The sequence below is a fragment of the Tenacibaculum sp. AWR4_210 genome, from assembly GCF_056160945.1.
In genome coordinates, this window is the sequence record NZ_JBSWYF010000011.1 from 57672 (window position 1) to 115342 (window position 57671).

Below are 57671 nucleotides of genomic sequence, written 5' to 3' on the forward strand. Positions count from 1 at the left end.
CGAACAAACTACTATTATCTGCGTGGGGTACCAATGAGGTTACTTTTAACGAAGTATTCCAACCGACACCTGAAGACAAAGCCCATACTATTGACTTCAAACTCGTAAACTACATTCCGTGGTCAGAACGCAAATTCGTAGTCGATGACAATGGTGTTGAACATCTCTTTTTGGTGGAAAGTTCCTCTGGATCACGACATGAACACTACATTAAAAGAGGAACCATCGAAAACATTCACAATATACTAGTCGGGTTTGATGCTCCAGAAGACAATGCAAATATCAACTTCAAATACGATAACGGAAGTTTAAAATTAAAAGCTAAAAGCGATGGTGATTGGTTTAGAATGGCTGACCAAAAGAAGGGAGCCATTGTAAAAGACAGTTTACACCATTTTCAATACCTAACCCTGCACAACGTAGGTGGATTGCAGTTTGTAGTTCCTAAAACACCTGAAAAAGGAGGTATGCAAACCTTGAGAGGTAAAAAAGACAAGACAAAATACGATACTGTCGTTTTTGACATCACCGCCAACGGCGAGACAAAACGCGTTACTTTTTACGGAGGGCAATTCAATGTTGACAATCAAGAAAATTTTAGCATCGGTGAGCTAAACTTTAGAGCCTGGTACGGGTCTAAGCAACTACAAACACCATTTAAAATTAAGCTCAACGATTTCCAATTAGAAAAATATCCAGGATCTGAAAGTGCTTCTGCCTTTGCAAGTGAGATCACCGTTATCAGTCCTGAAGAAACCTTTGATTTCCGTATTTTCATGAATCATATTTTAGATTACCAAGGCTACAAGTTTTTCCAATCGAGTTATAAAATTGAAGGAGAGCACGAACAAACTCACCTTTCTGTAAACCACGATTTTTGGGGTACTTGGATTACCTATATAGGATATTTCATGTTATTTTTCGGTTTGCTTGCCGGTCTGTTTGTGAAAGGTACTCGATTTGACCACCTCAAAAAGGCGCTTGCTAAAATAGAAAAGAAAAAAAGTGCTTTAACCCTATTATTAGTAGTCTTTTCAACGTTGACTTTTGCACAACACGGAAGCACGCATGCTCCAAAAGCACTAACAGAAGCTCAAATAGACTCTATTTTTAAAGCCAATACTGTGAGTAAGGAACATTCCGATCTTTTCAGCACCCTTGTTATTCAAGATGCAGGAGGAAGGATGAAGCCTGCTCATACCTTTGCTTCCGAACTTGTAAGAAAGGTGTCGCAGGGAGAAAAATTCAGAGGCATGGACCCTAGCCAAGTATTCTTATCGATCACAGAAAACCCGATGTTTTGGCTAAATGTTCCCTTTATCTATCTAGAAAGAGGGAATACACAAATTCGTGAAGTCCTCGGTGTTGATAAAGATGCAAAATACGCTCGATTCATAGACTTTTACACCCCTACTGGAGCGAGGAAACTTGACAAACTCGTCATAGAGGCTCAAAAGAAAAAAATTCAAAACAAATTCGAAAAGGACGTTATTAAAATTGAAAAGCGCGTTTGGTTGTTATCACAAGCTTTGGGGGGAGGTATGCTTCGCATATTCCCAATTCCTAATGATGAAAACAACAAATGGGTTTCACAACCTGAAACTGCTCAAGCTAATTTTAAAGGAACTGATTCGGTTTTTGTTCGTCAGTCATTACCGGTATACTTACAATTATTGCAAGCTTCAAAAAAATCGGGAGACTATACTGAAACTAACAAAATGCTAGACGGGATCAAAAGATTCCAACGCAAGCACGGATCGGAAGTAATGCCTTCGCAAGAGAAAATCGATTTAGAAATTGCTTATAACAAATCAAATATTTTCGTCAATCTATCGAAAGTATATGCTGTGGTAAGTGCCTTGTTGTTTTTATTGGTGTTCTTCCAAATTTTATCCAACAAAAAGTGGGTTAATAAAGCCGTTAAAATAATGATCTATCTCGTTATGGCAATAACAACCGTACACGCTTTAGGGTTGGGTGCACGTTGGTACATCAGTGGGAATGCTCCTTGGGGTAATGCCTATGAAGCCGTCATATTTGTCGGCTTAGCCACCATGTTTTTCGCATTGGTAATTGGAAGAAAGTCGTCTTTAACCATTACAGCAACCACCTTCCTAACCGCGATCATTTTAGGATTTGCTCACCAAAACTGGTTAGATCCAGAAATTGCCAACCTAGTTCCTGTATTAAACTCATGGTGGATGTACGTACACGTTTCGGTTATTGTAGCGAGCTACGGACCCTTTGCGATGGCCATGATTTTAGGGGTATTTGCCATGTTCTTAATCATAGCAACTACCAAAGCTAATCGCAAAACAATGGAAGAACGAATTAAAGAACTTACTGTCATCAACGAAATGGCTATGACCGTTGGGCTAGTGATGTTGACCATAGGAAACTTTTTAGGTGGAATGTGGGCCAACGAAAGTTGGGGGCGCTATTGGGGTTGGGATCCTAAAGAAACATGGGCACTGGTCTCGATTATGGTTTACGCCTTTATACTACACATGCGCTTAATTCCCGGATTACGATCGCGTTACACCTTTAACTTGTGGTCAATTATCGGTTTTTACGCCATCATGTTTACCTTCTTCGGAGTAAACTTCTACTTGTCAGGATTGCATTCTTATGCAAGTGGAGATAGGGTAATTACGCCTTCATCTGTATATTATTCGATAGGGTTTGTAATTATAGTAGGAATTGCTGCTTGGTATAAGCATCAAAAATTTTACAAGAAATAAAATGAAGTTTCATAAAAAACGTACTTTTGCGCTTTAACAAAAAAGAATTGTAACTATGTTTCATAAAAATATAAAACTGGCCATTGCGGCCTTAATAACGGGATATGCCATTTACCAATTTAGCCAAGGAGAAATAGGAAATGGGATCGCCTTGCTTTTATTGGCGGGGATTTTCGTATTCTTTTATTTTAAGAATGAATTCATCTTAATGGCTTTTATCAAGTTGAGAAGTCAGGATTTTGAAGGTGCTCAGCAGTGGTTAAACCGCATTAAAAACCCTAGTGCGGCATTGATTCAGAAACAGGAAGGTTATTATAATTACCTTCACGGAATTATGCTTTCTCAAACCAATATCACCAAAGCGGAGAAATTTTTAAAAAAGGCTATCAAACTCGGATTAGCAATGGACCACGATTTAGCCATGGCAAAGCTTCAATTAGCGGGTATCGCTATGACCAAGCGCAGAAAACGAGAAGCAACTACGCTTATGAATGAAGCTAAAAAACTAGACAAACACGGAATGTTAAAAGAACAAATGCAAATGATGAAACAGCAACTAAAAAAAATATAACCCCCTACACTGCAACCCCTTATCCAATTTAATTTGTACATTTACACAGTTAGGCCTAAATAAATGATTAGATCTCTTTTTTTAAAATTAATAGACAAATACGCTTCAAAGTGGGTTGTATTAGGAATTGATGTTGTTTTGGTATGCATTTCTTTCATATTAGCGTATACAGTTCGTTTTAATGCATCCCTAAATTTTAATGTTCAGGATTTATACATACAAATACCATTTGTAGCATCCTTAGCCTTTATCAGTTTTTTAACCGTTGGATCATACAGGGGAATCATTAGACACACTGGAACGAGAGATGCCTTCAACGTTTTTGTGGGAGTCACCTTGTTGTCTATGATGGTTATAAGTTTTGTCCTGTTTAACTCTACATTTGAACTGATACCTAACTTTACCATACCAAAGTCAATCGTCATCATCCATTATCTTATATCTGTATTAGTTTTAGTAATCAGCAGGTATATTTTCAAAGCTTTCTTTGAAATTATTTCATCAGATTTGGATGAGATAACCAATGTATTAATTTACGGCGCTGGTGACTCAGGAATGATCACCTATGGAGCACTCAATAGAGACACCAAAAACAACTACCAGGTAGTAGGATTTATCGATGACAATAATAAAAAGATTGGTAAAAAAATAAATCGCATTAAAATATACGATCGAGAATCAATCAATCTTGACTTTATTAAAAAGAAAGAAATTGATGAAATCATCATTTCTATTCAAAATATTAAATCGGATAAATTACTTGTTTTAACCGATAAACTTTTCGAACTCGGAGTCAGTATCAAAATCGTCCCACCATTAACCAAATGGATTGATGGAGACTTTGAAGCCAATCAAATAAAACAGGTACGAATAGAAGACTTACTAAATCGTAAGCCCATTTCTATAGACAACCCGATAGTCAAACGAGATGTTGATAAAAAAGTAGTGTTGGTCACAGGTGCAGCCGGATCTATTGGATCAGAAATATCAAGACAGCTAAGTGAATACAATTGTCAACAATTAATTTTAGTTGACCAGGCTGAATCTCCTCTTTATGATTTACAGCAAGAATTATTTCAAAAAAACCGAAAGAACTTTACCGCAATAGTTGCTGATGTTAGAGATGTACACCGAATGGATAACATTTTCAGTACCTTCAAGCCTCACAAAGTTTTCCATGCTGCAGCCTATAAACATGTTCCATTAATGGAATTAAGTCCTTATGAGGCTATTAAAATCAATATTAGAGGAACGAAAAATATTGCAGATCTCGCAATAAAACATTCCGTAGAACGTTTCGTTATGGTTTCTACAGATAAAGCTGTAAACCCAACCAATGTAATGGGGGCAACAAAACGAGTAGCTGAAATGTACATTAGTTGCCTGAGTAATTTAACTGAACACTCTACTAAATTTACCACAACAAGATTTGGTAACGTACTCGGTTCAAATGGCTCTGTCATTCCTTTATTCAAAAAACAAATTGAAAATGGAGGTCCATTGACCGTAACTCACAGAGACATTACGCGCTATTTTATGACCATACCTGAAGCTTGTCGATTAGTTTTGGAAGCAGGAACCATGGGGAATGGTGGAGAAATTTACATATTTGATATGGGGGAATCTGTTAAAATATTCGATATTGCAAAGAGAATGATTAATCTCTCTGGACTTCGATACCCGGAAGATATTGATATTTTAATCACTGGTTTACGCCCAGGAGAAAAACTTTATGAAGAGTTACTTGCTAATGGGGAAAATACAACCCCTACCTATCACGAAAAAATCATGATTGCCAAAAATCAAGATATCAATCATTCAGAAATAAAAAAGAAAATCGAATTCTTATGCCGTCAAAACTCAAATTCAACGGCTAACGATTCAGTTCAACTCATAAAAGAGATTGTACCAGAATATATTTCTAACAATTCCGTTTATGAGAAATTGGACACCAAAATCAAATATTAAATCACTACTTTCGCAAAAATTACAACAAATGCAAAAAGTTAAAAAAATTGTTTTATTCCTGTTAATAGCAATTCTTTCGTCATGTGTTCCTAAAAAGGACATTGTATACTTTCAAAAAGATAAAATCGATCATGCAAAATTTTCGAATAGTTATAAAACTGTCTTCAAGCCAGATGATTTACTACAGATAACAGTGTCTGCTATTAATTTGGAAGCTGCTATGCCTTTCAATTTACCAGCTGTAGCATACGACACCAATACAAACAATGTAGTTGGTACTCCAAGGCAACAGCTATATTTAGTTGACAACGAAGGTCATATTGAATTCCCTATACTAGGTCGTTTAAAAGTTGGAGGACTTACTAGACAAGAAGTTATCGATCTACTCACAAAGAAATTAGACCCTGATTACGTGAAAAATCCAACGATCATCATAAAAATAACAAATTTTTCAATAACTGTTCTTGGAGATGTTAAGACACCTGGTACATACACGATTCCTAATGAAAGAATCACTGTACTTCAAGCAGTGGGTTTAGCCGGTGATTTAAATATCTCTGGTATCAGAACCATTCAAGTTAAACGCGAAGAATTAGGTCAAATTAAAACTTACGAGATTGACTTGCGATCTAACACATTGTTTACGTCTCCTGCCTATTATTTACAGCAAAATGACATCGTTTACGTGATGCCTAATAGGGCAGCTTCTCAATCTGCATCATACAACCAAAACACCGGACTATTTATTTCTATCGGTTCAGTATTAGTAGCCTTAATTTCTGTATTAACAAGATAAAGTTATCATGGATAAAAAACAAATTGCATCCCATACTATAAAAGACAATGACACTATCAGCATTAGAGCTGAAGTTGAAAAATACTTAATTCATTGGAAATGGTTTGTACTTGGAATTTTAATTTCATTATTAGGAGGATTCCTTTACCTCCGTTATGCAACACCAAAGTACCAAGCAACCGCCACGATTTTAATCAAAAACGATAAGAAAGGAGGGCTTTCAGAAGAACTCGCTGCGTTTGAAGATTTAGGAATTGTTGGTGGCTCTGGAAAAAATATTGATAATGAAATAGAAATTTTAAAATCTAGAAAAATTATTGCCGATGTAATTAAAAAACTCAACCTGACAACAACATACTTTGATGAAGGCAGATTTAAAAACACTGATATATACCTTAAAACTCCGATCCACATAAGTATTGATAACAATCGTTTTGATTTAGACACCATAGTTAATATTAAAATAAAATCAAAGGATGACTTTGTACTCATTAGTGAGCTTGGAGAGGAATTTCCTGCAGTGTCATACGGTTCTGTAATCAAATCATCACAGCTAGGTTCGATAATTGTTGAAAAAACACCTTACTTCAATGATTCCAATATTAACAAAAACTACAAAATTGTAATCCGTCCGATTAACAAAGTAATTGATTCTTATAGAAAAGCTCTTTCCATTTACCCTATTAATAAAAAATCGAGTGTTCTGAAACTTGGAATACAATCTGCAATTACGCAAAAAGCAGAGGATTTTTTAAACGAGTTAGTAACCCAATACAATTTTGACGCTATAAACGACAAGAAAAAAGTTTCACAGCGAACTAGTGCTTTCATCACTGAACGATTAGAAAACGTTGCTAAAGAGCTCGCTATTTTAGACGACCATGTGAAAGAATTTAAGGATGAGAATAACATTACTGATATTGAATCTGAATCTAAACTTATGCTAACCAGTAGTTCTCTGAACAGAGAAAAACTAATTGAAGCGGGAACAGAGCTCAACTTAGTAAAAGCGTTAAGGGATGAGATCAATCTGAATGATGATTTATTACCTACAAATTTAGGACTCAAAGACCCTAATATCTCTAAGTCAATATTTGAATACAATAAATTGTTGCTCAAAAAGCAGACGCTCTTAAAAAGCGCAGGAGAAAAAAACACCTTAGTCATTGAGTTAGATGAAAATATTAATGAATTGAAACAATCATTAAAACGTAGTTTTGTCAACCGTGAAAAGCTTTTAAAAATAACAGTAGCCAATTTAAATAATGAATTTCAACGATTTTCAAATAAAATTTCTTCTATTCCTACGAAAGAAAGAAAATTTTTAGACATTGCACGTCAACAAGAAATTATTGCTAAATTGTATTCATACCTGTTAAAGAAGAAGGAAGAAACCGCAATTTCATTAACAGTAACAGCAGTTCCTAATGCTAAAATTATAGATACAGCTTATAGCTCTAATATCCCTGTAAGTCCTAAGAAAAATATTATCATTCTTGGTACTTTTTTTATGGGTATTATTCTTCCATTAATTATAATCTACCTAAAAGACTTATTAGATACTAAAGTCCATACCAAACGTGATATTGAAGAATTAACTACAATTCCATTTTTAGGAGATGTACCTCACTCCGAAACTAAAGAAAAAATTGTCATTAATGCGGGCGCTAGGTCAAGTACGGCTGAAGCTTTCCGTTTAATTCGTACCAACTTGGACTTTATGCTGTCCAATGCAGATGATAATTTAGGTAAAACTATATTTGTTACCTCGACTACCAGCGGAGAAGGGAAATCATTTACTTCTATTAACTTAGCAGCCTCCTTATCTTTATCTGGTAAAAGTGTAGTATTAGTTGGATTGGATTTACGTGCTCCTAAAATTACCGAGTACCTAGAAATTCCTGATAGAAAAGGAATCACTAATTTTATTACCAATGATGAAATCACGTTAGATTCTTTAAAGTTTAGTATCCCTGAAATCCCAAAACTTGACATCATCGCTTCTGGTGCCATACCACCAAATCCAGCAGAATTATTAATGACCAATAAGATCAAAGAGATGTTTGAAGAACTCAAACGTCAATACGATTACGTTATTATTGATACCGCTCCTGTGAATTTGGTAACAGATACTTTGTTAATTTCTAAATATTCAGATTTAGTACTCTACGTTACTCGTGCAAATTATTTAGATAAGCGTATGTTAATTGTACCTCAAACCTTGTACAACGACAAAAAGCTACCGAACCTCGCGATCATATTAAACGATACCGATTTAAAACGCGGTTACGGTTATGGCTATGGATACGGTTACGGATACGGATACGGTGTTGCCGATGAAATTGGTACACCATGGTATAAAAAACTATTCGATAGATCGTAAAACAATCACAATAAAAAAAAGAAGCTAATTTTTGAATTAGCTTCTTTTTTTTATTGAAATGAGGCATTGTTTTTTATCAAATGTTCAATTTGTTTAACCGTCTTTTTATCCCCTATTTTCTGCAATAGTTTCAAGTGATTGTTGTGATGGGTATCAGTACCGACAAAGTCATACAAATTCTCTTTTAATAGCTGTTGCGCAGTTTTCTGCACCCCTTTCCCATATTGTTCCGTTAAAGACAACAAGTTTAACTGAAATAAACAACCCGCTTTTTTCAGTTTGTAATACATTTGGAAATCCCGATGGTAAAAATTATAGCGCTCTGGATGTGCTAATACAGGTTTAAATCCCTGTAACTGTATTTCAAATAAGATATCAAACAAATTATAAGGCGCATTAAAATAAGACATCTCAACCAAGATTTTATTGTCTTTCAAGGTCAGTAAATCTTTTTGCTTCAGACGTTCGACAAACTGTTCATCCATCATGTATTCCGCAGCAGCTCGAAATGAGATTCCTTCTATACCCCTTTTCTTCAATTCTATTCTCACTTCCTCAGCCTTTTCCTGAATAAGCGCCGTAGAATTTGGATATACATCACCCAAAACGTGTGGTGTTGTGATAAACTTTGTAATCCCGTAAGAGATCATTTTTTCTATCAATGCAATGGAATGATCCATGTCTTTCGCACCATCGTCAATTCCCGGAAGTAAGTGTGAATGGATATCTACAAATTCCACATCAAAAACTTCATTTAACGGGATTTCTTTCTTTTTTAGAAAAAACATAACACTAATTATTATAATAAGGTTTTATTGATTTAAACAAGCTCTAAAACACGTTCCAGAGCCATTCCTCTCGACCCCTTTATTAACAAGGTCGTACGTTCGATTTTTTGGGTAGTCAATACAGTTTCTAATTCTTCAAAATTCTTCAATTGCTCCAAGTCTGTATCGACCTCTGAAAAATGAGCCCCTACCAAAAAGGCTTGATCGAACTGCAAACTAGCTGCCAGTGTTGCTATAGCCTGATGCTCTTCCGCACTCTGAGCTCCCAACTCAAACATATCGCCTAGCACTACCACCTTTCGTTCCGCTTCTAATTGCGCAAAACTTTTCAATGCGGACTCCATACTGGTAGGATTGGCATTGTAGGCATCCAATACAATGGTATTAGTTCCTTTTTGGATCACCTGCGAACGATTGTTTTCAGGAATATATCCTTGAATGCCTGCGATAATATCCTTAGGTGAAACATCAAAAATTGTTCCTAAAGTAATCGCAGCCGCAATATTGGTAAAATTATAAGCTCCTATTAATTTTGTTTCAAAGCTTACACCGTCGAAACCTATAGTCACAAACGGATTCGCGCCTTTGTACTCAACGCTGTCCTCAAACATGATACGATCCATGCCTTCTGTGCGATCCAATTGTTTTTGGTCAGCAGGATTTACGATTACCTTTCGCTGATGAGCTCTCAAAAACTCATAGAGTTCCGACTTCGCTTCAACCACACCTTCTTCGGATCCAAAGCCCTCCAAATGCGCTTTCCCGAAATTGGTTATAAATCCATAATCAGGAGCCGCAATAGACGCTAACAATTCAATTTCCTTATGGTGATTTGCCCCCATCTCTACAATCCCTATTTCTAACTCAGGTGTAAATTGGAGCAGGGTTAAGGGCACCCCTATATGATTGTTCAAATTCCCTTTCGTAGCTCCTACTCTATAGCGCTGCTTTAAAACTGCATGCATCAACTCTTTCGAAGTCGTTTTTCCATTACTTCCGGTCAAACCAATAATCGGAATCGCCAATTGCTCTCTGTGATAATTGGCAAGTTGCTGTAAACATAGCAAGACATCCTTGACGAATACTATGTTCGGATGATTGGCATATGCTTCCTCATCTACAACGGCATAACTAGCCCCTTTTTCCAAGGCTTCTAAAGCAAATTTATTTCCGTTAAAATTAGCTCCTTTTAAGGCAAAAAACACACTCTTTGGAGCAATGTTACGAGTATCGGTACTCACCGTATACGACTGCTTATACAGCTCATAAAGTTGTTCTATCTTCATATTGTAAAAATAAAAAAACCCCATTTAATAATGGGGTTTTTATAACTCTTTAAGTGTATTCTTATTTATTTTGATAACGAGGCGTAGCAGTTTTACGCTTGTTCATCATCATTGGTCCCATCTTGTCGGTCGCACATCGGAATCCAATGTAGTTCGTCGACATATACTCTGGGAAATATCTTCTCTGTGCTGGATCTAACCAATATTCTCTATCGGCCCAAGAACCTCCCTTAAACACACGTGACTGATCACTAATCAAAGTAGTTCTCTTCTTATCGTCGTACTTGTAATTATTAATTACACGACCTAAAGAATCTTTTTCAGCTTCAGGCTTTGTAGGTGAATTATACATTCTTGGCTTCCCTGTTAATTGGTCCTTGTCTAACTCGTAGAACTTAGAAGAAGCTTGATCACCGTCTCCTAAACTAGAGTTATCTGCCAAGTTATAATTTCTACGCATGTAGGTATCTTCTTTCGTAATTGGAATGTACTTTACACTACCTGGTAAGTCTTTAGGAATGATACGCCCATTTTCAAGAGTATCGTATTCTATTTCTCCTAACTCATCTCCAACGATTACTACTTTACCATCTTCGTTAATTAATTTCTTTGTAAAGATATTACCTCTAAAATAATTAAAGTCATTCGCCTCTGAATCGATAATTGGACGGTAAACATCCTCTACCCATTCTGCTACGTTTCCTGACATATCGTATAATCCGAAAGCATTTGGTGGATAACTGCGAACGGCATTTGGAATATCCGAACCATCACTACTCCATCCAGCAATACCTGAATAGTTTCCTTTACCTTGCTTGAAGTTCGCTAATTGATCTCCTCTTCTTCTCTTATCTCTATCTCTGGTGTACTTTCCGTTCCACGCGTACTTTTTTCTTCCGCGGATATTGTTGTATTCACGATTTTCAAACGTTGCTTTTGCAGCGTACTCCCACTCCACTTCTGTTGGTAATCTGAATTTTTGCGATAAAATACCATCTGTAGAAGTTACGTGTCTTCCGGTAAAAGCACCTTTTACTGGTTTTGGCTCTCCTTTTTTACGCGGTACAGGCAATCCTTTTTTATAGATTGTAGAATCTCCTTCAAATAAGGCGTAAGGATTTGTTAAATACGCATCGGTATCGAAGTTATTTTTTCCTTGGAAAGCGAGTGAATCTTCTTTAAAGATATTTTTAATGATCCCTTTCTTCATTAAAATATCTAGGTTTACTGCATTGGTACGCCATTTACAGAACTTGTTCGCCTGAAGCCAGCTAACTCCAACAACTGGATACTCAGCATACGACGGGTGACGCAAATAACTTTCTGATAATAAATTGGTATTCCCCAATCCTTTTCTCCATACAAGGGTATCTGGAAGAATTGACGCGTAAATGTGTTTGTATTGTGGCTCTTCTGGTGGGAAAACTGCTTTGGTATATTGCATGAATAAACCGTATTCAGAATTCGTTACCTCAACTTCATCCATATAAAATGAACGTACGTGCATTTGTCTTGGGGTGGTATTCCAATCAAACATAACATCATCCTGTACCAATCCCATGGTAAAGGTACCTCCTTCAATATGTACCATACCAGGAGGAACATTATTTCCTTCTTTGTACTTCCCCTTTAAAAAACCTCCGTAATTAGGGTCATTAAAGTTCCATCCAGTGAGGGAAGATTGCGATGATGAACCGCCTCTCCTACTGCTACAAGAGGCAACCAACAATCCTGTGATGGCTACTAAACTTAATAATTTTAACGTACTTTTCATGTATTTTTAACTATTTTTAAGGGTGCTGCAATTTACAATATTTCTCACTTCTTACAACTAAATTCATTTTTATTTTCAAATACAATCGAAATTAAAACACGGTATTTGCTAGAGTTGAAACGATAGTTTTTATACTTTATTATGACGAATCTAATAAAAAGATTAAAATAACTAACGTTAAAATTCGTTATTTTGTCACGTATTATGAAGCTTCGAAGTTTAATTTTTTTGTTGCTATTCTCTTGGAGTAGCTTTTCACAGACCAGATCTGTTCTGGCCGATGGTCGTTGGTATCAATTTTCCATCTCCAAATCAGGCGTTTATAAAATTGACCGCAATTTCCTTCAAGGTCTAGGAATCGATGTCAATGCCATCAACCCACAGCAACTCCAAATATACGGTAATGGTGGTGCCATGCTTCCGGAACGACTCGCTGAAGCCCGCCCTCAAGATTTACAGGAAAATGCCATTTATGTTCAGGGAGAAGCTGACGGACGCTTCGATTCAGATGATTTTATTTTGTTTTACGGCCAGGGGCCTCACGATTGGAATCTAAATTTTGCCCCCGCGACTCAAGAACACCGTCAAAATATTTATTCCGACAAGTCCTATTATTATATACGCTTGGCAAATCAACCAGGGAAGCGTATTCAAAATCTCCCTGTAGTACCCGGAACTCCAGTAGCCTCTTATACCGATTACGACGGTCGACTCTTTTACGAAAAAGAAGAACGCAACCTCTTTGCTGTCGGAAGAGCTTGGTTTGGTGAAGATTTTAGTTTTCAAAACTCACAGCGATTCGAGTTGGACTTTCCCAATCAACTTCCAGGAAGCACGGTGAATATCAAAATTAGAGCGGTAGCTATTTCTTCTCTGAGTTCATCGATGAGCGTTTCGGCAAACGGAAATACAATTGCGCCCTTAACTTTTGCTCCAGCCTCTACTTCTGCTGGTAGCCAGCTGGCTTCAGCCAATACCGTAACAGGGACCATTGCAGCAAGCACCAACTCCCGAATTAGCATAGACTTAAATTACAATAACAACGGACTTCCTTCCGCAAAAGCCTATTTGGATTATATAGAAATTACGGGGAAAAAGCGGCTAGAAGGAGGTACCCGACAGTTTAATTTCAGAAATATCGCAGCCCAGGCTGCAGCAGGAACCGTTGCCTATAGCCTGCAAAACAGCAGCCAAGTTTTTGCCGTTTGGGACGTAACAACTCCATACAACGCCGGTGCACTTCAAAACACAGGAAGCGCTACAAACTTCCAATTTACAGCTGCTGGTGGTAGCTTAAAAGAATACGTGGCAGTTAACCTCAGTGACACCTACAGTCCCAACAGAGAAGAGCAAGCGCAAATACCAAATCAAAATTTACACGGCTTGTCGAACATAGAATATCTCGTGATCACCCATAATTCGCTGCTTGCCCAAGGACAACGATTAGCGGATCATCACCGAAACAATACTAGTTTAGCAACGGCTGTTATTCCATTGTATCAAATTTATCGCGAGTTTTCATCGGGCTCACCTGATGTTACCGGTATTCGAGATTTTATTAAATTTCTCTATGACCATTCTTCTACTTCGAAAAAATTAAAATACGTTTGTTTTTTAGGAGACTCATCTTACGATTATAAAAACAGACTCACGAACAATAACAATTTAGTCCCCACATTTCACGCTCGGGAAAGTTTTGACTTAGTATCCTCTTATGTTACCGATGATTATTATGTAATGCTCGACGCTACCGATGGTGGAATGGTTACCAGTGACGGAATTGACGTAGCCTCTGGAAGAATTCCTGTGAATAATCCGCAAGAAGCCCGCGTTGTTATCGACAAAATATTGAGTTATTACAGTCAACAGGCGCTTGGAGACTGGCGACAAAATGTAACGTTACTCGCTGATGATATTGACCAAGATGCCGATAAAACACTACAAGCAGGCTTGGAGGAAGTCGCAGATTCCATCAGAAAACATCAGCCTATTTTCAATGTAAACAAATTATACGCCGACGCTTTTAAACAAGAAAACTCATCGGGTGGTGAACGCTATCCTCAGGTTAAAAATGCCGTGAGTAATGCTATCGAGAATGGAACTCTGGTGTTTGATTACTTTGGTCATGGAGGAGAAGATGGTTTAGCCGATGAACGATTATTAGAAATCCCACAAATTGACGCACTCAACAACAGCCAAACACTGCCCTTATTCATCACAGTGACCTGTGAGTTTTCTCGATTTGACAATCCGCTGAGAACGACTGCGGGAGAAAAACTTTTCCGAAACCCACGAGGTGGAGCCGTGAGTATGATTACGACAACTCGAGATGTCTATATTTCTACGGGGGAACGCTTTAATAAAGAATTGGTGAAATTTGTTCTGGATTTTGAAAGAAATGGCGGAAGCATTGCTCAAAATTTAGTCAAAGCAAAAAACGTTACCAGCAGTAATCAAAAGTACTTTATATTTTACTTCGGAGACCCAGCTATGGAACTCGCTATTCCTAAACCCAATATCCTGTTGACAAAAATGAACGGGAAAGACATGTCAGTGGCCATCGATACGATGAAAGCGCTGTCACGTGTCCGATTTGAAGGAGTAGTTACCGATGCCAGCAATACGCCACTCAACAACTTTAACGGAACCCTATTCACGACTATTTTTGATAAATCAATTATAAAACAAACCCTAGATAACGACGGTTTCGGGGTAATCAATCAATTCGATTCTCAGGAAAGCAAATTATTCCGTGGTAAGGCCTCCGTTACTAACGGGCGCTTTAACTTCGAGTTCATCGTTCCTAAAGACATCCGCATTGCCTACGGTAAAGGAAAGGTCAGTTTGTATGCCCACAACAATGCAATTGACAAAGGAGGAGCTAATTTCGACGTGACTGTTGGTGGGATTAACCCCAACGCACCCAGTGATACAACAGGACCAGAAATACAAGCATTTATGAACGACGAATCGTTTGTTGAGGGCGGAAATACCAACGCCTCTCCTAACCTCGTTTTAAAATTAGCCGATATCAGTGGAATCAATACGTCCATTACCGCTGTGGACCACGATATTGTAGCCATACTGGACGGTAACGAATCGGAACCCATTATCTTAAACGATTACTACCAAACCGAACTCGATGACTTTACCAAGGGGAATGTCACCTATAAACTTCGCAATTTAAGTGAAGGAAAACACCATTTAAAAATAAAAGCCTGGGATACTTACAATAATTCATCTGAGACTTCGTTAACCTTTGTGGTTGTAAACGATGCTGGACTTACCCTCTCTAACGTGTTGAATTACCCAAATCCGTTTGTCAATTACACGGAGTTTTGGTTCAATCACAACAAACCCAATGAACCATTGGAAGTGCGAGTACAAATCTTCACTGTTTCGGGGAAGCTAGTTAAAACAATACTCCAACCAACCCAAACTACGGGAAATCTGTCGCGTTCTGTAACCTGGAACGGCCGAGATGATTTCGGAAACAAGCTAGGGAAAGGCGTGTATATTTACAAACTGAGTGTCAAATCAACCGTGAGTAATGTAGTGTCCGAGAAATACGAGAAACTCGTGATACTCTAGATAATGAGTAAAATTATATATTTGCAACATCAACAATCAGATCATCAATGAAAAAATTAACAATCCTTCTACTATGTATTGCTGGATGCATAAAAATGCAAGCTCAGCAAGGTATTACAACGGCTACCCCGTTTTTATTAATCACTTCCGATGCACGTGCAGGAGGTATGGGAGATATTGGAGTTGCTACTTCTTCGGATGCTTTTTCAATTTTCCACAACGCGGCCAAGTCTGCCTTTAATGAAAATGAAATCAGTATCGGACTTAATTACACGCCATGGCTTCGTAATTTAACAGACGATATCTTTGCTGGGAACCTGTCGTATGTTCACCGATTTAAAGAGAATGCCGCTTGGGGGGTAGACATCAAATATTTCTCACTTGGGAAAATTGATTTACGCGACAATGCGGGAACCTCTAATGGAAGTATCAATCCGAACGAATTAGCGATTACAGGTATTTACTCTTTAAAGTTAAGTGAAACCTTTTCTATGGGAGTTGGTTTAAAATACATCAACTCTAACCTAGATGTGTCTAATAATTTAGATGCTGTAAACTCATTTGCTGTAGATGTATCAGCCTACTATCGTTCTGAGGAAGAAAACTACGGAACCTTTAACGGTCGTTACCGTTTAGGTATTAATGTAGCTAACATCGGACCAAAAGTAAGCTACACTCCGAATACAGAAAGCTTTATTCCTACCAACTTAAAATTAGGAGGTGGATTTGACTTTATCTTCGACGACTATAACTTATTAGGATTAAATGTAGAATTCACTAAGTTATTAGTGCCTTCTAGCCCAAATTCAACTCGTGGTTGGTTTGATGGAATGTTTACTTCTTTAGGAGACCGTAGTTTTAGTGAAGAATTACAAGAAGTTACTTGGGCACTTGGAGCTGAGTACTTGTACAACAAAGCCTTTGCCTTACGAGCGGGGTATTTCCACGAAAGTGAAAATAAAGGAAACCGTCAGTATTTTACAATGGGGGCAGGTTTCAAAGCACGTTCATTCTCTTTAGACTTATCGTACTTGATGAATACCTCAGATGTTAACAACCCATTAGAGAACACTTTGCGTTTCTCTTTATCATTTGATTTAGGACAAATTTACGACGACTATTAATATAATTTTTTTTAGTAACTTCGTACCAAATATAAAAGCTGTCTGAAATGACGGCTTTTTTCGACTTTATACTTTATGAAAAAAATAGACATTGCTACCTCAGCACTAATTTTTGACGAGCTTTCACAAATGCCAGAAAGTGATCAAACTCTAATGAACGCAGCAATTGAAGCTAGAGCCAAGGCCTATGCTCCGTATTCTAATTTTCAAGTTGGAGCGGCAATTCTTTTGGAAACTGGAGAAATTGTAAGCGGGAACAATCAGGAAAATGCCGCCTACCCTTCAGGAATGTGTGCCGAACGAGTAGCTATCTGGAAAGCAGGTTCTACGTATCCGAATATGGTCGTAAAGAAAATCGCGATTTCCGCGGCTTCTAACACGAGTACCGTTGACAAGCCCGTAGGTCCCTGTGGAGCCTGCCGACAAACCTTATCGGAATACGAAATCAATCAAAAACAACCCATCGAAGTTTTGTTCATGGGCGAAGTAGGAAAAATTGTAAAAACAGAGTCCTTACTCTCCCTACTACCGTTTTCATTTGACAGTTCATATCTGTAAATATAAATGGCCATTTTTGTGATATTCATAAAAATGGCCATTCTTTTTAAAATTTAATTTTTATTCTTAAATAATTTGTCGTCCTTGTACGTTTACAAGTAAACTCGAGTACAATGATGAAGGCCGTTATTACAGGAACAGGAACCTATATTCCAACTATTACGAAAAAGAACGAACAATTTAACAACGAACATTTCCTACTTCCTGACGGGTCTAGTATCAACGATTCCAACCCCATTATCATTGAAAAATTTAAAGATATTACTGGAATCAAAGCCCGACGCTATGCGGAACAGACTTATAACACTTCTGATCTCGGATTTTTTGCCGCTCAAAAGGCTATCGAAACCGCCAATATTGATCCAGAAACCATCGATTATATCATCTTTGCTCATAATTTCGGAGATGTAAAACACCAAACCGTACAAAGCGATTTACTCCCGAGCTTAGCATCACGGGTAAAGCACCTATTACAAATTCAGAATCCAAACTGCATTGCCTATGACATTTTATTCGGATGTCCTGGTTGGGTACAAGGCGTTATTCAAGCCCAAGCATTTATCAAAGCGGGCATCGCCAAAAGAGCGCTGGTAATCGGAGCCGAAACACTGTCGAGAGTAATTGACAAGTACGATCGCGACTCTATGATTTACGGTGACGGTGCAGGAGCTTGTATCGTAGAAAAGAAAGAACACGGCAGCGCTGGGATCCTAAGCCATGCCAGCCAAACTTTTGCCAAAGACGAAGCCTATCACCTATTCTATGGTAGTTCTTACAATCCTACTGACGATCCTTCTATACGCTATATCAAAATGTTTGGCCGAAAAATATACGAGTTCGCGCTGACCAGAGTACCTCAAGCCATGAAATCAGCCCTGGATGAAAGTAATATCCCTATCACCGACCTCAAAAAAATCTTTATTCACCAAGCCAATGAAAAAATGGACGAAGCTATAGTAAAGCGATTTTATCGCCTGTACAAAATGGCCGTACCAGAGAATATCATGCCTATGAGTATCTACAAACTCGGGAATAGTAGTGTTGCCACGGTACCCACTTTATTAGATTTAGTCCTCAGAGGTCAAATTGACGATCAAGAAGTACAACCAGGTGATGTTATCATGCTTGCCTCTGTCGGAGCAGGAATGAACATCAACGCCATCGTATACCAATATTAGTAGGAAAAAAAATGAGTCGGTAGCACGCAAATCTAAAATGGAAATATTATTTTTGCGGATGCAACAACACAATGTACTTATATTAGATTTCGGATCGCAATATACCCAGTTAATTGCGCGCCGTGTAAGGGAACTCAACATTTATTGTGAGATACACCCCTTCAACAAAATTCCCGCTAACTTAGACGATTTTAAAGCCGTGATTTTATCAGGAAGTCCTTCTTCTGTTCGTTCAGACGAAGCACCTCACCCTGACTTGTCAGAGATTCGCGGAAAAAAACCGCTATTAGCCGTTTGTTATGGCGCTCAATATTTAGCTCATTTCTCAGGTGGTCTAGTGGCCCCATCAAATACCAGAGAATACGGAAGAGCGAATTTGTCGTTTATCAAAGAGGACGAGGTATTCTTTGACGCCATTCAAGAAGGAAGTCAAGTATGGATGAGCCATTCTGATACCATCAAAGACCTTCCTACTAATGGAGTTTTACTGGCGAGCACTCACGACGTAATTAACGCCGCATACAAAATTGAAGGAGAAACTACCTATGCCATTCAATTCCACCCTGAAGTATACCATTCTACTGACGGAAAACGCCTGTTAGAAAACTTTTTAGTACGCATCGCTGGTGTGGCCCAAAACTGGACCCCAGATTCTTTTGTTGACGAAACCGTTGCGGCCTTAAAAGCTAAAATTGGTAATGATAAAGTAGTTCTCGGTTTATCAGGAGGTGTAGACTCTACGGTAGCAGCTGTCTTACTTCACAAAGCTATAGGTAGCAACCTGCACTGTATTTTTGTGAACAATGGCCTTTTGAGGAAAAATGAATTTACCGCCGTTCTCGACCAATACGAAGGTATGGGACTCAACGTAAAAGGAGTGGATGCCTCAGAACGCTTTTTAAACGAGCTTGCCGGTTTATCAGACCCCGAAGCTAAACGAAAAGCCATCGGAAAAGTATTCATCGATGTCTTTGATGACGAAGCACACCAAATTGAAGATGCTAAGTGGTTAGGACAAGGGACTATTTACCCAGATGTAATCGAGTCTGTATCTGTAAACGGAGGACCTTCGGCAACCATTAAAAGTCATCACAACGTAGGGGGACTTCCTGATTTCATGAAGTTAAAAGTAGTTGAGCCTCTCCGCATGATTTTTAAAGACGAGGTACGAAGAGTTGGAGCTTCAATGGGGATCGACAAGGAACTATTAGGAAGACATCCTTTTCCAGGACCTGGATTAGCAATTCGTATCTTGGGAGATATTACCGCTGAAAAAGTACGTATCTTACAAGAAGTTGATGCCATTTTTATCAACGGACTCAAAGAAGACGGACTGTACGATAAAGTATGGCAAGCAGGAGCTATTCTACTCCCTGTAAACTCTGTTGGAGTTATGGGTGACGAACGTACCTATGAAAAAGTAGTTGCACTCCGCGCGGTAGAAAGTACCGACGGTATGACTGCTGATTGGGTGAACTTGCCATATGAGTTTTTACAAAAAACATCGAATAAAATTATCAATAACGTAAAAGGAGTGAACAGAGTCGTTTACGATATCAGCTCTAAACCACCTGCAACAATTGAGTGGGAATAACGTTACATATACAAAGAATTAAGTAAAGTTTTAGAAGTAAATGAAGAAGTTACAATTTTTAATTTTATCAGGAATATTGACCTTCACCATCTCTTGTGGTCAACAAAAGCGATTTGTTTCCTATAAAATTCAAGAGGGCGAAACTATGGAAGATGTAGCCAAACGCCTCGAAATTAATCGCGAAGATTTAATGCGATTGAATCCGGATGTCGGTCAAAATCCATCTCCTAATACGGTCATTGTCATTCCTAACCCTAAGATTAAAAAGGGTAATTCTTCTGCTTCTAACTCCTCTGATACCTACGCAGTCGTTGATGAAACTCCATCAGAACCCACTGGTACTAAAAACAGTGAAGAAAGCAGTACTACGAGTAATTCCGAAACTTCAGAAGGAGCCGAAGTTAGTTATCAAACTAAGGTCGTTACCAAATACGAAACACACGAAGTAAAACCAGGTGAAACCGTATATCGCATCACTAAAAATTACGGGATTACTAAGGAAGAACTCATCGCGTTAAACCCAGAATTCCCTGGAATTCAAAACAACGTATTAAGTATTGGACAGGTATTAAAAGTCAAGGCTATCGAAGAGACCATTACCCTTGATAAAGAAACCGTTTTAGAGCAATACCTTACCCATACCGTTCAGAGTAAAGAAACGGTATTTAGTATCACCAGACGCTATAATATTACCAAGGAAGACTTGTTGCAGCTCAATCCTGAATACCCTGAGCTTAAAGACAACGCTTTGGCAATAGGTCAATTACTAAAAATTAAACCTATTGAGGAAGCGAAAACTATTGAGGATATCAAATTTTACAGAGATAGTATCCAACTTGACACAGAAATCAACTTGGCAATTTTACTACCGTTCAAATCACAAGCCTACGATACTTTAAGTGCCAAAAAGATATTTACCAATAACAAATTGGGGAATATGGTGACCGATTTTTACTTAGGGGCTACTATGGCTATTGACTCGTTAAAAAAACAAGGTATTAACATCAATACCCAAGTATTCGATACGGGGAATCGCGGTAAAAATATCGAGGCGATCATCGACAACGACGAACTCGACAACGCCGATGTTGTTATCGGTCCATTTTATTCCGATAAAGTAACTGCGGTAAGCAAACACGTGAATGCACCTGTGATATTCCCGCACTATTCAAATAAGCAACACAAGCTTTCGGGAGGTAAAATAATAAAAGTAGCTCCTGAAAAAGAAGATTACGCGAATTACCTAAGTAACTATATGAAGGCTAATTATCACGGAGAGACTATTTTTCTAGTCGGCGATTCGCAAGCAGATTCTAAAAAGACCATCCAACTCTTACACCAAAACCTCAAACAGCACGATTCTATCCGTGCAATACACAGCTTGTACCCAAAGGACGGATACATTAAAAAAGAGCGTTTTACTAATAAGATGAAAGCGGGTACAAAAAACTGGGTCGTAATAGTATCTAATGATAAGGTTGCCGTTGCTGATGCTTTAAACAGCATGATTGGGCTTCCAGACGATATGGAGGTGCAAGTGTTTGCTGTAGAAAAGAACAAGGCGTATAACAGCATTGATAACAACAAGCTCGCCAACATCAACTTTACTTATGTGACGGCACAATACGCTGATGAAGCCTCACAAGAAATTCTGAATTTTAATAAAAAATACCAAGCGAAAAACAACGCACTTCCTTCTGACTATGCCATCAAAGGATTTGATATTACCTATGACACACTGATGCGTTTGGCATCAGGAAATAGTTTATCAGCTACTTTTAAAGAAGGAATCTCCTTCCGTTTGGAAAACAAATTCGACTACCGTAAAAAGTTATTTGGAACCACCAGTAACCACGGTTTGTTTATCGTTCAATACAATAGAGACTTGAGCTTAAAACGACTAAAGTAAGCTTCTTGCTAAACCGTATAAAAAAACCTCGAACAACATTCTTCTTCGAGGTTTTTTTATATGCTTTCTTTAGCGCTTATACATTTTATCGTAGTAATCCTGATATGCTCCAGAAACTACGGCTTTCACCCACTCTGGGTGTTCCAGGTACCATTGTACTGTTGCCCTTAGACCTTGTTCAAAATCCAAACTAGGACTCCAATTCAACTCTCTTTTTATCTTCGAGGCATCTATGGCATAACGGTAATCGTGACCTTTTCTATCTGTAACAAATTGTATCAAGGACTCCGAATGACCAATGGGGTTTCCGAGCAAAGCATCTGTCACCTCAATCAATAACTTTACGAGTGCTAAATTACTGTACTCATTATCTCCTCCGATAGCGTAGGTTTCCCCGATTTTCCCTCTGTGCAACACAACATCGATTGCTCGAGCGTGGTCTTCTACATACAACCAATCTCGCACATTACTTCCATCGCCGTAAATCGGCAGTGGTTTTCCATTACAGATATTATTAATACACAGTGGAATTAGCTTTTCAGGAAACTGATTCGGCCCGTAATTATTAGAACAATTAGAAATTACGATCGGTAATTGATAGGTATCGTAAAACGCTCTTACAAAATGATCTGACGAAGCCTTAGATGCTGAATATGGAGAATGTGGATCGTAGGCTGTTGATTCATCAAAATACCCTTCGTGACTTAGGCTACCAAACACTTCATCCGTTGAAATATGGTAGAATAACTTACCTGAGAAATCACCTTCCCAAGCCAAACGAGCTTCTTGCAATAAGGTCAAAGTTCCCATGACATTTGTACGTGCGAAATGCAAAGGATCTTCGATAGACCTGTCCACATGAGATTCCGCTGCCAAATGCACTACCGTATCAAACCGATGCTCTTTAAACAACTTCTTAACTAATGACGCATCACAAATATCTCCCTTTACAAAGCTGTAATTGGGTGCCGCTTGCACACTTGTTAGATTGTTTAAATTTCCTGCATAACTCAAACTATCAAGATTTACTAGTTGATAGTTTGGGTACTTCTCTACCAATAATTTGATTACATGAGATCCTATAAAACCAGCACCACCGGTCACCAAAATTCGCTTCATCTATTATTTCTTATTTGCTGCTACTATATTCATTAAATACTGCCCGTAATCACTTTTTGCGAGTGGTTTTGCCAGTTTTTCCAATTGGGCCAAATCTATATACTTCATGTAGTAAGCAATTTCTTCAATACACGCAACTTTCAGACCTTGGCGTTTTTCTATGGTTTCAATAAACTGGCCTGCTTCCATCAACGAATCATGAGTTCCTGTATCGAGCCAAGCAAAGCCTCTACCCATCAAGGAAACTTTCAAGTTTGAAGCTTCTAAATAGGCTTGATTAACACTTGTTATTTCTAATTCTCCACGTGCTGAAGGCACTACTTTTTCCGCAATATCCACTACTGAATTCGGATAGAAATACAAGCCTACCACCGCGTAATTTGACGCCGGTACCACAGGTTTTTCTACGATAGATTTAGCGGTTCCTTCTTCGTCAAAACTCACGACACCATACCGTTGTGGGTCTTTTACATAATACCCAAAAATAGTCGCCTTTTTTTGTTGCGTTACCATAGTCACGGCTGCATTTAACATTTCAGGCAATCCGTGCCCATAGAAGATGTTATCTCCTAAGATCAAACACACGTCATCGCTCCCAATAAACTCCTTCCCGATTATAAAAGCTTGGGCCAAACCATCGGGTGAAGGCTGTTGTTCATAGCTCAAAGAAACTCCTAACTCTTGGCCATCTCCCAACAACTGTTCAAAGTTTGGCAGGTCGTGAGGTGTCGAAATAATGAGAATTTCACGAATACCCGCCAGCATTAATACCGACAATGGATAGTAAATCATCGGTTTGTCATAAATTGGTAAGAGCTGTTTAGATACGGCCCTCGTAATGGGATACAATCGAGTTCCTGCACCTCCTGCTAAAATAATTCCTTTCATTGGGACTACTACTAAATTCTAAGCTAAGGTATCCATTCTGAGATATGAAAACAAAAAAGCTCAGAGATATCTGAGCTTTTTATAATTATTTTATCAATTTGAGTATTGCGTTTTTAATTCGCAATCTGTCATCATCAGTCAAATTAGACCCTGACGGTAAACAAAGTCCATGATCGAACAACGATTCCGCAACCCGATCTCCATAGTATGGATATTCCTCAAAGATGGGTTGTAAATGCATAGGTTTCCAAAGCGGTCTCGATTCGATGTTTTCTTCCTCCAATGCCAATCGAAGTGTTTCTCTCGAAAAACCGGCTAACGTTTCATCTACTACTATTGCAGATAACCAATGATTGGAATGATAACGTTCATTAGGTTCTTTTAAAATAGTAACTCCTGACACATTTTCAAACAAATCGTGATAAAACCTATGATTATCTCTACGAAATCCAACATGCTTATCCAATACTTCCATTTGTCCTCTACCAATTCCAGCCGATATATTACTCATACGGTAATTATATCCGATATGACTATGTTGATAATGTGGTGCAGCATCTCTTGCCTGAGTTGCCAAAAAAACTGCCTTTTTCTTATCCTCTTCCTGATTGCAAACCAAAGCACCTCCTCCAGAAGTCGTGATTATTTTATTTCCATTGAATGACAGTATTCCGAAATCTCCAAAAGTTCCACAACTTTGGTTATCAAATCTAGAACCAAGTGCCTCTGCGGCATCTTCAATAAGTACTATTTCGTATTTTTTAGCTATCGAAACAATTTCGGAAAGTTTTGCTGGCATTCCGTACAAATGCACTGCAATAATAGCTTTAGGTTTCTTCCCTTTTTTTATTCTGTCTTGAATTGCTATTTCCAATGCTTCAGGACACAAGTTCCAAGTGTCTCGTTCGCTATCGATAAATACCGGAATTGCTCCTTGATATCGTATTGGATTTGCAGAAGCTGAAAACGTCATGCTCTGACAAATTACCTCATCTCCTACTCCTACATTTGCGAGTATTAACGCTAAGTGAATTGCAGAAGTACCAGAAACCAAACAAGCTACCTTTTTCCCCTCTCCAACATAATTTTCTAGATCCTTTTCAAATCCAGCGACATTAGGTCCCAAAGGTGCTACCCAATTAGTTTCAAAAGCTTCTTGTACATATTTTTGTTCACCTCCTCCCATATGAGGTGAGGATAACCATATTTTTTCTTTCATTTTACTAATAATTTCTTCGAAAAACGGTTTTTAAAATTAGGTTTATATCACCTATAAAACTTCGATTATAATAATAATCTAGATTAATTCTAACCTTTTCAGGATAAATAACTTCATCGTTATATTTTTTAGGGTCCTTTTCATTTGCCAGAAGCTCTTCTTCATTGGAAAATTTTAAGCTTGCTGGCCCAGTAATTCCAGGCTTCAATTTCAAAATTAACCTATCTTCACCTTTGAGTTTATCAGCATAACCAGGAACATCAGGTCTAGGCCCCACAAAACTCATATCTCCTTTTAACACATTCCATAGTGCTGGTAACTCATCTATTTTATACTTCCTTAACGCGGCACCCAATTTTGTAATTCTCTTCTCTCCTGCAACTGAAACAGAACTTCCTGTATGCGATGAGATCATTGTCCTAAACTTATATAGAACAAATAACTTGCCATGTAAGCCCACTCTTTTTTGGGTGAATATAGCACCCCCATCAGGCATTTTAACCCTAATAAGGATGTATACAACTAGTAAAAAAGGAAAAAGGATTACCAATCCAAACAAAGCAAAAACCTTATCAAAAACCAACTTCATAACTTATTAACGAATTTTAAACAACAACAAAATTTTAAGGATATTTTCGGGCAAATACATGATAATAAAGTGCCTCAGAGAATATCGATAAAAACTTAATCCAGAGACATATTTCTTCTTGATTAAAATATTAAATTTTTGTTCTTTCTTCCTTCTATCAATAATTTTATCTTCATATCTAAACTGCAACAACGGTTTTTTGATATTCCTAATTTTAATATTTTGATTAGCAGCTCGTAACCACAATTCATAGTCCTGACTTTTTTGTAACATTTCATCATAAAACCCAATTTTACTGAAGACAGTTGCTCTAAACATAACACTAGGATGAATCAATTCACAATTTTCTAATAAGGATCTAAAATCTACATTAGGCATCACCTTTTTATACCCTATAAGCTTTGAATCATTATCTATAAGATCAGCTTCAGAACCGAGTATGTCAACATCTGTATAATCTTTCAAATAACTAATTTGTTTCTCAAATCTATATAAATAGGATATATCATCAGCATCCATTCTCGCGACAAATTCAACCTTTAAATCGAGTGCCCTTTTTACTCCTTTATTTAATGCCGTAGGCAACCCCACATTCTTTTCTAATCTTATTACTTCAACTCTTTTGTCATGGATTGTTTTGAGAAAATCTTCTTGATTACTATTTAAAGGTCCATCAAGGACCAAAATCAACCAAAAATCTCTAAAGCTTTGATTCAAAATACTATCAACAGCCAATTTTAGGAGTTCTAAATTATCTCCTTTATAAGTAGGCAAAACTACAGCTAACTTAGTCATTTAATTTTATCATATATAAATTACGAACTCCTTCATGTACAGAATCAAAAAATACCATCTCTCCATTTGAACTAAACCTAGGATGCAAATCACATCTAGTCTCTCCATAATAGTCTAATGACTCATAAAACTCCCCAATTTTTTCCAATTTATTTTTATCTAGATGATAGATAAACAACTCTTTCATTCTAGATTTGTTAGGGTAGGTATCAAATAAAACTTTATCCTCGTAATAACTAGGATGCCCATCTCCATATTGATCTAACTTTCCTTCTCCCAAAATCGACTTAATTCTTGACTTTACATCTAAAACAAAAAACTTATCACCTAAATTTTCATCTCTCAAATAAGCAATAATAGTATCATTATCCTTCCAACAACAATGACTAACCATACCATCATCTGATAACTTAGTAATAGTATCGCCGTTTTTAGAACTCACATACAAAGTATCGAATCTTTGACCATTAGGGGTAAACCATCTATGCATGAACATAAACTTTGTCCCATCTGGTGATATCATTATATGATTAAACTTATGACGAGCATCAGTCATAGAATTTTTGAAATTTGATTTAATAATACTTGATAAGCTAATTGAAAGTTCAGATTTACCAGTGGATAGGTCAAGGATATAAATTCCATCATTACCGTTATCTTTCCAATCGATTAAGCTCTTCTTGTTAAAATAAGCATAATCTCCCCTAGCAATATTTAATCTTTCAAAATTCAAACTCAATGCATAATCTCTGGTTGAATCATAAATTGGTCTATTAAAAATCTTTAATTCAGAAGATTCAATATTATAAATTTTTGCTCCATAATCCTTTCTTTTATCATCGTAATAGTTATAAATAAATTCATGATCTGAAATCCACATTAATTTACATCCTTGTTGCCAATTATAAGAATTAATTGAATCGACGATTTTATACGAATTATCCAAAATTGACCAAACAACAATATTTATTTCTTTCATTGGGTTCGGAACTTCCTTTGTCGAAAACGATGAAGACTGAAAAATAACATGACTATTTAATCTATTAATTGGCGTTTTATCATAATATCCAAAAAAAGACTCTTCTTCATTATAGCTAATCTTATTAAGTTTAAAATCACTCTTAAAACTATAGTCCTTTCTATAGATTAAATAGTTCAACTCTTGATATTTCCTTTTAACCCATACTTTAAAGTCTGGGTTAGAAGATAACAATCTTGCTATTCCTTTTTCAATAAAATTATAATTACTAGACATAAAAAATTATTTTCTTTTTAACAATCCAAAATATATTCCAAACGAATAAAAATTCATCGTAACCATTGAAATAATAGCTCTTTTAAAATCAAATTTTTTGTAGATAAGATTAAACAAAAACAATACACCAAAAATTACTGAAGTAACGTTCAAATCAAAATATATCAATACACTCAACAATAATGGCAGCTGAATAAAATGAAGCCAATACCTCATAATTACGACCTTAATTGTTCTCCTAGTTAACGGTGAATTTGCTATTACCATTCCTGGTATAAAAATATTTCTCGTTAGCAGATATCTTTTAACGAAAGAAACTTTTTTTGTTTTATAATCCTTGTGGATAGCCATGGTAGTGTTAATTCTCTTAACATCATAACCTAATGCCAATACTCTTAACATCAAATCAAATTCCTCACCTATTCTGTACTTATCTGAAAATCCTCCTGCTAATAAAAACTGTTTTCTCTTATAAATAAAAGTTCCTCCAACCCCATCATAAATATTCTCTTCTTCTCGTTTTACCCCCCAATAATTAGAGTTCATCCAGGTTACTTGACCTTCTTTGTCAATTACATTAAAAATCAATTCACCACCAACTCCTACCACGCAAGGATTTGTTTTTAAATATTTTAATGCGGTAACCAACCAATTTTCGTCCACCTGTGTATCTCCATCTAAAAAAAACACATATTCTGTATCCAACAACTCTACCCCAGCATTTCTGGCAATTCCTGGACTACATTTTCCTGTTAATTGTATAAACTCTACATTATGCTTCCTTGCGATATTTAGTGAATTATCCTCTGAGTCACTATCTACATATACCAGTTTGACCTCTTCGTTAAAGTTCTTTTTAAATACTTTAACAGATTTTTTGACAGATAAAAAAGTTTCCTCTAAAACCTTCTCTTCGTTTTTTCCTATAACAACTATTCCTAGTATATTTTTTTTCATCAATTAAACAATTCTAAGTTATACTGATAAGGTACCAAAAAATACCTCTCTCCATTTAAATAAATAGTTCTCCAATAATATCCGACTATCAATATTGTCAACAACAAAAAAACAAATCGTTTCAACTCAACACTCTTAAAACTTGCCAAAATTAATGGGATTAATATTAAATGGATAACAAAAAAGTAGTTATTTATTCTCGTAAATAACATATAAAACGTTCCTTCTCCATGGAGTAAAGCTAAAGCTATGAAAATAAATGAAAATAGATTCATATTAAGCAATAGAGACCTATATTTTTCTGGTAAATTTATTTTCCTTTCAAAAAGTATAATACACAATGACAATACAAAAAATAAAAATATTGCAAGACTGGCTTGGACATCATATTCTCGACTTCTATTCAAATAATGTGCATACGGGGTGAAACTTAGTAATTTAGGTATCAGTAATCCAAAAGCTACAGATGTTGTGATAAGTAAAATTTTTTTCTTAAAACCGATATTCTTTCCAAGAATAAAATAAAAGGGTATTAAAAAAAATGCCGATGCATGTGCCATAAATCCGGTAGCTACTAAAAGTAATAGATACTTCCTAAAATTTCTTTCGATAACATATTTTAAACTGTATGCAAAAACAGCAATTGCAATCGATTGTCTTAAACCATTAAAAGAAGCGAAATAATAGGGACTAATACATAAAAATATAAGCATCGCTAAATAAAAGTTAGCCTTAAAATACTTTACGAACTTATAAATATATATTTGGTAGAATACCGAACAAAATAAAAACATCAACTGAGAAGTTCCCCCGATAAAAACAATACCTTTAATTAAAAACACAAAGCCTAGTTCTTTCAAAAATAATATATCAAAATCACTATTTTCAACTAAGTGAAAAATTCTTTCGTAGGATTCATAATCAATTCCTACCTTATACCTCAATCCAGAGAATCCGATAAATAAACAAGAAATTAAAAGCTCATAAAAATAATTATGTTTTCCCGTTACTCCTAACCCGGTAAGAATAAATAATAATCCAAGTAGATAAAAATATGCTTCCATTTATTTTACTAAAATACTGATGGCCTCATCGATATTGTTAACATTTTTATAATACTCATCTTTTTTGAATACAAACTTATTTACTGCTCTTTGTACCAATTTGAAACAAAATTTACATAGACTAATGGCCAGTCCAAAATAAAAATGTGATTTTTTAACTTTTCTAAAACTTTCTTTTAATATGATATTTTTAATAGATCGATTATTTAACAACGAAACAAAAATGAAATAATTTATATCAAAAGAGTCCATCTCTTTATCTAATCCAAAATCCATAGCAGCTTTCATTCCGCTCTCCCCCCAAATAGTTTCTACACTATAGAACTCAGGTATTTTGTAATGCCATTGATAATCTTGTTTGTACTTTAAATGAGGAGCATCTGATAACTTCCCCCTATGTCCCCCTTGTTGATTCTGAGAAGTAGTACTTTGAGGGCATGCTCCTGCAATGGATATGGGTAAATTGATAATTACGTGGTTTTTCACTAAAGAAGCTAATGATATTGTAGAATAAATATCTGGTGACAGTCCACCAAAATACACCCCTATTTTTTCCTTCACCTTTTCTAACAACGATCGGTGAATAATTCCGTGATATAACCTTGGCAAATAATACTGTTGATAATCGATTATCCCATAGTTAAACAACTTTGATATGGTTTTTGGAACATCAATACTTGTTATCTTAGATGTATTTTTAAATCTCGATACCCTTAACGTACCATTATTATCTCCATTGGGCCAAATATAGGCAGGAAGACAAGTAGTACAAATCGATTCAATATGCTTTTGCTTAGCGTACTCAACCATTTCAAATAAAAACGGTAAAACTGAATCATCATCTCCTATCATACAGATATACTCGCCAATTGTTCTCTCTGCGGATAAATTGATGTTTTCAATAGAAGATAATGGTGATCCTATATAAAAATATTTTAATCTAGAATCGTTTAGACTCAAGACAAACTCTTGCAATGAATCATCATCAGAATTATCTTGAATTACTAGTTCAAAATTTTCATATGAATTGGCAAGAATTGTTTTAATTGCCTCTTTACAATACTTTTGTCTATTCCTAGTAGGAATACATATACTCAATAGCGGGTTCTCCTCTATTTTCATGTTTAATTCTTTTTAAATTTTGATAGTTTTCCATTTATAAACTTAAAGACATCTATCCCCATTTCAACTTTCATTAAATATGTCGTAGTAAACAAACTAACAAACACGAGTATTAAAGCCAAAATTAGTTTTATCCAAAATATCATCGAATACTCAACTATAAGAGCTGCTAGAAAAGTATACAACAATACTAATCCAATAAAACTCATCGTTTTTCTGTGTAGTTTTATATTGAATAAATTCAAGTTTATGAGATACATAATCCCAAAATGAATAAGTATCAAAAATGTATGCGCTATACCCAATCCTTTTAGCCCCCATAAATTAAATCCAACAATAAAAACGATCAGGTGAATAAATCTATAAATCAAAGAAACTATTAAAAACAATTTTGCTTTTGATTTTGCAACCAGAATCATATCCATTGGATTTGATGCTATAGTAAAAAGCACCCCGTAAATAGCATAAATAATGAAATCATTTGCTAAAATAAATTTTTTAGAGTAAAATAGTTCTAAAAAAAAATTAGAGCATAACAAGAAACAAACAACCAATGGTCCCAACATTAAAAAACCAACTTTAATTTGGCGATTTAACTCCTTCTCAAGCAATAAATCGTCTTGATTTATTGCAGATATTCTAGGGTAATAATCCGTGATCAATGCTGTTATGACAATACCAAAATACCCTGTTAAAATAGTGCTACCTACTTGAAACATTCCTACAATTTCAATTGTAGAATGTTTTAATATATAGGATTTTAATAAAAATTCAACAAAAAATGCTAAAAATGAAGTTATCATTATTGTGGCCCCCATCTTTAACATTAACCTGCTATCATTCCAAACGGTTTTCGCGGAAACAACCACCTTCTTTATTTTCAAATTATACACAAACAACTTTGGAACAAGAAAATAAAACAGGCTCACAAATAGCAATGCAAAAACAATCCCCTGATGTTTAAAGTAATAATAGACTATTGCTGCAAAAAAACACCCTATCAAGGTTGATAGGATACTCGATTTCGCCAAAGCATGTAAATGCCTTAAACCTTTTAGAATTGATAACTGAATCTCACCTAGAATATAAAAAAACACCGTGATAGACACCACTAAGAACTCATGGGTATGCTCCGTATCATTAAATATCCAAAAGCTTAACTTAGGAGCTAAAAACACGGTCAACAATAACCCAAAAATTCCTGTATAAGTTCCTAATCTATTAACAATTTGAACCTTTTTCGATAGTTCTGGTTTTCCGTTTAACTCGGAAATATCCTTTACACTACTCTGAGAAACACCCACGTCACCAAAAGTCTTCAAGGTATTGATAGCTGATTGATACATCCCTATCATTCCAATACCACTCGGTCCTAAAAAAACTGCTACTAACTTATTTAAAACAATCTTAATCAGAACATTAACAACTTGTACTCCACCAAAAAGAAATGTCGATTTAAAAATTCCTTTATATCCCTCCTTTGTACTACTCAAGTCTATTTCTTTTTATTTTGACTAAACTAAATGGTCCCAGAATCCACATGAATATTTTGTCCGGTAATCGAAATAGCTTTATCGGAAAGCAAAAATTCAACAGTTTCCGCGACAGATTCAACAGATGTAGGAATTTTCAAACTAGTTCTTTTATAGATTCTATTCTTTTGATCAGCACTCAAGGTACTAGACATATTTGTCTCCATAAATCCTGCCACTAGGGCATTAGATCTAATTCCTCTTTCTCCCCATTCTCTAGCCAAATTCTTTGAGAATGCTTCTAGGGCACCTTTAGTAGAGGCATACATCGCTAACCCTTTATATCCGGTATGAACACTTATAGAAGAAAGGTGAACGATACTCCCTTTTATCCTGTTTAATAACATTTGTCGAATAACATATTTCGTCAATATTAACGGAGAATAAACGTTAACCTTGTACATTTTATCCAAGCTTTCGAGACTCATATTAGTGATTATGTCATCGTACGCCATTGCTGCATTGTTAACATAGCCATGTAAAGGAGTAGTAAGTCCTATAAAAGACTTAAAAACTACATCTCGTATATCTTCTGGATTGGATAAATCATACTGCAGTATTTTTAAATCATCTAAGAATTGATCCTTCAAGAGTTCTAATTCAGGACTTAAACTTCTATTAACAGCATAAACACAATATCCTTTAGCTAATAAGTCTTTTGTTATACACAATCCGAGTCCTTTAGAGGCTCCTGTTACTAAAATATTTTTTTTCATTCTATCTCTTCTTTTTTCCTGAACGGGTTTTCTCAATACTATCTACGACTCTAATTTTTCTTGGAATTTTAAATCCTTGTAATTTTTTTAATAAAAATTCTCTTAATTCAGAAATAACTAACTCTTCTTTACATATTACATCTGCACAGAGAATATTACCCAAAACCGAATTACTTTTTCCGTATACAATGGAGTCGGTGATTTTGGGATAACTACTCAAAGCTTGTTCTACTTCTGATGGATTCACTTTATAACCTCCAACATTAATCATCTCATTTTTTCGAGAGACAAATCTTATCCTCATTGGAGAACCTTCATCAACTATTTCAACTATGTCTCCTGTTGGGTACCATCCATCTATCAGTTTTTCTTCAACACCTTCACCTAACAAATCTCCTTTTAAAAATAACTCGTTATCCAGAATTTTCACTAAAGAACGATCTTTATCACCTACTATAAAACACTCACCATCAGACACTAAAATATTCCCTGCTTCTGTTGACGCGTATATATTTAGGAGTTTTGCATTGGGAAAAAGCTCTTTTAAACTTGTTTTAAGATTCAAATCGAACTTCTCTCCTCCGGATGTGATTCTGCTGACGGTCAAAAATTCTGAATTTGTCGGTGATAATAATCTTAAAAAGGTAGGAGTTGCAGATATATGAGTTATCTCATGTGTTTGAATACTATTCAGAACTTGCTCCTTACTTAATTCGAATAATCTTACGAGCGTATTTTGATTGAGCAATGCTTGAAAAAACACCTGAATACCAGCGATATGAGTTGGATTAAATGCATAACCCCAAACATCATTTTCATGTTTTTCTGACACTCTACAACCTCTCGTTAAACTCTCAAAACTGTGACTAACTTTTTTGGGTAGTCCTGTCGTTCCTGAAGTAAACAAAGTAAGTTTCCACAATTTTGTTTCTTTAATTCTAATCAAAATTTCCGAAAAACTTTCAAAAGAACAACGTTGAACAGGAACAACCTTCGATATGTCTACTTCCCCAACCAACTTACTAATTTCATCTTCTGAGAAATCAGAATCGAGAAGACAAATTTCTATATCATGAACTAAAGAAATTATAATCGTTTTGAAAATATCATAATAGCTTTCCGATTTCAGATACAATGGCAAATCTTGTGCTAGATTTACATCTTTTACCAAATCCTCATAGTCAACTCGAAAATCATGAAAATTATCCAAATAAAAACTTGACATCTTTTATTTTTTTAACTTAACGAACAATTCTCCTATTGTATCTATTAATCCATTCTCAAATACGTCTACATCAAAAATTGCTTCCAGCCTAACCGTTAGTTCAGCCAGGTCAAAAGAATCGAGACCTAAATCTTCTCTAAACTTATCGTCTTCTTTAAGAGAATCCAACTTCGATTCTCCTTTATTCATTCGTATTTCATTGACTACATCTAAAACCTTATCCTGCATTATTTTATTTTTTTTAATCTTAATTTATTCTCTATAAACTCTTTGATCGGGATTGCTGGAACCCCTATCCACATATTTTGTCCAGAACTTTTCAAGTCGCTTACTACTGCACTTCCAACAGAAACCAATGTGTCACTATCAATAGTTACATCATGTGACACTGCAACTCCAACACCTATATAAGAATCATCACCAATATCAACTCCACTCGACAAATTGACACCTGTTCCAAAAGCACAGTGGTCTCCTATCTTTGATTCATGAGCTACATTACATGAATAGGCTAAATGAACATTCTTTCCTATCACTGTATTACTACCCAATACACAATATGCATTAATTACAACACCTTCCTCCAAACTCACATTGTCATACAACACAGCTGTTGGGTGTACTAAAGTTGCGAATTTTAATCCTGTATTCTTCTTAACATCGTCAAAGATTTTTCGTCTAATTAATCTATTATTTGGATTAGCAATTGACGAGACGAAATAAACATTTTCATAATGGTCAGCGGAGGCTATCGTTCCAAGTATCTCTATTCCTAATTTTGTTTTACCATGCAATTCTGGGTTATCATCAAGGTACCCAACAATCTCCCAGACAGTCTCTTCACTATTGCGATTAATAGCATTAACTATGCTAACAATATCTTCGCCAGATCCACCAGCTCCCAAAATAATTAATTTGTTCATAATTCTTATTTACGCTTAAATCTCACCTTTTCGATGTACAATATCCCCTTATCATCTTCTATTGCCCCATTAGGATATGGATCTTCAAGACAACGGAAAAAATTATACAAATCCTCTGTACTCAATTCCATCAATTTCGTTTTAGACAAAATACTATCTTTAGGAGTTCTTTTCTTTCTAACGATATTTTCTTCTGGCCATTTTTTCCACTCTATAGAAGGATAATCATCCAGAAATCTATTAAATAACACCTTACTAGTCGATGTCATTTGTTCTAAAATATCCTCCATATTTCCAGTTAGATCTAAATCAACTTCATGAGAATATAAGCAATTATGAGTATGAGCTCTAGGAGAATTTTCTTCGTAAGTAAAACTGAATACACGATGTTTTGTTCTTGTAATCCCGTCAAGAATTTGCAACTGAATTGGAGAACCATAAGAATATCTATCTAGCTCAGCACAGTGTACTCCAATAGCATCAATATTTTTCAAAACTTCACTTCCAAGTTCATCACTCCACCCACAAGAAATAATTAAATCATAATCTTTTAAATCTAATCTCTCAAGTTCATCACTTGTTTTACATAATACACTTTTATCTACTTTTGGATGTCTCTCTACTGTTTTATAAACATCGATTGACCATTCTCTGTATGCTAAAAATACTACTTTCATAATTGTACTAATTTTTTATCTAAATCAAACCACCAACCACTAGGTAAGGCAATATATTTATTCATAAATTCCGTCACGCCTTTCAAAGGTTCTGTATTGTTAAAAACAGAATAGATATTATTATTTATATGAACACTAGAAGCATAAATTCCTTTATCTCTAAACTCCTTCAAAATAGATCGCTTATCTCCTGTATTCAAAATAACTCCAAATACCCAATAATTAGGAATAGTCCCTTCTACAGGTTTCATAGGTGAAATTTTTGAATGACCTTCTAAAATCTCCCTCCAAATACGTGCATTTTCTTTTTGTTTTAGTAATAACAATTCCAATTTTGAAAACTGCTCCACTCCAATAAAAGCGTTAACCTCATTCATTAATGCTCCAAACCCTTCAACAGTAATATCGCATTTTGGGTTTATTTCATTCATATCGTCTCTAAACTTAGACCTGTCAATACCATAATCCCTAATCATTACAGCTCTATCATAAAGTTCTCTTGATCTAAAAGCCAAACCTCCACCATCAATAGTGTTAGGAAGCCTTACAGTCTGAAAAGAGAATACAGAAATATCAGCCCCTAAATTCCCTGATTTTTCACCTACATGTGTCGAACCAAAAGCTTCAACACAATCGTCAACTAAGTACAAGCCATATTCACGACACAGTTGAACCATAGCATCGACATATCCTAAATAGCCACAGTAATGATTATGAAAAATCGCTTTCGTCTTTGTCGTTATTTTTTCTTTTACGCTCTCTATATCTAAAGTCCCCGTAAAAGGGTCAATATCAGCCCATACAACCTTTATCCCTTTTGAAACAAATGGCTGATTAGATGCCAAACAACTTACTGGTGATGCAATAACTTCATCTCCTGGTTTTAAATCTAAAGTAGCTAAAACAACCAACAGAGCTTGATTATATGTAGATATACTCAAAAACAATTCATTAGAGATATACGTTTTGATTTTATCCTCAAACATCCTACCATACTTCCCGTACGATAATTTTCCAGAATAAAGTATTTCAGATAGCCCCTTCTCAATACCTTCTGGCATATAAGGTTTAAAAATTGGAATCATCTCTACCACCCCTTCTTTATTATTTCAACTATCATTTGTCGATCTTCTTCTTTAACCCAATACCCACATGGAATGTGAACTCTTTCATTTTCAAATTTATCTACATTAGGAAGATGAGTTTTAGACCCTGCAAAAATGGAATGCAAATCATTTCTCTTATGAAGCTCTGATGCCATAACACCATTACTTGCCATCATTTTGATAAAATTATCTCTATCTTCGACTTTTAAAGTGTATAACCAATATGAAGGCTTAGAATCTTTGTAATAATTTAAGAGTGTAAGACCTTCAATTTTGTTTAACTCATGGTCATAATATCTACCATTGTCTATATACCTTTCTATAATACTTCCAAGGCTTTCTAATTGAGTTATTCCTATGATTGCATTAACATTATTCATATGATACTTATACCCTTGAGTATTTATATCGTTCTCAAGTCTGCTTACTCCTTTTTTAATTCCAAACCATCTAATCAGTTTAGCTCTTTCAAAATCCTCTTCATCCCTGAGGCATAACATACCACCATCAACCGTAGTCATATGTTTTATCGCTTGGAATGAGAATGCCGTATACTTAAAATGATTCCCTAAATTCTTACCCTCAAATTTTGCACCTAATGCATGTGCCGAATCTTGAATAACAGGAATATTGTATTTTTCTTCAATATTTTTAAAACTTGTAATATCCACAGGTACACCTGCATAATCTACGACAACAATAGCTGAAGTCCTGTCTGTAATTTTACTCTCAACACTCTTCGGGCACAAATTACCAGTTTCTAAATCTATATCCGCCCAAACTATCTTTGCTCCAGTTTGAGATATTACAGTATTAGTTGGTTCCGCAGTAATGGCAGTCGAAATTACTTCATCTCCTTCCTTAACACCTGCCAAAATCAAAGCTATATGTAAGGCTGAAGAACCACTATTTACAGATAAATTGTACCTACTACCATTAAACTCTCCAAATTCCTTCTCAAATTGATCTACAACACTCCCCTGGGCAATATACCCTGAGTATAACACCTCTTCTAATTTAGGCATCAATACTTCTTTAGGAGGTAAAAGTGATTTAACTAAGGGTATCATTCTTCTTGTAATTATTTAATTCATTTTTCACATAGTCCAGTGTAAGTAACAACTCTTTCATTTGTTCTACATTCAACAAATCTGTATTATCTGAATTATACTCATCATTTTGAAGTCTTGGTCCATCTTCTTGAATATATTTTGTATAATTCAAATCACGAAAATCAGCCGGAATGCGATAGTAATCTCCCATATCAACCGCTTTTGACATTTCTTCCTTACCACACAAAGTTTCATACATTTTTTCTCCATGCCTTGCTCCAATTATCTTAATACCATTATCTGCATTAAACAATTCCTTCAACGCCATTGCAAGAGTGTATATGGTAGCTGAAGGCGACTTTTGAACAAAAATATCTCCACCTTCTGCATTTTCAAAAGCAAACTTTACCAAATCGACAGAGTCTTCTAAAGACATCATAAACCTCGTCATTTTCGAATTGGTGATTGTTAACTCCTTACCTTCTTTAATCTGTTTAATAAAAAGGGGAATTATAGAGCCTCTGGAGGCCATTACATTGCCATATCTCGTCGCACAAATAACAGATTTCATCTCTTGCACTCGATAATCACGTGCCTTCGATATAGCCAATTTTTCCATTAAAGCCTTGGACATTCCCATAGTATTAATTGGATAAACAGCCTTATCCGTACTTAGCACAACAACTTTCTTGACTTGATTAGAAACTGCAGCTTCTAACACATTTTCAGCCCCAATAAGATTTGTTTTTATGGTTTGCATTGGATAGAACTCACATGATGGCACCTGCTTTAGTGCCGCTGCATGAAATACAAAATCAACCCCACGCATTGCGCTATTGATACTATCGTAATCGCGTATATCTCCAACAATGAAATTTAATTTATCATTTTTATATTCAACACGCATGTCTTCTTGCTTTTTTTCATCTCTACTGAATACGCGAATTTCTTTTATTTCAGAATTTAAAAATCGTTCTAAAACCGCGTTTCCGAATGAACCAGTTCCACCTGTAATTAATAAAATTTTATCTTTAAACATAATTTATATACCATTTAACAAATTCTTTAACTCCTTTTTCTATCTGAGTTTGGGGTTTATAACCATAATCAGAGATCAATCTTGTAACATCTGCCCAAGTTTTCTGTACATCTCCTGCTTGCATAGGATACATTTCCTTATCTGCAACTTTATTAAAATTATTCTCTAGGGTAGCAATGAACTCCATCAATTTAACAGAATTATTATTCCCTATATTATACAGTTTGTAAAGTTCGATGGTTCTAGGTTCCGAAGTTAATACTTTATTGACCCCTTCAACAATATCGTCGACATATGTAAAATCTCTTTCCATATTTCCATTGTTGAAAACTTTAATTGCTCGATTATTAGTTATCGCATCAGCAAAAAGCATTGGTGCCATATCTGGTCGTCCCCAAGGACCATAAACAGTAAAAAAACGCAAACCTGTGGTAGGTATACCATATAAATGACTGTAGGTGTGAGCCATTAATTCGTTACTCTTTTTTGTGGCTGCATATAAACTGACAGGAGAATCTACACGATCTCCCTCTTCGAAAGGAATCTTTTTATTTGAACCATACACACTAGAACTACTTGCATAAACCAAATGTTTAATACCAAAAGACCTAGAGGCTTCTAGTATATTTAAAAACCCAACAATATTGCTCTGAATATACACATCCGGGTTTTCAATACTATACCTTACTCCGGCTTGAGCTGCTAAATTACATACGACATCAAAAGATTCTTCCTTGAATAAAGTAAACAAAGCTTCTTTGTCTTCTAAATTCAATCTTTCAAACTTGAAAGAGTCAAAGGTATTACTCTGAGTTATATTATAAAACTTTGTAGCTTCCTCACGTGATATTCCCAATTCCTTAAGACGTGCATACTTTAAATTGACATCGTAATAATCGTTGATATTGTCTACTCCTACTACTTCATGTCCTTGAGCCAAAAGGCTATTACTTAAATGATAGCCGATAAAGCCTGCGGCCCCAGTAACCAAAATCCTCATTAATTCTTCCCTATTTGATAGTATTCAAACCCTTTCTCTTCCAGATTAAACACATTGTATTGATTTCTCCCATCGAAAATGACTGGTTTCTTTAGCTGCTTTGAAATTTCATCAAAATCCGGAGATCTAAACTCCTTCCACTCCGTTAATAAAATCAACGCATCAGCATTTTCCAGTACATCATACTTGGCTTTTTTATAAGCGACACCATGCGTATCTTTCAAGTAAAAATGAGCCGCTTCATCCATAGCTTTCGGATCGTAGGCATTGACTTTAGCTCCTCGCTTCACCAATTCTTTAATGACGTATATAGCCGGAGCTTCACGCATGTCATCAGTTCCTGGTTTAAAAGCTAGCCCCCATACCCCAAAGGTCATCCCTGTCAAATCTTCACCATACTTCCTCACAATCTTCTCAGAAATAACAAATTTTTGACGGTCATTTACATCTTCTACTGATTTTATCAATTGAGCATTGTAATCATGCTCCTCCGCAATTTTTTTTAAAGCCTTAACATCCTTCGGGAAACACGAGCCCCCATAACCCGCGCCAGGATATATAAAACTATACCCGATTCGAGCATCAGAACCTATCCCGATACGTACATTATTAACATCTGCTCCAACTCTCTCACAAATATTAGATATCTCATTCATAAATGAGATCTTTGTTGCTAACATTGCGTTCGCTGCGTATTTTGTCATCTCTGCTGATTTAATATCCATACCGATAAATCGATCATGAGACATTGTAAATGGAGCGTATAATTGCTTCATTTTATCAAAAGCGTAGTCTGAATCAGCTCCGATTACCACTCTATCTGGCTTCATGAAATCATTGATAGCATCTCCTTCCTTCAAAAATTCCGGATTCGAAACTACATCGAACTGAATTTGTTCCTCTCTTTTTTGCAATTCTTCAAAAATCGTTGCTTTTACTTTATCTGCAGTTCCTACAGGTACAGTTGACTTATCTACAACAATCAATCTTTTTTCCATTGATTGTCCTATTTCTCTAGCTACAGCTAACACATATTGTAAATCAGCAGAACCATCTTCCCCCATAGGTGTTCCAACAGCTATAAAAACTATTTCAGCATCTTTAATTGCCTCTTCTAGACTAGTTGTAAAGAATAAGTTCTCGTTCTTCACATTTTTTAAAACCATTGCTTCTAAGCCTGGTTCGTAGATTGGAATCACCCCCTCGTGTAACTTTTTAATTTTATCCCTGTCGATATCTACACAAGTAACTTTATTTCCCATTTCTGAAAAACAAGTTCCTGAAACTAGTCCTACATAACCAGTACCAATTACGGCTATATTCATTTATTTATTGTTTATCCTTAGATTTTAAACTTTCTTTATCGTGAACTTCCTTTCTTAATCCACTACTTGAAAATCTGTGCTCTCTTTTGTTGAAGTACAGTTTTATACCTTTTTTCTCACAATAGTCTCTCCCCGTAAACAGCTTACTCGCATACTCATCTCCAATAACTCTCACATCTATATGAAAAGATCTTAATATATCTTCTAAATCCTGCTCCGTAGTATAAGGAACGATTTCATCTACATACTTACAACCTTTTAGCTGTATATATCGTTCAACAACAGATTGCACTGGTCTGTTTTTTTCTGGTCTATCAATGGTGGGATCAGTTTGAAGGCCACAAATCAAATAATCACATTGTCGCTTGGCCTCTTCAAGCATTTTAATGTGCCCCGCGTGAAGTAAGTCGAAAGCACTAAAAGTAATACCGATTTTCATTTTCTTCTCTCTTTTTAAAGGACAAATATATGTCTTCTTTTATAATAAAAAATGTTTTTCTCCTAATTTTACAGTTTTTTTACACCTGATATCATACACAAGTTCAATGGATTTCCTTGCAGCTTGAATCCCATATCCACCCCCACTTAGAACATCCTCATAACTCACTGTGTGCAAATCAGTAAAACCTTCACTAAATTCAATTTCTTGATTATTCACAGTTATTGATCTATATGTTTTTTTACCTTCCGCCACACAAAAATCAGGCAACTTTCCACCATCAATTGACAGATACCAACGCACTCGTGCTTTTTCAAATTCAAGATAACCCGACATTGTTTTTTCATCTTTATAATGCACAAAATTTTCCTGTACTTTACCAAAAACCCATCCGAGCATATCAAAAAAATGAACTCCAATATTTAGGGCTACACCTCCTGATTTAGACACATCTCCTTTCCAAGAAACATCATACCAACTCCCCCTAGAAACAATATAGGTCAAATCGACTTCGTATTTTGTATTAATTCCACTATTTAACACCTGTTTTTTTAAACCCTGTATAGCAGGATGATATCGCAATTGTAAAATAGAATACACACTCCCTTCAGACTCTGACTCAATCGACTCCAATGCATCCAAATTCCATGGATTTAACACCAGAGGCTTCTCACAAATTGCACTAGCCCCACTTCGCAATCCCATTCTTATATGAGAATCATGTAAGTAATTTGGAGTACAAATACTTAAGAAATCTAGATTTACATTTGCCTGCCTCTTCAACTTCTCAAGATGACGATCAAAGCGTTCAAACTCTACAAAAAAGTCTGCTTCAGGGAAATACGAATCAAGTATCCCAACACTATCAAACTTATCCAAAGCCGCCAATAAATCACCACCAACCTCTTTAATAGCCTTTAAATGTCGTGGAGCAACATAGCCCGCAACCCCTATAATAGCAAAGTTCTTCATAATATTAGTTTAACAGCTCAATCTAACAAAACCCTATTTTCTATTATTTTCAAACACGCTAACCCTATCTTCAATCTTTCTATACCAATCTTTCCCCTCATCACACTGAGCTATTCCATTTTCATCAAATTCAAGACGTATACCTGATCTACTCACCCACCCAATGTGTCTAGCTGGGTTCCCAACTAACAAAGCGAAAGGAGCGACATCTTTAGTTACTACAGCACCTGCACCGATCATTGCAAAAGCCCCTAATCGAACCCCACAAATTACAGTCGCATTTGCCCCAACTGACACTCCACGCTCTAAATAGGTTTCCTGATACTCTTTTTTTCTTACGATATGACTTCTCGGATTTTTAACATTGGTAAATACTGCAGAAGGACCTATAAAAACATCGTCATCACATATAACGCCAGAATAAATTGAAACATTATTTTGCACCTTAACATTCCCCCCCAAAACTACACCTGGATGAATAACGACATTTTGCCCTAAATTACAACCCTCCCCAATTACAGAATCAGACATAACATGAGAAAAATGCCAAATCTTTACCCCTTTGCATATAATCGCACCATCATCTACCACAGCCGTATCATGTACAAAATAATCCATAAAAGTTACTTATAATTTATCTCTTTAAAACTAACCACAGATCCCCTACAACCTTGCGTCTACAACCTCACTAGACCAAGTTCCTTTTACATCGTAAACTACAGAATTCTCTTCTCGATAAAGACCTAAGTCCATTTTTTCAAACTCACTATGAGCAACAGCCAACACGACAGCATCAAACTTAACATCTGGAACCCTCGGAGAAAGCACCATTCCAAACTCTGCCTGAACATCCTCTGCCCTTGCCCACGGATCGTAAACAACTACATCTGTACCAAACCCCTTTAATCCTCGAACCAAATCTACCACCTTAGTATTCCTAACATCGGGGCAATTTTCCTTGAATGTTACTCCCAAAACTAAAACTTTAGCATTCCGCACCAATATATCATGTTGAATCATCAACTTAACTACCTCTGTTGCCACATACTCTCCCATCCCATCATTCAACCTGCGACCTGCTAAAATGATTTCCGGATGATACCCTTTTGACTGAGCCTTCTGAGCTAAATAATACGGATCCACCCCGATACAATGCCCTCCAACTAAACCAGGCTTAAAGGGCAGAAAATTCCACTTAGTCGCAGCTGCTCTCAAAACCTCACCAGTATCTATCTCTAGGAGATTAAAAATCTTAGCTAATTCATTCACAAAAGCGATATTAATATCTCGCTGACAATTCTCAATTATCTTTGATGCTTCCGCTACTTTTATTGAACTAGCCATATAAGTCCCAGCTTTAATAACTGATTTATACAACTGATCAATCTTAAAAGCTATTTCTGGTGTGGATCCCGAGGTTACTTTTAAAATATTCTCTACAGTCCTCACCTTATCTCCTGGGCTAATGCGTTCTGGAGAATACCCTACAAAGAAGTCACGATTAAAAACCAATTTCGACTCCTTCTCTACAACTGGAATACAATCTTCTTCCGTTGCTCCTGGGTACACCGTTGATTCGTAAATCACAACTCCTCCTTTTTTTATCCATCTCGCCACGGTACCGCTAGCAGCTAGTAAAGGACCTAATATCGGTTGATTGTTTTTATCTACTGAGGTAGGTACTGTGATAATAAAATAATCACACCCTTCTAAAGCGCCTTCTATCGAAGTAACAAACAATCCTTTTTCAACATTTCTATCCGCAACCAACACCTCTTTCAAAGTACTATCTTCCACCTCTAAAGTCTTATCAACCCCACCTTTTAGCTCTTGTACTCGCTGATTATTGATATCAAAACCAATCACCTTATACTTCGCTGCAAATAAACTTGCCAATGGCAAACCAACATAACCTAAACCAATAACACCTATCACAGGATTACTCATGTATATAACTTAAAAATTTAAACAACGAATTTACAAAAAGAGGAATGAATTGCACAACAAATGCTTAGAAATGAAAAAACCTCACTAGACAACTAGTGAGGTTTTGTATCTGTGGGCGCGAAGGGATTCGAACCCCTGACCCCTTGGGTGTAAACCAAGTGCTCTGAACCAACTGAGCTACGCGCCCTGATGCAATTAACTTTAAAGAGTTGTGGGCGCGAAGGGATTCGAACCCCTGACCCCTTGGGTGTAAACCAAGTGCTCTGAACCAACTGAGCTACGCGCCCTTTTTGTTAATTGCTGATTGCGGGTGCAAATATATGACCCTTTTTTGAATTGACAAGGGCTTTTTTCATTTTTTTTCATCACAAAACCTCAGCAACCACGAAAGTACTACCTCCTACATACCCAATATCACCCTCTTTTAAATTCATTAACAAGGACTTATAAGCTTCCGCTACCGATGAAAATTTTTTTCCAAAAATTTTATTTTTTTTTGCCCTTGCTTGCAATTCCTCCACTTCCATAGCCCTAGGAATGTCCGGAGCACAAAAATAATAGTGAGCATTTTCTGGAAACATCGGTAAAATTTCATCAATATTTTTATCAGAAACTACCCCCAATAGAATATGAAGGTCTTTATAAGACTCCTTTTTTAATTGTTCAAGGGTGTAAAAAAGCCCTTCTTTGTTATGAGCAGTATCACAAATAACCTTAGGTGCCTCTTGTAAAACTTGCCATCTCCCTTTCAAGTTGGTATTTTGAACTACCTTTTTCAATCCAACACGCAGTACCTCTTCAGAAATTACAAAGCCCTTTAAGGTTTGTAAAGCCGTAACCGCCGTCCTGACATTATTATATTGATAAGTCCCTAACAGATCCGTTTCGTAGTCCATCGGTCCTTGGTCAGAAGCAAAGAGGATGGGGGCTTCACACATCGTTGCCTTTTCCATAAATACCGCGGTCGTTTCCTCTTGCCGTTCTCCAATCACCACCGGTATTTGAGGTTTGATGATCCCAGCCTTTTCAAAAGCGATCTTTTCAAGGGTATCCCCTAGCATCTGCACATGATCCAATCCAATATTGGTAATAACCGATACTTCTGGAGTAATAATGTTGGTAGAATCTAATCGACCTCCCAAACCAACTTCAATGATGGCAATATCTACCGCTGCTTTCGCAAAAGCTTCAAAGGCCATGCCTACCGTCATTTCAAAAAATGACAGTCCTTGGGCTTCCATAAAGTCTCTGTGGGAAGCTACGAAATCTGTAACAGCAGCTTTCGAGAGCTCTTGCCCGTTGATACGAATGCGTTCTGTAAAGTTTTTTAAATGCGGAGATGTATACAAACCTACCTTATAACCTGCTTCCTGCAATACAGAAGCGAGCATATGACTGGTCGATCCCTTTCCATTTGTTCCTCCTACATGAATTGATTTAAATTGGTCTTGAGGATTCCCGAGGTACTCCGCCAAGGCCACTATATTGGTCAAATCTTTTTTGAACGCTGCTTTACCCTGTCGCTGATACATGGGTAACTGGGCGAACATCCAGTCTAAAGTTTGCTGATATGTCATAATCGCAATGCCCTCTCTTGTTATTGAGCAAGTGAAAATTTATAAATTATCGTTCCTTTTTGCCTACTCGGTGCGTTTCCGTCTGGATTCCACTTTGTTCTCAAAGCCGCTTCCTTTGCAGGCTTTAATAAGCAGGGAGAAGTATTCGTAGAACCTTTTACCCCAGGAATGGCCTTTATTACTTTACCATTTTTATCTACCTCTATACTCACTACGACGATTCCCTCTTGTTGGCAATCGGGCTTTTCTATAGGCTTTGATAACGCTTTTCTTCCCGCCAAGTTGTAATTACCGCCAGAACCGCTACCTGCCTTACCGTAGTATTTTGAAGAATTGGCATCGCCATTTTTATTTCCTTTGGTTCCTTCTTGTGCATCATCGCCTTCACCGGCAGCTCCTTTGTCAGAAGTACCGTTTAACAAACTGTTCAAAGCATCACTCGCCGCCTTAGAAGGCTTAGGTTTCTCCTTTTCTTTAGGTTTTGGTGTTTCTTTCTTAGGAGTCTCAACAGTTTTTTCTACCGTTTCTTCTTTGGTTTGATCGTTTTTCTCAACAACCGGGACATCTTCTGCCGACTCATCAGTAATGACATCTTCCTGTGCCGTTTCTTGAGGCGTATCCTGAACTTCTTCCTGTGGCTGCACCTGTTCTTCAGTAACCTCTTTCGTGCTCGATTGCTGTTGGGTGTGCTCTACAGGATCTCCACGTCCTACCTCTGAATTTCCGAAATTAATCGCCAAACCGTATTCGATAGGTGGGTCCAAGTACTTCATCCCATAATTAAAGATGCCAAACAATAACAACAATAAAATCAAAAGTGTCAGTACTGCGGATTTCTTTTTATGTTTTGTATCTAAAAACGCCATTTATTTTCCTTTAACAGCTAAAATCATTTTTAGCTTATTTCTATTTGCGATATCAATAACCTTCATAATTTGCTTATAAGGTACGTTCTGATCTCCTCGTATTACTACCGTTTTCTTTTTGTCTGCTCCTACCTTAGTGAGGAGTGTTCTCTCCAAATTGGTTTTCGAAACTTTAGACTTATCGATGTAAAAGACGGAGTTTTTAGTAATCGTCACAGCTACTGAAGTATTGTTCTCTGTTTTACCTCCTGCTTTCGGCAATAAAACATCAATAGCACTTACCGTAACCAGGGTCGATGTCAACATGAAAAATATCAGTAATAAAAATACGATATCCGTCATTGACGACATATTAAAACTCGGATCTACTTTATTTCTTCCTCGTAAATTCATTATACTGGTTCGTTTAATAGATCTAAAAACTCTACTGACTTAGCCTCCATTTGATATACCACCTTATCGGTACGTACCACCAAATGGTTATAAGTAATATATGCGATAATCCCTACAATTAACCCAGCAACGGTGGTCGTCATTGCCGTGTAAAGCCCATCAGACAACATCTTGATATCTATTTGACCTCCAGAGTTCGCTATTTCATGAATGGCAACAATCATTCCAATTACCGTTCCTAAAAACCCTATCATCGGAGCTGCTCCAGCAATGGTAGCCAATACACTGACGTTTTTCTCCAACTGATAGACTTCTAACTTACCTGCATTTTCGATGGCTTTATTGATATCATCTAACGGTTTTCCGATTCTCGAAATTCCCTTTCCGATGAGTCTTGCTGTTGGGGTATTGGTATTATCACACAAAGACTTTGCGCTTTCCAATTTACCATTGGTCACGTGATCCTTGATTTGATTCATAAAGTTTTTATCTACATTGGCCGCTGCTTTAATAGCAAAAAATCGCTCAAAATAAATATAGAGTGCAACCGCTAACAGTACAAATAATAGGGCGATGATAAGCTGTCCTCCTACACCTCCATCCATAATCAATTTATAGATCGATAAGGTTTTTTCTTCTGACACTTCTTCCAAAGCTGCTGCTTGATCTTGAAAATATGCTAACATTAAATAAGGTTTAAGTTTTAAATTACTAACGAATGAGTTCTTTTTTAATTGTTTAAAAAAAATCCTGAATTGTACAATTCAGGATTTAAAAATATAAAATAAATAGACTTTTTAATTTACGACAGCATTAATTTTACCATTACATAGCCTAATCCTCCTAGAACGATGGTATAAGGCAAGGCCATTTTAACCATTTTTCCATATGATAAATTAATCAAAGGTGCTAGCGATGACGTCAATAAGAATAAAAATGCCGCCTGACCATTAGGTGTTGCTACACTCGGTAAATTGGTTCCAGTATTAATAGCGATAGCTAATTTTTCAAAATGCTCTCTATCGATAACACCGCTTTCAAATGCATTTTGTACCTCTCCAATATATACGGTTGCCACAAATACATTATCACTAATAGCCGATAAGAATCCGTTAGCGATATAGAACAACCCTGGCTGTGACGCTGGATCCTGCTCTAAAGCCCAATGAATAATAGGACTGAACAAGTGTTGATCGTGAATCATTGCTACGATGACAAAGAATACAACTAACAGCCCCGTAAATGGCAATGCCTCTTCAAAAGCATGTCCTAATTGATGTTCATCGATAATTCCCATAAAGGCCGTTTGAACGATGATCAAAGCGAGTCCGATAAATCCGACAGGTGCAATGTGTAAAGCCAATCCTGCAATCAATAAGATAGCTGAAACTCCCTGTACGATTAAACCGTATTTCTGTTTTTCGGTACGTTTTGCATCTTCTTCTTCGGTATATCTCTCAATAATCTCAGCCGCTACGTTCGGAAGTTTTGCTCCAAATCCAAACCATCCTGTGGTTTCGAGTACTGCTGTTGTTGCCAAACCTGCCAGTAAAACAGGAATCGTAATAGGAGCCATTTTCACAAAGAACTGAACAAAATCCCAGCCCAAACGCTCACCAATAAGTAAGTTCTGTGGTTCTCCTACTAAAGTACAAACACCTCCAAGAGCTGTCCCTACTACTCCGTGCATGATTAAACTTCTCAAAAAGCTACGGAACTGCTCAAGGGTTTCCCCACTCAATTCCTTTCTATCGAGAATTCCGTCATCATCGTAATCTTCTGAACTCGAATGAATTTTGTGATACACTCCATAGAATCCAACCGCTACACTAATTAATACAGCTGTTACCGTAAGTGCATCTAAAAATGCTGACAATACCGCTGCTAAAAACACAAAGAGTAAGGATAATACTAATTTCGATTTAATTTTTGTAAACACCTTACTGAAAATATACATCAATAGGGGTTTCATAAAATAAATCCCAGCAACCATAAACACTAACAGTAATACTACTTCAAGGTTATGATCCACTTCTTTGTAGGCATTTTTCGGGGAAGTCAATCCTAATGCCAGTGCCTGGATGGCCAATAATCCTCCCGATTGTAAGGGATAACACTTCAGTGCCATCGCCAGAGTAAAGATGAACTCAGCAATAAAAAGCCAAGCAGTAACCTGCTTTCCGATTACAAAAAAGGAAAAGACATTAAAAATTAAGAAACCAATCATGGTCATTTTAAACCATTTTGGACTCGCCCCTAAAAAATATTTAAACATGGTATTGTTATTTTACGCTTCTACAGTAGCTCTTTTAAAGCTATTTCAAAAGCAGTTTCACTTATTTTAGTTTTCGAAGCACTACGTGCAAAGGTTCTTTGCAGTGCTTTCTTTATTGTATTTGAAGTATCGTCAAAAATAGCACGATCTGTCATTTCTACTCTACGCTCCATGAAGTAAGCAAATACTCTTGCCATACCACAATTAGAAATAAAGTCAGGAATTAAACTCACCTTGCTATCAGTATCTTCCATGATTGGACCGAAGAAAATTTCTTTGTCAGCAAACGGAACATTAGCACCACATGAAATCACTTCCAAACCAGTACTAATCATTTGATTAATCTGATCTTGAGTTACTAAACGAGAAGCCGCACAAGGTGCAAAAATCTCACAAGGTAAATTCCATATTCTACTGTTCATTTCTTCGAATGGGATCATATTTTCGGCAACCAAGGTGTTCCCGTCTTTCTGTAAGTACAAGGCCTTAATTTCTTCAAAGGTGAATCCTTCTTCATTGATTACTCCTCCTACTCGGTCGATAATCCCTACTACTTTTGCTCCCATTTGAGCCAGGTAAAATGCTGCTGCTGCACCAACATTACCAAACCCTTGCACAATAGCTCTTTTACCTGCTACATTACCTCCGTAAATGTCGTAGTAATGACGAACTGCCTCTGCTACTCCATACCCGGTAATCATGTCTGCAACGGTGTATTTTCTGGCAATACTCGGAGATAAATCAGCATCTTCTAATACCTTGATTACTCCGTGTCTCAATTGCCCAATTCTGTTAATTTTATCTGCTTCTGTTGGCTTAAAGTGTCCGTTAAACACTCCTTCTTGTGGGTGCCAAACTCCGCTATCTTCTGTGATTGGAATCACTTCGTGAATTTCATCGACATTTAAATCACCTCCTGTTCCGTAGTAATTTTTTAACAAAGGAGCTACCGCCTTATACCAGCGTTCCAACACTCCTTTTTTACGAGGGTCGTGTGGATCAAAATTTATTCCCGATTTTGCTCCTCCAATGGCAGGTCCAGAAACGGTAAATTTAACCTCCATCGTTTTTGCTAAAGACATCACTTCGTACTTGTCTAGGCCTTTTCTCATTCTCGTTCCTCCACCTGCAGCACCTCCTCGCAATGAGTTGATTACTGTCCATCCCTCAGCTTCAGTTTCCGAATCTTTCCAATTAAAAACGATTTCTGGTTGTTTTTCTTCGTATTTTTTTAATAGTTCTTTCATTGTGTATAAAAATAATATTCAACTTTACTGCTATTCTTTTTCTTAGCGCTGTACTTGTTTGTAATGTTCCCCCCGAAGGGGCCTTAAAGCTGATTCATTTTTAACTAGTTTAGGGATTTATTCAATTCTACAAACTTACCATAAAAAAATAGGTTATTGCTATAAAAATTGACCTTCGCTTATTATTTCCACAGAAAAGTTTCTGTTCCATAAAAGAATATTCCCACTCGATTTTGTCGAGGGCTAAAATACGGTGGAAACTTTAAAGAAAGAAAAAGTTTCCATAATTTTTACACAGTTTTAACATTCCGTGAATGCTGCCTGAGTACCCCCTTGAGGCTCAAATATTTCACCCGAACTGTGATCCTTCACAGCCCCTGTTACTGCCGCTAAGCAGTTGACCTGTCCTTCCATCCTTAGCAGGCCAAGTAAAGCAAAAATCAATGCCTCCTTATAATTGATAAGGGCATCCTCTCCTTTTACTACCCTTCCTTTTGCATAAAATTCTATGCGCTCCATGAGATAGGTATTAAAAGTTCCTCCTCCTGTCACCAGACAAATAGCTCCTGTTCCCAAACAGCTACCAATCTGAAAAGCTGCGTGTTCAACAACGGTATGTAAAATACTCGGAATTGGGACGGGCCGCTCCGTTAAGATCGGAAACACCTCGGCTAAAACCCATTCTAATCCCAGTGATTTCGGTGGTTGCCACTGATAGTATTCCAGTAAATTTAGTCGCTCAAACAGCTCAACATCCAGGGTACCTGTTCTTGCTAAAGTCCCTTTGTCATCGTATTCTAAATTCAACTGACGCGTAAATTTATTCAGTACGATATTAACAGGGCCTATATCATAGGCTATTCGCTTTCCGTTCTCCTCATACGATATGTTGGCAAAACCTCCCAGATTCATACAATGTGTATAGTCATCGAACAAAAGTTGGTCTCCAATCGGAACCAGAGGAGCTCCTTGGCCTCCCAAAGCCACGTCCTGTGTTCTAAAGTCACAAACGACTTTTTGTCCGGTTGTATTCGCTATTACCTGTCCATCTCCTATTTGCAAAGTGACACCTACCTCGGGTTGGTGTAATACGGTGTGCCCATGTGAAGCAATGAAATCTACTCTTGAAATCCCATGAGCCTTCATAAATTCATTAATTACTTCTCCTAGTAACACACCATAAGCTGTCGTTAACTCCGCATGTTCAGCACTTGATTTCCCGATGGCTTCCTGTAATCTCGTCCGCCACGAATTCGAATAGGCAACTGTTTGACAAGCGAGAATCTCATAATTTTTATAATTCTCCCGTGCTATTTTTACATAGACAAGATCTATTCCATCTAAAGAAGTTCCAGACATAAGCCCAATACAGTAATGGTATTTTTTCATTGACAAGCTAGCTTTTTCTACTTCAAAGGTATACTGAAAAACTCATATTAACAATTTGTAATCACGGAGTATGTAATATTCGTATTCTCTCATTCTAAGAAATCATTCCTCTTAAAAAAGACAGGTAAAAATATAGTTGATTAACAGATTATAAAAAAAACACCCAAGAATTGTTCTAAATAGATTTAATAGTCCTTCTCTTTTGAAAATTTGACTATAAACAAGTATATTTGGGGACAAATTTTACGAATTTAACAATAATATTAAACAATAGATGGATTTTAACCTTACTGAAGAGCATTTAATGATTCGCGATGCTGCACGTGATTTTGCACAAACCGAATTATTACCAGGAGTCATTGAAAGAGATGAAAAACAAGAGTTCCCTAATGAATTAGTTAGAAAAATGGGAGAGCTCGGATTTATGGGAGTGATGGTAGATCCGAAATACGGAGGAAGTGGAATGGATACCATTTCTTACGTGTTAATTATGGAAGAATTGTCAAAAATTGACGCTTCGGCCTCGGTAATGGTTTCTGTAAACAATTCATTAGTGTGTTATGGATTGGAAAGCTATGGTACCGAAGAACAAAAACAAAAATACTTGACAAAATTAGCCACTGGTGAACAAATTGGTGCCTTTTGTTTAAGCGAACCTGAAGCGGGAAGTGATGCTACCTCTCAGGCAACTACTGCTGAAGATAAAGGAGATTACTACTTGTTGAACGGTACAAAAAACTGGATTACCAATGGAGGTCGTGCAGATGTATTTTTGGTAATCGCACAAACTGACAGAAGTAAAGGACACCGCGGAATCAACGCTTTCATCGTAGAAAAAGGTATGGAAGGATTCCATGTTGGGCCTAAAGAAGATAAATTAGGAATTAGAGGTTCAGATACGCATACTTTACAGTTTAACGATGTAAAGGTTCCTAAAGAAAATCGTATTGGAGAAGATGGATTCGGATTCAAATTCGCCATGAAAACACTTTCAGGAGGACGTATTGGTATTGCTGCTCAAGCTTTAGGAATTGCATCAGGAGCCTATGAATTAGCCTTAAAATATTCAAAAGAACGCAAAGCTTTTGGTACGGAAATTTGTAACCACCAAGCTATCGCATTCAAATTGGCTGACATGTATACAGAAATTGCCGCTGCAAGGCATTTAGTAATGCAATCTGCCTGTGATAAAGATGCGGGTGCCAACTACGACCGTTCGGGAGCTATGGCTAAATTATACGCATCTAAAGTAGCCATGGAACAGACTGTTGAAGCTGTGCAAATTCACGGAGGAAACGGATTCGTTAAAGAATACCACGTAGAACGTTTAATGCGTGATGCTAAAATCACACAGATTTACGAAGGAACTTCAGAAATCCAGAAAATCGTTATCTCAAGAAGCTTGATCAAAGAATAGTTTCTTAAAAACTTAATATCAAAAGCTCGTCATCACTTGACGAGCTTTTTTTATAGGATTGATTTGTCCTTAATAATGATTAATTTTTATACCATAGTTTTTTTAGTGAGTTCTTATTTTTGAGAGCTAAAAATTTAAACTATATGAAAATTAAAAGAATGCTAATCGTCCTCTGTTTGGCGATTACAGCCGCATGCTCAAATGACGAACCAGCAGACAACCCTACAGGAGGAAATCCTTCAAATGGAGGATCAACACCAACTCCTTCTTCCATTGCTACCGTAACAAAATTAGATGCCTTTACAACTTTACCTTTAGAGGCCATCCATTTTGTCAATGCGACAACTGGGTATGCCGTTGCGAGTAAGCTGAATTCAGGCGGTTCAAAATCTTCCTCTATTTACAAAACTACAGACGGGGCAAATACCTGGACTAAGATCTACAGTACTTCCTTGTTTAACATTGCTAAAATCAAGTCAAAAGATGCCAATTTTCTAATGGCCATCGCTCCTACAGGAGAGGTTTTAACAACTAGGGATGCTGGTAGTACCTGGAGTTTAAACAATGCCTTAACAGGTAAAAACTACCATTTAACAGATTTGACCTTTCATACAGGGGATGATGAAATCTATATTGTAGGCTACCATGAAACGACGAAAGACGGATTGATGTTTATCGGAATTAATGACGGTGCTATTTGGTCAAAAAACATCAATGCTGAACTTACAAACCTCGTTAAAGCAACTCCGTTAATGGCTACAGAATATTTAGCGGCTACCAAATTGCTCGTCTTTTCCGGAGGAACGAGTACTAAAGGAGCGCTCTTTACTTTGTACAAAGCAAAATACGAACGCGAAGGAAACTATACCGCAGCTCAATTAGTGGATGTTGCGGCCAAAGACGGAACTGTTATCGCTGTGGGTAACAACGGACTAGCCAATACAGGAAGTGAGAAAGGAGTCATGTTTGGATCGGTACATAACGGTGACTGGAATGATGTTGATTACGGTCACAATAACAAACTTGTTGCAGTAGCCTTGACACCCTTATCTAAAAATGCGGTTGCCGTGGGACGAAATACAGCTTCTCAATCGACCGATGGAGAGTTTATCACCGTCTCAAAAGACAACGGAAATAGCTGGCATAGCATTAAACACAGTATTACCAACGGAGCTTGGAACGATGTTTATGCTTTAGATGCTGATACATTTATAGCAGTAGGAGCACAAGGAATGCTGGCAAAAATTGAAATCAAATAACAATACCCTAGAACGTCACTTCGGAATCGTTATGAAAAACTATGTTACATTCAAAACTACCGAGACATGCTGCCTCAGTAGTCCAAAATAACGATGCCTTTTGACATCTATTTAGTTTGATAAGCCCATCATTTTTGATGGGCTATTTTTTATCCGCCTATCGGAGTTAAACCTAAATCAGGTAGATTCCAACACATGGAAGTAAGCCTAAACTGCACGCGAATTTTCATTCGATACGAGTAACCTCCATTGTAAGAATGCCCCGTAACTCGGGTGTAGCCCGTAATGATATACCCTTTTCCAGGTCTCAGTGCTTGCGCCTTCGTTTTCCATCCGTCCATATGAGCATTTAACGCATAGGCAGGTGTACAACAATTTTTTATTTCAACCCAAAACTCACGATACACATAGGTGTTTCCAGGCGCCCAGTTACAATTGCCTAATGGTTCGGTTCGACATTGATTCATCATTGAAATCATGTTGTTTTGATGTACATAAGGACTTCCACTTCCCGAGGTATAGGAGCATCCATCATCTATTAAGCTGTTACACGGAGGAGATATGGGAGCCGCCATTTCTACATCCTTTCCTACCGTTGTTTTTGATTCGACTTCAACTCCGGTAGTACCGGAAGTATCTGGCGGTGTTACCAAATCTTCAGATGAACAACTGACGATTACCATACTTAACATTCCTAGTACTACCCATGATAGTACCGTTTTTTTTACGTTTAAAATTCTCATAATAAATTTGATTAGTTTACCTACTCTATTCTAAGGCTTTTCGGTAGCCACCTGTCTTATTTTTAGATCGATCTATTGGTAAGTGTTGGGGTAACTATTTTCATTACCCAATAAATTCTAAAAAAACAGGATTACAGCTCCTGAGAACTGTTGAGTATCCTAATTTTTTGATATCTTGAATCCATGAAAATTGAAGAAAAATTTGACAATCCCGTATGGACTGCACTAGAAGAAACCCATAAAAAATTTGCCCTTATCACCGATGAAGGACGTTTTTACCAACCCGAAATTTGCCCTTTCGCAGCAATTGGAGCCAACGATCAAATTGACAAAGCACTTGCTTTTTACGCCGATCAATGCAAGAATTTCTTTTTTGTCAACAAGGAGCCTATTCGTCGTCCCAACTTCCCAAGCCATCAAGAAGTTTTTTGCGACCAAATGATCTTGGAAAACTTTAATGCGCCAACCTACACGCATACTATTGTTCCCCTACAACAAAAAGATAAAAAGGCCCTCTACGACCTAGTATGGAAAGTGATGCCTGGCTATTACAAAGAAGAAACTTTTAGTATGGGAAATTACTACGGAGTTTTTGACAAAGAAAAACTTATAGCCGCCACAGGTGAACGATTGCAAACTCATGATTTTATCGAAGTCAGTGCAGTAGTAACAGATCCAGACTATCAACGCATGGGATTAGCCAAACAATTGGTGGGCCATACAACAGAGGGCATCATCGCACAAGGCAAAACTCCCATATTACACGTTGCTTCGTCCAATCAAGGAGCCATAGCACTCTATCGCAAATTAGGGTATATCTTTACTCAAAAAATGGTTTGGACGCACTTTATTCTTTAAAATCTACAGCATGTAGCTGCAAGCCCGAAGAAGGAGCGATTGTTTTCATAAATTCAATCGTGCTTTCGGGACGCAGTGATTCTTCAATATAGGCAAGGTCGTAATTTCCCTTTCCCAATTCAAACAGCGCTCCCATAATCAAACGTATTTGATTTCGCAAAAAACCAGTACCTCGTACAACGAGAACATAACTCTTTTTAGGAAAAAATGATGCCGTTAACTCCGTATTCTCAACAATCGTACACATGGCTATTTCACGTACTACCTGAGTGTGCTCGTTGGGTTTGGTACAATACCTTGTAAAGTTATGAGTACCTTCAAACAATCGGGCTCCACGTTGCATAAGCTCCAAGTTTAAGTCGTCCAAAATACCCGTGATAAACGGGGCACTAAATGGATGATTCTTCTCCCCAAAAGAAAAATAA

50 protein-coding genes and 2 tRNA genes (2 of these 52 cut by a window edge) are annotated in these 57671 nt (G+C 36.7%); 14 read left to right on the top strand and 38 right to left on the bottom strand.

The window, feature by feature from the left end:
- From ACXAG7_RS17395 to ACXAG7_RS17415, 5 genes are all read left to right on the top strand, one after another.
- Positions 1-2741, top strand: the 3' portion of a protein-coding gene (locus ACXAG7_RS17395) for a cytochrome c biogenesis protein (RefSeq protein ID WP_476667611.1). It extends 406 nt beyond the left edge of the window; 2741 of the gene's 3147 nt are visible here — the last part of the coding sequence; its start codon lies beyond the left edge, outside the window; the stop codon is at positions 2739-2741.
- Between the two features lie 55 nt (positions 2742-2796).
- Positions 2797-3312: a DUF2892 domain-containing protein gene (locus ACXAG7_RS17400; protein WP_408045180.1), complete on the top strand. Its 516-nt coding sequence runs from the start codon at positions 2797-2799 to the stop codon at positions 3310-3312.
- 63 nt (positions 3313-3375) lie between these two features.
- Positions 3376-5280 carry a polysaccharide biosynthesis protein gene (locus ACXAG7_RS17405; protein ID WP_476667612.1) on the top strand — a complete coding sequence of 635 codons (1905 nt, stop codon included), beginning with the start codon at positions 3376-3378 and terminating at the stop codon, positions 5278-5280.
- On the top strand, positions 5249-6076 hold the full coding sequence (locus ACXAG7_RS17410; RefSeq protein ID WP_476667613.1) for a polysaccharide biosynthesis/export family protein: 828 nt from the start codon (positions 5249-5251) through the stop codon (positions 6074-6076). Before ACXAG7_RS17405 ends, ACXAG7_RS17410 begins: the two co-directional genes overlap by 32 nt.
- A gap of 7 nt (positions 6077-6083) precedes the next feature.
- Positions 6084-8459, top strand: a complete 2376-nt coding sequence (locus ACXAG7_RS17415; RefSeq protein ID WP_476667614.1) for a GumC family protein — start codon at positions 6084-6086, stop codon at positions 8457-8459.
- A 50-nt stretch (positions 8460-8509) separates the two neighbouring features.
- On the opposite strand, the gene ACXAG7_RS17420 is transcribed toward ACXAG7_RS17415, so the two are convergent.
- The 3 genes from ACXAG7_RS17420 to gldJ all read right to left on the bottom strand — a co-directional run bounded on the left by ACXAG7_RS17420 (position 8510) and on the right by gldJ (position 12307).
- The gene (locus ACXAG7_RS17420; protein ID WP_476667615.1) at positions 8510-9247 is read right to left on the bottom strand and encodes a tyrosine-protein phosphatase; all 738 of its coding nucleotides are present in this window, start codon (positions 9245-9247) and stop codon (positions 8510-8512) included.
- Positions 9248-9279: 32 nt separating this feature from the next.
- A complete protein-coding gene (locus ACXAG7_RS17425) occupies positions 9280-10533 on the bottom strand; it encodes a UDP-N-acetylmuramoyl-tripeptide--D-alanyl-D-alanine ligase (RefSeq protein ID WP_476667616.1) in 1254 nt (417 codons plus the stop codon).
- A gap of 61 nt (positions 10534-10594) precedes the next feature.
- Positions 10595-12307: a gliding motility lipoprotein GldJ gene (gene gldJ / locus ACXAG7_RS17430; RefSeq protein WP_408045186.1), complete on the bottom strand. Its 1713-nt coding sequence runs from the start codon at positions 12305-12307 to the stop codon at positions 10595-10597.
- 192 nt (positions 12308-12499) lie between these two features.
- Here gldJ and porU point away from each other — a divergent pair, with 192 nt between their 5' ends.
- From porU to ACXAG7_RS17460, 6 genes are all read left to right on the top strand, one after another.
- The gene (porU, locus tag ACXAG7_RS17435; RefSeq protein WP_476667617.1) at positions 12500-15898 is read left to right on the top strand and encodes a type IX secretion system sortase PorU; all 3399 of its coding nucleotides are present in this window, start codon (positions 12500-12502) and stop codon (positions 15896-15898) included.
- A gap of 47 nt (positions 15899-15945) precedes the next feature.
- Complete coding sequence (gene porV / locus ACXAG7_RS17440) at positions 15946-17022, top strand: type IX secretion system outer membrane channel protein PorV (protein ID WP_408045188.1); 1077 nt, start codon at positions 15946-15948, stop codon at positions 17020-17022.
- A gap of 75 nt (positions 17023-17097) precedes the next feature.
- On the top strand, positions 17098-17580 hold the full coding sequence (gene cdd / locus ACXAG7_RS17445; protein ID WP_408045189.1) for a cytidine deaminase: 483 nt from the start codon (positions 17098-17100) through the stop codon (positions 17578-17580).
- Positions 17581-17693: 113 nt separating this feature from the next.
- Positions 17694-18758 (top strand): 3-oxoacyl-ACP synthase III family protein, encoded by a 1065-nt coding sequence (locus tag ACXAG7_RS17450; protein ID WP_476667618.1) that lies wholly within the window; start codon positions 17694-17696, stop codon positions 18756-18758.
- 58 nt (positions 18759-18816) lie between these two features.
- Positions 18817-20352 (top strand): glutamine-hydrolyzing GMP synthase, encoded by a 1536-nt coding sequence (gene guaA / locus ACXAG7_RS17455; protein ID WP_408045239.1) that lies wholly within the window; start codon positions 18817-18819, stop codon positions 20350-20352.
- A 40-nt stretch (positions 20353-20392) separates the two neighbouring features.
- Complete coding sequence (locus tag ACXAG7_RS17460; RefSeq protein WP_476667619.1) at positions 20393-22261, top strand: LysM peptidoglycan-binding domain-containing protein; 1869 nt, start codon at positions 20393-20395, stop codon at positions 22259-22261.
- Between the two features lie 69 nt (positions 22262-22330).
- Here the strand turns inward: ACXAG7_RS17460 and rfbB are convergent, their stop codons facing one another.
- The 33 genes from rfbB to ACXAG7_RS17625 form a co-directional block, all read right to left on the bottom strand.
- Positions 22331-23380 carry a dTDP-glucose 4,6-dehydratase gene (rfbB, locus tag ACXAG7_RS17465; RefSeq protein WP_476667620.1) on the bottom strand — a complete coding sequence of 350 codons (1050 nt, stop codon included), beginning with the start codon at positions 23378-23380 and terminating at the stop codon, positions 22331-22333.
- A gap of 3 nt (positions 23381-23383) precedes the next feature.
- Positions 23384-24268: a glucose-1-phosphate thymidylyltransferase RfbA gene (gene rfbA / locus ACXAG7_RS17470; protein ID WP_476667621.1), complete on the bottom strand. Its 885-nt coding sequence runs from the start codon at positions 24266-24268 to the stop codon at positions 23384-23386.
- Between the two features lie 85 nt (positions 24269-24353).
- The gene (locus ACXAG7_RS17475; protein WP_476667622.1) at positions 24354-25487 is read right to left on the bottom strand and encodes a DegT/DnrJ/EryC1/StrS family aminotransferase; all 1134 of its coding nucleotides are present in this window, start codon (positions 25485-25487) and stop codon (positions 24354-24356) included.
- Positions 25488-25491: 4 nt separating this feature from the next.
- The gene (locus ACXAG7_RS17480) at positions 25492-26076 is read right to left on the bottom strand and encodes a sugar transferase (protein ID WP_476667623.1); all 585 of its coding nucleotides are present in this window, start codon (positions 26074-26076) and stop codon (positions 25492-25494) included.
- A gap of 6 nt (positions 26077-26082) precedes the next feature.
- Positions 26083-26871, bottom strand: coding sequence for a glycosyltransferase (locus ACXAG7_RS17485; protein ID WP_476667624.1), 789 nt, complete (start codon positions 26869-26871; stop codon positions 26083-26085).
- Positions 26864-28126 (bottom strand): TolB-like translocation protein, encoded by a 1263-nt coding sequence (locus ACXAG7_RS17490; RefSeq protein ID WP_476667625.1) that lies wholly within the window; start codon positions 28124-28126, stop codon positions 26864-26866. The genes ACXAG7_RS17485 and ACXAG7_RS17490 overlap by 8 nt, the downstream gene beginning before the upstream one ends.
- A 6-nt stretch (positions 28127-28132) precedes the next feature.
- Positions 28133-29083: a glycosyltransferase family 2 protein gene (locus tag ACXAG7_RS17495; protein ID WP_476667626.1), complete on the bottom strand. Its 951-nt coding sequence runs from the start codon at positions 29081-29083 to the stop codon at positions 28133-28135.
- Positions 29083-30147: an EpsG family protein gene (locus ACXAG7_RS17500; RefSeq protein WP_476667627.1), complete on the bottom strand. Its 1065-nt coding sequence runs from the start codon at positions 30145-30147 to the stop codon at positions 29083-29085. The genes ACXAG7_RS17495 and ACXAG7_RS17500 overlap by 1 nt, the downstream gene beginning before the upstream one ends.
- The gene (locus ACXAG7_RS17505; protein WP_476667628.1) at positions 30148-31269 is read right to left on the bottom strand and encodes a glycosyltransferase family 2 protein; all 1122 of its coding nucleotides are present in this window, start codon (positions 31267-31269) and stop codon (positions 30148-30150) included.
- A 2-nt stretch (positions 31270-31271) separates the two neighbouring features.
- Complete coding sequence (locus tag ACXAG7_RS17510; RefSeq protein WP_476667629.1) at positions 31272-32762, bottom strand: oligosaccharide flippase family protein; 1491 nt, start codon at positions 32760-32762, stop codon at positions 31272-31274.
- A gap of 26 nt (positions 32763-32788) precedes the next feature.
- Positions 32789-33517: an SDR family NAD(P)-dependent oxidoreductase gene (locus ACXAG7_RS17515; protein WP_476667630.1), complete on the bottom strand. Its 729-nt coding sequence runs from the start codon at positions 33515-33517 to the stop codon at positions 32789-32791.
- Between the two features lies 1 nt (position 33518).
- Positions 33519-34742, bottom strand: coding sequence for an ANL family adenylate-forming protein (locus tag ACXAG7_RS17520; RefSeq protein ID WP_476667631.1), 1224 nt, complete (start codon positions 34740-34742; stop codon positions 33519-33521).
- Positions 34743-34745: 3 nt separating this feature from the next.
- Positions 34746-34970, bottom strand: coding sequence for an acyl carrier protein (locus ACXAG7_RS17525; RefSeq protein ID WP_476667632.1), 225 nt, complete (start codon positions 34968-34970; stop codon positions 34746-34748).
- The gene (locus ACXAG7_RS17530) at positions 34970-35665 is read right to left on the bottom strand and encodes a PglD-related sugar-binding protein (protein ID WP_476667633.1); all 696 of its coding nucleotides are present in this window, start codon (positions 35663-35665) and stop codon (positions 34970-34972) included. The genes ACXAG7_RS17525 and ACXAG7_RS17530 overlap by 1 nt, the downstream gene beginning before the upstream one ends.
- Before the next feature lie 5 nt (positions 35666-35670).
- Complete coding sequence (locus tag ACXAG7_RS17535) at positions 35671-36342, bottom strand: formyl transferase (RefSeq protein WP_476667634.1); 672 nt, start codon at positions 36340-36342, stop codon at positions 35671-35673.
- Positions 36339-37427 carry a DegT/DnrJ/EryC1/StrS family aminotransferase gene (locus tag ACXAG7_RS17540; RefSeq protein ID WP_476667635.1) on the bottom strand — a complete coding sequence of 363 codons (1089 nt, stop codon included), beginning with the start codon at positions 37425-37427 and terminating at the stop codon, positions 36339-36341. Before ACXAG7_RS17540 ends, ACXAG7_RS17535 begins: the two co-directional genes overlap by 4 nt.
- Before the next feature lie 2 nt (positions 37428-37429).
- Positions 37430-38518 (bottom strand): DegT/DnrJ/EryC1/StrS family aminotransferase, encoded by a 1089-nt coding sequence (locus tag ACXAG7_RS17545; RefSeq protein ID WP_476667636.1) that lies wholly within the window; start codon positions 38516-38518, stop codon positions 37430-37432.
- Positions 38502-39539 (bottom strand): polysaccharide biosynthesis protein, encoded by a 1038-nt coding sequence (locus tag ACXAG7_RS17550; RefSeq protein ID WP_476667637.1) that lies wholly within the window; start codon positions 39537-39539, stop codon positions 38502-38504. The genes ACXAG7_RS17545 and ACXAG7_RS17550 overlap by 17 nt, the downstream gene beginning before the upstream one ends.
- Positions 39532-40539, bottom strand: a complete 1008-nt coding sequence (locus ACXAG7_RS17555; RefSeq protein ID WP_476667638.1) for an NAD-dependent epimerase — start codon at positions 40537-40539, stop codon at positions 39532-39534. The genes ACXAG7_RS17550 and ACXAG7_RS17555 overlap by 8 nt, the downstream gene beginning before the upstream one ends.
- Positions 40539-41864, bottom strand: coding sequence for a UDP-glucose dehydrogenase family protein (locus tag ACXAG7_RS17560; RefSeq protein ID WP_476667639.1), 1326 nt, complete (start codon positions 41862-41864; stop codon positions 40539-40541). The genes ACXAG7_RS17555 and ACXAG7_RS17560 overlap by 1 nt, the downstream gene beginning before the upstream one ends.
- A 4-nt stretch (positions 41865-41868) precedes the next feature.
- On the bottom strand, positions 41869-42303 hold the full coding sequence (locus ACXAG7_RS17565; RefSeq protein ID WP_476667640.1) for an adenylyltransferase/cytidyltransferase family protein: 435 nt from the start codon (positions 42301-42303) through the stop codon (positions 41869-41871).
- Positions 42304-42342: 39 nt separating this feature from the next.
- Entirely contained in the window at positions 42343-43275 is a 933-nt protein-coding gene (locus tag ACXAG7_RS17570; RefSeq protein WP_476667641.1) for a Gfo/Idh/MocA family oxidoreductase, read from the bottom strand.
- Positions 43276-43308: 33 nt separating this feature from the next.
- Positions 43309-43893: an acyltransferase gene (locus ACXAG7_RS17575; RefSeq protein ID WP_476667642.1), complete on the bottom strand. Its 585-nt coding sequence runs from the start codon at positions 43891-43893 to the stop codon at positions 43309-43311.
- A gap of 45 nt (positions 43894-43938) precedes the next feature.
- Positions 43939-45222, bottom strand: a complete 1284-nt coding sequence (locus ACXAG7_RS17580; RefSeq protein WP_476667643.1) for a nucleotide sugar dehydrogenase — start codon at positions 45220-45222, stop codon at positions 43939-43941.
- A gap of 112 nt (positions 45223-45334) precedes the next feature.
- Positions 45335-45409, bottom strand: a tRNA-Val gene (locus ACXAG7_RS17585).
- Positions 45410-45434: 25 nt separating this feature from the next.
- A tRNA-Val gene (locus ACXAG7_RS17590) sits at positions 45435-45509 on the bottom strand.
- A gap of 78 nt (positions 45510-45587) precedes the next feature.
- Positions 45588-46799 (bottom strand): bifunctional folylpolyglutamate synthase/dihydrofolate synthase, encoded by a 1212-nt coding sequence (locus tag ACXAG7_RS17595; RefSeq protein ID WP_476667644.1) that lies wholly within the window; start codon positions 46797-46799, stop codon positions 45588-45590.
- A 20-nt stretch (positions 46800-46819) separates the two neighbouring features.
- Positions 46820-47665: an energy transducer TonB gene (locus ACXAG7_RS17600; protein WP_476667645.1), complete on the bottom strand. Its 846-nt coding sequence runs from the start codon at positions 47663-47665 to the stop codon at positions 46820-46822.
- The gene (locus ACXAG7_RS17605) at positions 47666-48058 is read right to left on the bottom strand and encodes an ExbD/TolR family protein (protein WP_408045216.1); all 393 of its coding nucleotides are present in this window, start codon (positions 48056-48058) and stop codon (positions 47666-47668) included.
- Positions 48058-48744: a MotA/TolQ/ExbB proton channel family protein gene (locus tag ACXAG7_RS17610; RefSeq protein ID WP_408045217.1), complete on the bottom strand. Its 687-nt coding sequence runs from the start codon at positions 48742-48744 to the stop codon at positions 48058-48060. The genes ACXAG7_RS17605 and ACXAG7_RS17610 overlap by 1 nt, the downstream gene beginning before the upstream one ends.
- Before the next feature lie 116 nt (positions 48745-48860).
- Entirely contained in the window at positions 48861-50333 is a 1473-nt protein-coding gene (nhaB, locus tag ACXAG7_RS17615; RefSeq protein ID WP_408045218.1) for a sodium/proton antiporter NhaB, read from the bottom strand.
- 20 nt (positions 50334-50353) lie between these two features.
- On the bottom strand, positions 50354-51580 hold the full coding sequence (locus ACXAG7_RS17620) for a Glu/Leu/Phe/Val dehydrogenase dimerization domain-containing protein (protein WP_408045219.1): 1227 nt from the start codon (positions 51578-51580) through the stop codon (positions 50354-50356).
- Between the two features lie 300 nt (positions 51581-51880).
- Positions 51881-52969 carry an anhydro-N-acetylmuramic acid kinase gene (locus tag ACXAG7_RS17625; RefSeq protein ID WP_476667646.1) on the bottom strand — a complete coding sequence of 363 codons (1089 nt, stop codon included), beginning with the start codon at positions 52967-52969 and terminating at the stop codon, positions 51881-51883.
- Between the two features lie 274 nt (positions 52970-53243).
- Here ACXAG7_RS17625 and ACXAG7_RS17630 point away from each other — a divergent pair, with 274 nt between their 5' ends.
- Both ACXAG7_RS17630 and ACXAG7_RS17635 read left to right on the top strand, forming a co-directional pair.
- Complete coding sequence (locus ACXAG7_RS17630) at positions 53244-54386, top strand: acyl-CoA dehydrogenase (protein ID WP_408045221.1); 1143 nt, start codon at positions 53244-53246, stop codon at positions 54384-54386.
- A 143-nt stretch (positions 54387-54529) separates the two neighbouring features.
- On the top strand, positions 54530-55645 hold the full coding sequence (locus ACXAG7_RS17635; RefSeq protein ID WP_476667647.1) for a WD40/YVTN/BNR-like repeat-containing protein: 1116 nt from the start codon (positions 54530-54532) through the stop codon (positions 55643-55645).
- 149 nt (positions 55646-55794) lie between these two features.
- Here ACXAG7_RS17635 and ACXAG7_RS17640 read toward each other — a convergent pair whose 3' ends face one another.
- The gene (locus ACXAG7_RS17640) at positions 55795-56388 is read right to left on the bottom strand and encodes a hypothetical protein (protein ID WP_476667648.1); all 594 of its coding nucleotides are present in this window, start codon (positions 56386-56388) and stop codon (positions 55795-55797) included.
- 183 nt (positions 56389-56571) lie between these two features.
- Between ACXAG7_RS17640 and ACXAG7_RS17645 the strand changes: the two genes are divergently transcribed.
- Positions 56572-57246, top strand: a complete 675-nt coding sequence (locus tag ACXAG7_RS17645) for a GNAT family N-acetyltransferase (protein ID WP_476667649.1) — start codon at positions 56572-56574, stop codon at positions 57244-57246.
- On the opposite strand, the gene ACXAG7_RS17650 is transcribed toward ACXAG7_RS17645, so the two are convergent.
- Positions 57236-57671, bottom strand: the 3' portion of a protein-coding gene (locus ACXAG7_RS17650; RefSeq protein ID WP_476667650.1) for a tRNA pseudouridine synthase A. It continues 350 nt past the right edge of the window; the window shows 436 of its 786 coding nt (coding positions 351-786); the start codon falls outside the window, past its right edge; the stop codon is at positions 57236-57238. The two genes, ACXAG7_RS17645 and ACXAG7_RS17650, sit on opposite strands and share 11 nt — an antisense overlap.

What these genes read in the sequence shown, in the direction of transcription:
- ACXAG7_RS17400 (WP_408045180.1), top strand. Translation starts at nt 2,797, where the DNA reads ATGTTTCATAAAAATATAAAACTGGCCATTGCGGCCTTAATAACGGGA.
- ACXAG7_RS17405 (WP_476667612.1), top strand. Translation starts at nt 3,376, where the DNA reads ATGATTAGATCTCTTTTTTTAAAATTAATAGACAAATACGCTTCAAAG.
- ACXAG7_RS17410 (WP_476667613.1), top strand. Translation starts at nt 5,249, where the DNA reads ATGAGAAATTGGACACCAAAATCAAATATTAAATCACTACTTTCGCAA.
- ACXAG7_RS17415 (WP_476667614.1), top strand. Translation starts at nt 6,084, where the DNA reads ATGGATAAAAAACAAATTGCATCCCATACTATAAAAGACAATGACACT.
- ACXAG7_RS17420 (WP_476667615.1), bottom strand. Translation starts at nt 9,247, where the DNA reads ATGTTTTTTCTAAAAAAGAAAGAAATCCCGTTAAATGAAGTTTTTGAT.
- ACXAG7_RS17425 (WP_476667616.1), bottom strand. Translation starts at nt 10,533, where the DNA reads ATGAAGATAGAACAACTTTATGAGCTGTATAAGCAGTCGTATACGGTG.
- gldJ (WP_408045186.1), bottom strand. Translation starts at nt 12,307, where the DNA reads ATGAAAAGTACGTTAAAATTATTAAGTTTAGTAGCCATCACAGGATTG.
- porV (WP_408045188.1), top strand. Translation starts at nt 15,946, where the DNA reads ATGAAAAAATTAACAATCCTTCTACTATGTATTGCTGGATGCATAAAA.
- cdd (WP_408045189.1), top strand. Translation starts at nt 17,098, where the DNA reads ATGAAAAAAATAGACATTGCTACCTCAGCACTAATTTTTGACGAGCTT.
- ACXAG7_RS17450 (WP_476667618.1), top strand. Translation starts at nt 17,694, where the DNA reads ATGATGAAGGCCGTTATTACAGGAACAGGAACCTATATTCCAACTATT.
- guaA (WP_408045239.1), top strand. Translation starts at nt 18,817, where the DNA reads ATGCAACAACACAATGTACTTATATTAGATTTCGGATCGCAATATACC.
- ACXAG7_RS17460 (WP_476667619.1), top strand. Translation starts at nt 20,393, where the DNA reads ATGAAGAAGTTACAATTTTTAATTTTATCAGGAATATTGACCTTCACC.
- rfbB (WP_476667620.1), bottom strand. Translation starts at nt 23,380, where the DNA reads ATGAAGCGAATTTTGGTGACCGGTGGTGCTGGTTTTATAGGATCTCAT.
- rfbA (WP_476667621.1), bottom strand. Translation starts at nt 24,268, where the DNA reads ATGAAAGGAATTATTTTAGCAGGAGGTGCAGGAACTCGATTGTATCCC.
- ACXAG7_RS17475 (WP_476667622.1), bottom strand. Translation starts at nt 25,487, where the DNA reads ATGAAAGAAAAAATATGGTTATCCTCACCTCATATGGGAGGAGGTGAA.
- ACXAG7_RS17480 (WP_476667623.1), bottom strand. Translation starts at nt 26,076, where the DNA reads ATGAAGTTGGTTTTTGATAAGGTTTTTGCTTTGTTTGGATTGGTAATC.
- ACXAG7_RS17485 (WP_476667624.1), bottom strand. Translation starts at nt 26,871, where the DNA reads ATGACTAAGTTAGCTGTAGTTTTGCCTACTTATAAAGGAGATAATTTA.
- ACXAG7_RS17490 (WP_476667625.1), bottom strand. Translation starts at nt 28,126, where the DNA reads ATGTCTAGTAATTATAATTTTATTGAAAAAGGAATAGCAAGATTGTTA.
- ACXAG7_RS17495 (WP_476667626.1), bottom strand. Translation starts at nt 29,083, where the DNA reads ATGAAAAAAAATATACTAGGAATAGTTGTTATAGGAAAAAACGAAGAG.
- ACXAG7_RS17500 (WP_476667627.1), bottom strand. Translation starts at nt 30,147, where the DNA reads ATGGAAGCATATTTTTATCTACTTGGATTATTATTTATTCTTACCGGG.
- ACXAG7_RS17505 (WP_476667628.1), bottom strand. Translation starts at nt 31,269, where the DNA reads ATGAAAATAGAGGAGAACCCGCTATTGAGTATATGTATTCCTACTAGG.
- ACXAG7_RS17515 (WP_476667630.1), bottom strand. Translation starts at nt 33,517, where the DNA reads ATGAAAAAAAATATTTTAGTAACAGGAGCCTCTAAAGGACTCGGATTG.
- ACXAG7_RS17520 (WP_476667631.1), bottom strand. Translation starts at nt 34,742, where the DNA reads ATGTCAAGTTTTTATTTGGATAATTTTCATGATTTTCGAGTTGACTAT.
- ACXAG7_RS17525 (WP_476667632.1), bottom strand. Translation starts at nt 34,970, where the DNA reads ATGCAGGATAAGGTTTTAGATGTAGTCAATGAAATACGAATGAATAAA.
- ACXAG7_RS17530 (WP_476667633.1), bottom strand. Translation starts at nt 35,665, where the DNA reads ATGAACAAATTAATTATTTTGGGAGCTGGTGGATCTGGCGAAGATATT.
- ACXAG7_RS17535 (WP_476667634.1), bottom strand. Translation starts at nt 36,342, where the DNA reads ATGAAAGTAGTATTTTTAGCATACAGAGAATGGTCAATCGATGTTTAT.
- ACXAG7_RS17540 (WP_476667635.1), bottom strand. Translation starts at nt 37,427, where the DNA reads ATGATTCCAATTTTTAAACCTTATATGCCAGAAGGTATTGAGAAGGGG.
- ACXAG7_RS17545 (WP_476667636.1), bottom strand. Translation starts at nt 38,518, where the DNA reads ATGATACCCTTAGTTAAATCACTTTTACCTCCTAAAGAAGTATTGATG.
- ACXAG7_RS17550 (WP_476667637.1), bottom strand. Translation starts at nt 39,539, where the DNA reads ATGTTTAAAGATAAAATTTTATTAATTACAGGTGGAACTGGTTCATTC.
- ACXAG7_RS17555 (WP_476667638.1), bottom strand. Translation starts at nt 40,539, where the DNA reads ATGAGGATTTTGGTTACTGGGGCCGCAGGCTTTATCGGCTATCATTTA.
- ACXAG7_RS17560 (WP_476667639.1), bottom strand. Translation starts at nt 41,864, where the DNA reads ATGAATATAGCCGTAATTGGTACTGGTTATGTAGGACTAGTTTCAGGA.
- ACXAG7_RS17565 (WP_476667640.1), bottom strand. Translation starts at nt 42,303, where the DNA reads ATGAAAATCGGTATTACTTTTAGTGCTTTCGACTTACTTCACGCGGGG.
- ACXAG7_RS17570 (WP_476667641.1), bottom strand. Translation starts at nt 43,275, where the DNA reads ATGAAGAACTTTGCTATTATAGGGGTTGCGGGCTATGTTGCTCCACGA.
- ACXAG7_RS17575 (WP_476667642.1), bottom strand. Translation starts at nt 43,893, where the DNA reads ATGGATTATTTTGTACATGATACGGCTGTGGTAGATGATGGTGCGATT.
- ACXAG7_RS17580 (WP_476667643.1), bottom strand. Translation starts at nt 45,222, where the DNA reads ATGAGTAATCCTGTGATAGGTGTTATTGGTTTAGGTTATGTTGGTTTG.
- ACXAG7_RS17595 (WP_476667644.1), bottom strand. Translation starts at nt 46,799, where the DNA reads ATGACATATCAGCAAACTTTAGACTGGATGTTCGCCCAGTTACCCATG.
- ACXAG7_RS17600 (WP_476667645.1), bottom strand. Translation starts at nt 47,665, where the DNA reads ATGGCGTTTTTAGATACAAAACATAAAAAGAAATCCGCAGTACTGACA.
- ACXAG7_RS17605 (WP_408045216.1), bottom strand. Translation starts at nt 48,058, where the DNA reads ATGAATTTACGAGGAAGAAATAAAGTAGATCCGAGTTTTAATATGTCG.
- ACXAG7_RS17610 (WP_408045217.1), bottom strand. Translation starts at nt 48,744, where the DNA reads ATGTTAGCATATTTTCAAGATCAAGCAGCAGCTTTGGAAGAAGTGTCA.
- nhaB (WP_408045218.1), bottom strand. Translation starts at nt 50,333, where the DNA reads ATGTTTAAATATTTTTTAGGGGCGAGTCCAAAATGGTTTAAAATGACC.
- ACXAG7_RS17620 (WP_408045219.1), bottom strand. Translation starts at nt 51,580, where the DNA reads ATGAAAGAACTATTAAAAAAATACGAAGAAAAACAACCAGAAATCGTT.
- ACXAG7_RS17625 (WP_476667646.1), bottom strand. Translation starts at nt 52,969, where the DNA reads ATGAAAAAATACCATTACTGTATTGGGCTTATGTCTGGAACTTCTTTA.
- ACXAG7_RS17630 (WP_408045221.1), top strand. Translation starts at nt 53,244, where the DNA reads ATGGATTTTAACCTTACTGAAGAGCATTTAATGATTCGCGATGCTGCA.
- ACXAG7_RS17635 (WP_476667647.1), top strand. Translation starts at nt 54,530, where the DNA reads ATGAAAATTAAAAGAATGCTAATCGTCCTCTGTTTGGCGATTACAGCC.
- ACXAG7_RS17640 (WP_476667648.1), bottom strand. Translation starts at nt 56,388, where the DNA reads ATGAGAATTTTAAACGTAAAAAAAACGGTACTATCATGGGTAGTACTA.
- ACXAG7_RS17645 (WP_476667649.1), top strand. Translation starts at nt 56,572, where the DNA reads ATGAAAATTGAAGAAAAATTTGACAATCCCGTATGGACTGCACTAGAA.